Source organism: Tepidibacter thalassicus DSM 15285, from assembly GCF_900129915.1.
GTDB classification, from domain to species: Bacteria; Bacillota; Clostridia; order Peptostreptococcales; family Peptostreptococcaceae; genus Tepidibacter; species Tepidibacter thalassicus.
The window spans coordinates 1-57,148 of record NZ_FQXH01000015.1 but is presented as its reverse complement, the minus strand read 5'-3'; the positions used below and the strand labels follow the sequence as shown (position 1 = coordinate 57,148).

At 27.7% G+C, this 57,148-nt stretch carries 59 protein-coding genes, 6 tRNA genes, 1 rRNA gene, 1 other RNA gene and 1 other annotated feature; of the genes, 30 read left to right on the top strand and 37 right to left on the bottom strand.

Annotated features, from left to right (window positions below; genetic code table 11):
* Nucleotides 1–33 precede the first annotated feature (33 nt).
* The 34 genes from BUA19_RS07635 to rpmH all read right to left on the bottom strand — a co-directional run bounded on the left by BUA19_RS07635 (nt 34) and on the right by rpmH (nt 25,491).
* A tRNA-Asp gene (locus BUA19_RS07635) sits at nt 34–110 on the bottom strand.
* A gap of 6 nt (nt 111–116) precedes the next feature.
* Nucleotides 117–192: transfer RNA gene (locus tag BUA19_RS07630), tRNA-Val, on the bottom strand.
* A gap of 9 nt (nt 193–201) precedes the next feature.
* A tRNA-Arg gene (locus BUA19_RS07625) sits at nt 202–278 on the bottom strand.
* Between the two features lie 28 nt (nt 279–306).
* Nucleotides 307–380: transfer RNA gene (locus BUA19_RS07620), tRNA-Cys, on the bottom strand.
* Between the two features lie 11 nt (nt 381–391).
* Nucleotides 392–467, bottom strand: a tRNA-Lys gene (locus BUA19_RS07615).
* A 122-nt stretch (nt 468–589) separates the two neighbouring features.
* Nucleotides 590–1,873 carry an adenylosuccinate synthase gene (locus BUA19_RS07610; RefSeq protein WP_072725293.1) on the bottom strand — a complete coding sequence of 428 codons (1,284 nt, stop codon included), beginning with the start codon at nt 1,871–1,873 and terminating at the stop codon, nt 590–592.
* 87 nt (nt 1,874–1,960) lie between these two features.
* Nucleotides 1,961–3,172, bottom strand: a complete 1,212-nt coding sequence (locus tag BUA19_RS07605) for an HD-GYP domain-containing protein (RefSeq protein ID WP_084601990.1) — start codon at nt 3,170–3,172, stop codon at nt 1,961–1,963.
* A 129-nt stretch (nt 3,173–3,301) separates the two neighbouring features.
* The gene (gene dnaB, locus BUA19_RS07600) at nt 3,302–4,630 is read right to left on the bottom strand and encodes a replicative DNA helicase (RefSeq protein ID WP_072725292.1); all 1,329 of its coding nucleotides are present in this window, start codon (nt 4,628–4,630) and stop codon (nt 3,302–3,304) included.
* Between the two features lie 18 nt (nt 4,631–4,648).
* Nucleotides 4,649–5,098 carry a 50S ribosomal protein L9 gene (rplI, locus tag BUA19_RS07595; protein WP_072725290.1) on the bottom strand — a complete coding sequence of 150 codons (450 nt, stop codon included), beginning with the start codon at nt 5,096–5,098 and terminating at the stop codon, nt 4,649–4,651.
* Between the two features lie 2 nt (nt 5,099–5,100).
* Nucleotides 5,101–7,095 carry a DHH family phosphoesterase gene (locus BUA19_RS07590; RefSeq protein WP_072725288.1) on the bottom strand — a complete coding sequence of 665 codons (1,995 nt, stop codon included), beginning with the start codon at nt 7,093–7,095 and terminating at the stop codon, nt 5,101–5,103.
* A 14-nt stretch (nt 7,096–7,109) separates the two neighbouring features.
* Nucleotides 7,110–8,036, bottom strand: a complete 927-nt coding sequence (locus tag BUA19_RS07585; RefSeq protein ID WP_242939263.1) for a DUF2232 domain-containing protein — start codon at nt 8,034–8,036, stop codon at nt 7,110–7,112.
* Nucleotides 8,037–8,050: 14 nt separating this feature from the next.
* The gene (locus tag BUA19_RS07580; RefSeq protein WP_072725284.1) at nt 8,051–8,371 is read right to left on the bottom strand and encodes a MazG-like family protein; all 321 of its coding nucleotides are present in this window, start codon (nt 8,369–8,371) and stop codon (nt 8,051–8,053) included.
* 82 nt (nt 8,372–8,453) lie between these two features.
* Nucleotides 8,454–8,681 (bottom strand): 30S ribosomal protein S18, encoded by a 228-nt coding sequence (rpsR, locus tag BUA19_RS07575; RefSeq protein WP_072725282.1) that lies wholly within the window; start codon nt 8,679–8,681, stop codon nt 8,454–8,456.
* A 19-nt stretch (nt 8,682–8,700) separates the two neighbouring features.
* Entirely contained in the window at nt 8,701–9,132 is a 432-nt protein-coding gene (locus BUA19_RS07570) for a single-stranded DNA-binding protein (RefSeq protein ID WP_072725280.1), read from the bottom strand.
* Between the two features lie 24 nt (nt 9,133–9,156).
* Nucleotides 9,157–9,444, bottom strand: a complete 288-nt coding sequence (gene rpsF / locus BUA19_RS07565; protein ID WP_072725278.1) for a 30S ribosomal protein S6 — start codon at nt 9,442–9,444, stop codon at nt 9,157–9,159.
* 266 nt (nt 9,445–9,710) lie between these two features.
* Nucleotides 9,711–10,901 carry an aminotransferase-like domain-containing protein gene (locus BUA19_RS07560; RefSeq protein WP_072725276.1) on the bottom strand — a complete coding sequence of 397 codons (1,191 nt, stop codon included), beginning with the start codon at nt 10,899–10,901 and terminating at the stop codon, nt 9,711–9,713.
* A gap of 139 nt (nt 10,902–11,040) precedes the next feature.
* Entirely contained in the window at nt 11,041–11,250 is a 210-nt protein-coding gene (locus BUA19_RS07555; protein WP_178137468.1) for a DUF951 domain-containing protein, read from the bottom strand.
* Between the two features lie 12 nt (nt 11,251–11,262).
* Nucleotides 11,263–11,529, bottom strand: a complete 267-nt coding sequence (locus tag BUA19_RS07550; protein WP_072725274.1) for a DUF3343 domain-containing protein — start codon at nt 11,527–11,529, stop codon at nt 11,263–11,265.
* A gap of 58 nt (nt 11,530–11,587) precedes the next feature.
* Nucleotides 11,588–12,205 carry a sulfurtransferase-like selenium metabolism protein YedF gene (gene yedF / locus BUA19_RS07545; protein ID WP_072725272.1) on the bottom strand — a complete coding sequence of 206 codons (618 nt, stop codon included), beginning with the start codon at nt 12,203–12,205 and terminating at the stop codon, nt 11,588–11,590.
* Nucleotides 12,206–12,236: 31 nt separating this feature from the next.
* Nucleotides 12,237–12,839, bottom strand: a complete 603-nt coding sequence (locus tag BUA19_RS07540) for a CvpA family protein (protein ID WP_072725270.1) — start codon at nt 12,837–12,839, stop codon at nt 12,237–12,239.
* 9 nt (nt 12,840–12,848) lie between these two features.
* Entirely contained in the window at nt 12,849–13,904 is a 1,056-nt protein-coding gene (locus tag BUA19_RS07535) for a DUF5711 family protein (protein ID WP_143145396.1), read from the bottom strand.
* Nucleotides 13,905–13,980: 76 nt separating this feature from the next.
* Nucleotides 13,981–15,282 (bottom strand): helix-turn-helix domain-containing protein, encoded by a 1,302-nt coding sequence (locus BUA19_RS07530; protein WP_072725266.1) that lies wholly within the window; start codon nt 15,280–15,282, stop codon nt 13,981–13,983.
* 72 nt (nt 15,283–15,354) lie between these two features.
* On the bottom strand, nt 15,355–16,500 hold the full coding sequence (locus BUA19_RS07525; protein ID WP_072725264.1) for an aminotransferase class V-fold PLP-dependent enzyme: 1,146 nt from the start codon (nt 16,498–16,500) through the stop codon (nt 15,355–15,357).
* Between the two features lie 12 nt (nt 16,501–16,512).
* Nucleotides 16,513–17,364, bottom strand: a complete 852-nt coding sequence (locus tag BUA19_RS07520; protein ID WP_072725262.1) for a ParB/RepB/Spo0J family partition protein — start codon at nt 17,362–17,364, stop codon at nt 16,513–16,515.
* A 1-nt stretch (nt 17,365) separates the two neighbouring features.
* Nucleotides 17,366–18,139, bottom strand: a complete 774-nt coding sequence (locus BUA19_RS07515; protein WP_072725260.1) for a ParA family protein — start codon at nt 18,137–18,139, stop codon at nt 17,366–17,368.
* 63 nt (nt 18,140–18,202) lie between these two features.
* Nucleotides 18,203–18,991: a nucleoid occlusion protein gene (noc, locus tag BUA19_RS07510; protein WP_072725258.1), complete on the bottom strand. Its 789-nt coding sequence runs from the start codon at nt 18,989–18,991 to the stop codon at nt 18,203–18,205.
* Nucleotides 18,992–19,148: 157 nt separating this feature from the next.
* Entirely contained in the window at nt 19,149–19,868 is a 720-nt protein-coding gene (gene rsmG, locus BUA19_RS07505) for a 16S rRNA (guanine(527)-N(7))-methyltransferase RsmG (RefSeq protein ID WP_072725256.1), read from the bottom strand.
* Complete coding sequence (gene mnmG, locus BUA19_RS07500; protein WP_072725254.1) at nt 19,858–21,747, bottom strand: tRNA uridine-5-carboxymethylaminomethyl(34) synthesis enzyme MnmG; 1,890 nt, start codon at nt 21,745–21,747, stop codon at nt 19,858–19,860. Before mnmG ends, rsmG begins: the two co-directional genes overlap by 11 nt.
* A gap of 45 nt (nt 21,748–21,792) precedes the next feature.
* Nucleotides 21,793–23,172 (bottom strand): tRNA uridine-5-carboxymethylaminomethyl(34) synthesis GTPase MnmE, encoded by a 1,380-nt coding sequence (gene mnmE, locus BUA19_RS07495; protein ID WP_072725251.1) that lies wholly within the window; start codon nt 23,170–23,172, stop codon nt 21,793–21,795.
* 44 nt (nt 23,173–23,216) lie between these two features.
* Nucleotides 23,217–23,846, bottom strand: coding sequence for an RNA-binding cell elongation regulator Jag/EloR (jag, locus tag BUA19_RS07490; RefSeq protein WP_072725249.1), 630 nt, complete (start codon nt 23,844–23,846; stop codon nt 23,217–23,219).
* A gap of 4 nt (nt 23,847–23,850) precedes the next feature.
* Nucleotides 23,851–24,501: a YidC/Oxa1 family membrane protein insertase gene (locus BUA19_RS07485; RefSeq protein WP_242939262.1), complete on the bottom strand. Its 651-nt coding sequence runs from the start codon at nt 24,499–24,501 to the stop codon at nt 23,851–23,853.
* 222 nt (nt 24,502–24,723) lie between these two features.
* Nucleotides 24,724–24,933, bottom strand: coding sequence for a membrane protein insertion efficiency factor YidD (gene yidD, locus BUA19_RS07480; protein ID WP_072725244.1), 210 nt, complete (start codon nt 24,931–24,933; stop codon nt 24,724–24,726).
* A 12-nt stretch (nt 24,934–24,945) separates the two neighbouring features.
* Nucleotides 24,946–25,296: a ribonuclease P protein component gene (rnpA, locus tag BUA19_RS07475; protein ID WP_072725242.1), complete on the bottom strand. Its 351-nt coding sequence runs from the start codon at nt 25,294–25,296 to the stop codon at nt 24,946–24,948.
* A gap of 60 nt (nt 25,297–25,356) precedes the next feature.
* Nucleotides 25,357–25,491, bottom strand: coding sequence for a 50S ribosomal protein L34 (rpmH, locus tag BUA19_RS07470; protein ID WP_072725240.1), 135 nt, complete (start codon nt 25,489–25,491; stop codon nt 25,357–25,359).
* A gap of 639 nt (nt 25,492–26,130) precedes the next feature.
* On the opposite strand from rpmH, the gene dnaA reads away from it, so the two are divergent.
* From dnaA to BUA19_RS07330, 28 genes are all read left to right on the top strand, one after another.
* A complete protein-coding gene (dnaA, locus tag BUA19_RS07465) occupies nt 26,131–27,450 on the top strand; it encodes a chromosomal replication initiator protein DnaA (protein WP_072725239.1) in 1,320 nt (439 codons plus the stop codon).
* A 237-nt stretch (nt 27,451–27,687) separates the two neighbouring features.
* Entirely contained in the window at nt 27,688–28,794 is a 1,107-nt protein-coding gene (dnaN, locus tag BUA19_RS07460) for a DNA polymerase III subunit beta (RefSeq protein ID WP_072725237.1), read from the top strand.
* Between the two features lie 78 nt (nt 28,795–28,872).
* Nucleotides 28,873–29,085, top strand: coding sequence for a S4 domain-containing protein YaaA (gene yaaA / locus BUA19_RS07455; RefSeq protein ID WP_072725235.1), 213 nt, complete (start codon nt 28,873–28,875; stop codon nt 29,083–29,085).
* An 11-nt stretch (nt 29,086–29,096) separates the two neighbouring features.
* Complete coding sequence (recF, locus tag BUA19_RS07450; protein WP_072725233.1) at nt 29,097–30,197, top strand: DNA replication/repair protein RecF; 1,101 nt, start codon at nt 29,097–29,099, stop codon at nt 30,195–30,197.
* Between the two features lie 12 nt (nt 30,198–30,209).
* Nucleotides 30,210–30,491, top strand: a complete 282-nt coding sequence (remB, locus tag BUA19_RS07445; RefSeq protein WP_072725231.1) for an extracellular matrix regulator RemB — start codon at nt 30,210–30,212, stop codon at nt 30,489–30,491.
* Complete coding sequence (gyrB, locus tag BUA19_RS07440; RefSeq protein WP_072725229.1) at nt 30,491–32,392, top strand: DNA topoisomerase (ATP-hydrolyzing) subunit B; 1,902 nt, start codon at nt 30,491–30,493, stop codon at nt 32,390–32,392. Before remB ends, gyrB begins: the two co-directional genes overlap by 1 nt.
* 19 nt (nt 32,393–32,411) lie before the next feature.
* A complete protein-coding gene (gene gyrA, locus BUA19_RS07435) occupies nt 32,412–34,838 on the top strand; it encodes a DNA gyrase subunit A (protein WP_072725227.1) in 2,427 nt (808 codons plus the stop codon).
* An 83-nt stretch (nt 34,839–34,921) separates the two neighbouring features.
* Entirely contained in the window at nt 34,922–35,185 is a 264-nt protein-coding gene (locus tag BUA19_RS07430; RefSeq protein ID WP_072725225.1) for a YtxH domain-containing protein, read from the top strand.
* Between the two features lie 2 nt (nt 35,186–35,187).
* Entirely contained in the window at nt 35,188–35,511 is a 324-nt protein-coding gene (locus BUA19_RS07425) for a hypothetical protein (RefSeq protein ID WP_072725223.1), read from the top strand.
* A complete protein-coding gene (locus BUA19_RS07420) occupies nt 35,492–35,809 on the top strand; it encodes an STAS domain-containing protein (protein ID WP_072725222.1) in 318 nt (105 codons plus the stop codon). Before BUA19_RS07425 ends, BUA19_RS07420 begins: the two co-directional genes overlap by 20 nt.
* Before the next feature lie 5 nt (nt 35,810–35,814).
* A complete protein-coding gene (locus BUA19_RS07415) occupies nt 35,815–36,255 on the top strand; it encodes an ATP-binding protein (RefSeq protein ID WP_072725220.1) in 441 nt (146 codons plus the stop codon).
* The gene (locus BUA19_RS07410) at nt 36,255–37,031 is read left to right on the top strand and encodes a SigB/SigF/SigG family RNA polymerase sigma factor (RefSeq protein WP_072725218.1); all 777 of its coding nucleotides are present in this window, start codon (nt 36,255–36,257) and stop codon (nt 37,029–37,031) included. The genes BUA19_RS07415 and BUA19_RS07410 overlap by 1 nt, the downstream gene beginning before the upstream one ends.
* Before the next feature lie 98 nt (nt 37,032–37,129).
* Nucleotides 37,130–37,654 (top strand): transcription repressor NadR, encoded by a 525-nt coding sequence (locus tag BUA19_RS07405; protein WP_072725217.1) that lies wholly within the window; start codon nt 37,130–37,132, stop codon nt 37,652–37,654.
* A 71-nt stretch (nt 37,655–37,725) separates the two neighbouring features.
* A complete protein-coding gene (gene nadA / locus BUA19_RS07400) occupies nt 37,726–38,628 on the top strand; it encodes a quinolinate synthase NadA (RefSeq protein ID WP_072725215.1) in 903 nt (300 codons plus the stop codon).
* On the top strand, nt 38,618–40,081 hold the full coding sequence (locus BUA19_RS07395; protein ID WP_242939261.1) for an L-aspartate oxidase: 1,464 nt from the start codon (nt 38,618–38,620) through the stop codon (nt 40,079–40,081). Before nadA ends, BUA19_RS07395 begins: the two co-directional genes overlap by 11 nt.
* A complete protein-coding gene (nadC, locus tag BUA19_RS07390; protein ID WP_072725213.1) occupies nt 40,071–40,904 on the top strand; it encodes a carboxylating nicotinate-nucleotide diphosphorylase in 834 nt (277 codons plus the stop codon). Before BUA19_RS07395 ends, nadC begins: the two co-directional genes overlap by 11 nt.
* Before the next feature lie 12 nt (nt 40,905–40,916).
* A complete protein-coding gene (locus tag BUA19_RS07385; protein WP_278280456.1) occupies nt 40,917–41,915 on the top strand; it encodes a PTS transporter subunit IIC in 999 nt (332 codons plus the stop codon).
* A gap of 233 nt (nt 41,916–42,148) precedes the next feature.
* The gene (locus BUA19_RS07380) at nt 42,149–44,899 is read left to right on the top strand and encodes a UPF0182 family membrane protein (protein ID WP_084601988.1); all 2,751 of its coding nucleotides are present in this window, start codon (nt 42,149–42,151) and stop codon (nt 44,897–44,899) included.
* Nucleotides 44,900–44,971: 72 nt separating this feature from the next.
* Entirely contained in the window at nt 44,972–45,814 is an 843-nt protein-coding gene (locus tag BUA19_RS07375) for a mechanosensitive ion channel family protein (protein ID WP_072725211.1), read from the top strand.
* 58 nt (nt 45,815–45,872) lie between these two features.
* Nucleotides 45,873–46,466 (top strand): rubrerythrin, encoded by a 594-nt coding sequence (gene rbr / locus BUA19_RS07370; RefSeq protein WP_072725209.1) that lies wholly within the window; start codon nt 45,873–45,875, stop codon nt 46,464–46,466.
* A 73-nt stretch (nt 46,467–46,539) separates the two neighbouring features.
* Nucleotides 46,540–46,754: a binding site (T-box leader), on the top strand.
* A 53-nt stretch (nt 46,755–46,807) separates the two neighbouring features.
* Nucleotides 46,808–48,088, top strand: coding sequence for a serine--tRNA ligase (gene serS, locus BUA19_RS07365; RefSeq protein WP_072725207.1), 1,281 nt, complete (start codon nt 46,808–46,810; stop codon nt 48,086–48,088).
* Nucleotides 48,089–48,280: 192 nt separating this feature from the next.
* Nucleotides 48,281–48,730, top strand: coding sequence for a nucleoside deaminase (locus tag BUA19_RS07360; RefSeq protein WP_072725205.1), 450 nt, complete (start codon nt 48,281–48,283; stop codon nt 48,728–48,730).
* Nucleotides 48,731–48,821 (top strand) — tRNA-Ser (locus BUA19_RS07355).
* A 28-nt stretch (nt 48,822–48,849) separates the two neighbouring features.
* Nucleotides 48,850–49,114, top strand: an RNA gene (gene ffs / locus BUA19_RS07350) — signal recognition particle sRNA large type.
* 336 nt (nt 49,115–49,450) lie between these two features.
* Complete coding sequence (gene dnaX / locus BUA19_RS07345; RefSeq protein ID WP_072725204.1) at nt 49,451–51,058, top strand: DNA polymerase III subunit gamma/tau; 1,608 nt, start codon at nt 49,451–49,453, stop codon at nt 51,056–51,058.
* Between the two features lie 68 nt (nt 51,059–51,126).
* Nucleotides 51,127–51,468 carry a YbaB/EbfC family nucleoid-associated protein gene (locus tag BUA19_RS07340; protein WP_072725202.1) on the top strand — a complete coding sequence of 114 codons (342 nt, stop codon included), beginning with the start codon at nt 51,127–51,129 and terminating at the stop codon, nt 51,466–51,468.
* Between the two features lie 336 nt (nt 51,469–51,804).
* Nucleotides 51,805–52,404 carry a recombination mediator RecR gene (recR, locus tag BUA19_RS07335; RefSeq protein WP_072725200.1) on the top strand — a complete coding sequence of 200 codons (600 nt, stop codon included), beginning with the start codon at nt 51,805–51,807 and terminating at the stop codon, nt 52,402–52,404.
* A complete protein-coding gene (locus BUA19_RS07330; RefSeq protein ID WP_072725198.1) occupies nt 52,405–52,641 on the top strand; it encodes a hypothetical protein in 237 nt (78 codons plus the stop codon).
* 26 nt (nt 52,642–52,667) lie between these two features.
* Here BUA19_RS07330 and BUA19_RS07325 read toward each other — a convergent pair whose 3' ends face one another.
* A complete protein-coding gene (locus BUA19_RS07325; protein WP_072725196.1) occupies nt 52,668–53,798 on the bottom strand; it encodes an MGDG synthase family glycosyltransferase in 1,131 nt (376 codons plus the stop codon).
* A gap of 233 nt (nt 53,799–54,031) precedes the next feature.
* Between BUA19_RS07325 and BUA19_RS07320 the strand changes: the two genes are divergently transcribed.
* Nucleotides 54,032–54,265, top strand: a complete 234-nt coding sequence (locus BUA19_RS07320) for a glutaredoxin family protein (protein WP_072725194.1) — start codon at nt 54,032–54,034, stop codon at nt 54,263–54,265.
* 52 nt (nt 54,266–54,317) lie between these two features.
* On the opposite strand, the gene BUA19_RS07315 is transcribed toward BUA19_RS07320, so the two are convergent.
* Nucleotides 54,318–54,995: a metal-dependent hydrolase gene (locus BUA19_RS07315; RefSeq protein WP_072725192.1), complete on the bottom strand. Its 678-nt coding sequence runs from the start codon at nt 54,993–54,995 to the stop codon at nt 54,318–54,320.
* A gap of 90 nt (nt 54,996–55,085) precedes the next feature.
* On the bottom strand, nt 55,086–56,507 hold the full coding sequence (gene nhaC / locus BUA19_RS07310; RefSeq protein ID WP_072725190.1) for a Na+/H+ antiporter NhaC: 1,422 nt from the start codon (nt 56,505–56,507) through the stop codon (nt 55,086–55,088).
* Between the two features lie 350 nt (nt 56,508–56,857).
* Between nhaC and BUA19_RS07305 the strand changes: the two genes are divergently transcribed.
* Nucleotides 56,858–57,148, top strand: a 16S ribosomal RNA gene (locus BUA19_RS07305); the annotation flags it as partial.

Sequence of the window (57,148 nt, the reverse complement as noted above, 5' to 3'; positions counted from 1 at the left end):
CTCTACCAATTGAGCTACGCCAGCATATTTAATTGGCGACCTGGAAGGGACTCGAACCCTCGACCTCCAGCGTGACAGGCTGGCATTCTAACCAACTGAACTACCAGGCCAAATATTGGTGGGCTCAACAGGGCTCGAACCTGTGACCCCCTGCTTGTAAGGCAGGTGCTCTCCCAGCTGAGCTATGAGCCCATTTTAATGTGGTGCGCCCAGAGGGACTCGAACCCCCAACCTTCTGATTCGTAGTCAGACACTCTATCCAGTTGAGCTATAGGCGCATATATCAAATTTTAATAATAAAAAAAATGGAGGCGGCACCCAGATTCGAACTGGGGATAAAGGAGTTGCAGTCCTCTGCCTTACCACTTGGCTATGCCGCCATTATATAATTTGGTGACCCATCCGCGACTCGAACGCGGGACACCCTGATTAAAAGTCAGGTGCTCTACCGACTGAGCTAATGGGTCTTATTTTTGCCGCTCACAGGTATATATATTACTATGTTTTTCTACACATGTCAACATCTTTTTTCAAATTTTTTATGTTTTTTTGTAAAACAAAAGTCCCGATAATATCGAGACTTTTGTTGTTAAAATATTTCTTTTCTCACTATAGTTTGAGTTCTCTTAGGTCCTACTGATATTATTTGTACATCTACTCCTACTAACTCCTCTATTCTTTTAACATACTTTTGAGCATTTTCAGGAAGATCTTCAAATTTAGTAGCATCACTTATATCTTCAGTCCATCCATCTAATTCTTCATAAATAGGCTCACACTTTTCTAAAACTTCTAAAGACGCTGGGAACTCTTTTATTACTTTATCTCCTAATTTATATCCTGTACATATTTTCACTTTCTCAAATCCTGTTAAAACATCTAAAAGCATTAATGAAATGCATGTAAGTCCATTTACTCTTGCTGCATATCTTACTATTACCGAATCAAACCATCCACATCTTCTAGGTCTTCCTGTTGTTGTTCCAAATTCATTGCCGTTTTTTCTTATTCTATCTCCTATTTCATCAAATAACTCTGTAACAAATGGTCCTTTTCCAACTCTAGTCGTATACGCCTTTACTATTCCTAAAACATCTTTTATCATATTAGGACCAATTCCTGAACCTACACAAAATCCTCCTGATGTTGGATGTGAAGATGTTACATAAGGATATGTACCTAAATCTAAATCGAGTAACGTCCCTTGTGCTCCTTCAAACAACACTTTTTTTCCTTCTTTTATAGCATTGTAAAGTATCACAGATGTATCATCTACATATTCCTTAATTTGTTTTGAATACTCTACATATTCTTCATATATTTCATCAAATTTAAAACCTTTTTCTCCATATATCTTTTCTATTATTTCATTCTTTTTATCTATTTGTTCTTTTAATTTTATTTTAAAAATTTCCTCATCAATTAAATCACAAATTCTAATCCCTGTTCTCTCCGTCTTGTCCATATAACAAGGACCTATACCTTTTTTAGTAGTTCCTATCTTATTTTTTCCTCTTGAAAGTTCAGCTAACTCATCTAATTTTTTATGATAAGGAAATATAACATGAGCTCTATCACTTATTTTTATATTTTTAGTAGATATATTATCTCTTTTTAGCATATTTATTTCTTCTAAAAATCCCTTAGGATCAAATACTACTCCATTACCTATTATATTTATAGTTTCTGGATTTAATATCCCTGAAGGAATTAAATGAAGTGCATACTTTTTATCTCCAACTACAAGAGTATGTCCTGCATTATTTCCTCCTTGTCCTCTTACAACAACATCTGCTTTTCTCGCTAAATAATCTATTACTTTACCCTTTCCTTCGTCTCCCCATTGAGAACCTATAATAGCTACTGTTGACATTTAAATTCACCTCTTTATTCACAAAGTAACGAACACTGCGATTATAATTCTATCAAATATTCGTTTTTAAATCAATAATCAAAAATTTTATATAGCTTCTTTAAATAGCTTATATATTTTTTCATCAAATCCACCACTATATACTATATCTTTTATTATACTTAAAGCTGTTAATTTATCCATACCTTTTCTATATGGTCTATCTTCTGTTAAAGCTTGATATATATCACAAATTCCCACAATTTGATCTTCTTTTGTAATTTCATCTCCTTTTAACTTTTCAGGATAACCTTGTCCATTTAGTTTCTCGTGATGATTCCCTGCCCACTGTGCAATATCATCTCTAAAGCTTTTCACTTGCGACAATATCAACTTAGTCCAATATGCATGTGTCTTGATAATATTAAATTCTTCAACAGTTAATTTTCCTGGTTTATCTAATATATAATTTGGAACAGCAAGTTTTCCTATATCATGCAAATATCCTGCTATTTCCATTTTCCTGCTCTTTTGCTCATCAAATCCAATATATTTTGCAACTTTATATACATTATTAGCTAAACCAGTTGAATGTAAATGTGTAAATTTACTTTTTCCATCTATAATAACTGAGAAAGCCTTCGCTATTTGTCCAAGCTCATCTATTGTTATTAATTTTACCTTTTCTGGCGTTATCAAATTCATTACTTCATAGTTTAAATTAATAGATAAATCAAGCCAAAACTTATCAGTTTCCATTAGCTCCAAAAGAGCTTCCACTATTTCTGGATTAAATTTTTTATTTTTATTTGACTTTATTAATTCTCTCATTCTTTCTTTTTCTTTATTAGAAATATCCCCTCTTTTATGAGCAATATCAAAATAATCTCCTATTGAAATTATTTGTGCTCCTATTGGAATATCATCTCTAGCTATAAAATTTGGACCTGAACCATCGTAATTTTCATGATGATATAATATATACTTTGATATATCCTCATCAAATGGCAAATTCTTTACTATTTTATAACCCATATCAGAATGCGCTTTCTTTAAATTTAAACTACTATGTATTTCCTCTAAACTACCTTGATATGGCATATTCGATATTCCTATATCATGTAAAAACGATGCATAATATACATTTTCTTTTATATCTTGATTGACATTTAATTTTTCAGCTATTCTATAAGATATATAAGCAGTTCTTCTTGAATGGTCTAAACTTTTGTTCTCTGTCAAATCTAAAGCTATAGAGAGTGATGATAAAAGTTCGTCTAATCTAACTTCTATTTTACTATTTACACATTTAATATTCATCCTCTTATTTCTCCCTTTTTATTATAACCCTACATTTATCAACATATATCTTGTGGATAATGTGGATATTTATTATAACAAATACAATGAAAGTCCAATACTATTTAAATAATATTGGACTTTGCAAAATTACATATTTCTAGCCAAATTGTGAAATTTTTGAAACTCCCCAAGCCAAGCAAGCTCCACAGTACCAGTTTCGCCATGGCGATGTTTTGCTATAATTATTTCCCCTATATTTTTCTTTTCTGAATCTGGATGATAATATTCATCCCTATACAAAAACATAACTATATCTGCATCTTGTTCAATTGCCCCAGATTCTCTAAGATCTGAAAGTATAGGTCTATGATCAGATCTAAGCTCAGGAGCACGAGAAAGTTGAGATAAAGCTATAACTGGACAATTTAACTCTTTTGCAAGAATTTTTAATGACCTAGATATTTTAGATATCTCTTGCTGTCTACTTTCACTTTTAGAATCACTTTCCATAAGTTGAAGGTAATCTATTAATACAAGGTCAAGTCCCTTTTCTATTTTAAGCCTTCTACATTTAGATCTCACTTCCATTATAGTTATACCAGGAGTATCATCTATATAAATTTTTGCCCTAGACAAAGCTCCCATAGCCTCTATAAGCTTTGGCCAATCATCTTCATCTAAATTCCCTGTTTTCAATTTATTAAGTTCTACATGAGACTGCGCTGAAAGCATACGCTGTATAAGCTGTTCTTTTGACATCTCAAGACTAAAAACAGCAGCTGATATATTATCCTTTAAAGCTGCATTTTGAACTAAATTCAAAGAAAAAGCAGTTTTCCCCATAGCTGGACGAGCTGCTATGAGTACCAAATCTGTTCTTTGAAGACCATTAGTTTTTCTATCTAAATCTATAAATCCAGTAGTAATCCCTGTGATACTTCCTTTATTCTTATAAAGTTCTTCTAAAGTATCATATGCACTCATCAAAACATCACTTATTGGTTTTAAATTATCTCCTGTTTTTTCTTGAGATATATCAAATATCTTTTTTTCTGCTGATTCTAAAATTCTATCAATGTCTTCTGACCCTGTATATCCTAAATCCAAAATTTCAGAAGAAGCTTTTATTAATTTTCTTAAAACAGACTTTTCCTTTACTATATCGGCATAATTTTTAACATTTGAAGTGCTCGGAACAGCAGTGGAAAGATTTGTTAAATAAGTTATTCCACCTACTAAATCTAAAGTATTTCTCCTTTTCAATTCTTCCGTCAATGTAACTATATCAATAGGCTCGCTTTCTCTATAAAGAGTAATTATAGCCTCATAAATTTCTTTATGAACATCTTTATAAAAATCTTCAGGTTTTATTACCTCAGAAACAACTACAATAGCATCCTTATCAAGTAATATAGCACCTAAAACAGACTGCTCTGCATCTATACTATGAGGAGGAATTCTTCCCATATATTCCATTTTGCCCCCTCCTAAAAACTATTTCTTTTCCTTTACATCCACTCTTATTTTAGTAACTACTTTAGGGTGAATTTTAATTTCAACATATCTAGCACCTAAACATCTTATAGGTTCATCTAATAAAACTTTTCTTTTATCTACATCTATCTTGTGTTTCTTCTTTAATTCCAAAGCTATATCTTTTGAAGTTACAGATCCAAACAATCTTCCTCCTTCTCCAGCTTTAGAATATAAAGTCAAAGTTATTTTTTCCATTTCTTTTCCAAGTTCTTTAGCCTTTTCAAATTCTCTTTCTTCTCTTAATCTTTGAGCTGTTTTTTGATCATTTAAAACTTTTAAATTTCCTTTAGTTGCTTCCTTAGCTAAATTCCTTGGAAATAAATAATTTCTTGCATATCCATCACTTACATTAATTACATCACCTTTTTTTCCAGTCCCTTTTATATCCTTTAATAAAATAACTTTCATATCTAATCCTCCTTTAAGTATTCATTTACTAATTCTTCTATTATTCTAATTGTTTCCTCAATAGAAACATCTTTAAGCTGTGCTCCTGCTACATCAATATGTCCTCCACCTCCAAGTTTCTCCATAAGCACTTGTACATTTATCTCTCCAAGAGATCTTGCACTTATATATACTACATCATCAATACCCTTTGCCAATACAAAAGATGCTATTATTCCTTTTATATTTAAAAGTTCATCAGCTCCTTGAGCTGCAACTAATTTTGAATTTTCAGCATCAACAGGACAAACTGATATAGCAATTTTACTTTGTATTATTTTAGCATTTTTTATTATTTCAGCCTTTGCAATAAAATTATCTAAATCATCTTGAAATAACTTCTTTACAGATGTTGTATCAGCTCCTAATTTTCTTAAAATAGAAGCTGCTTCAAATGTTCTAACTCCTGTTTTAAATGTGAAATTTTTAGTATCTAGAGTAATCCCTGCAAGTAAAGCTTCTGCAGCTAACTTATCTATATTTGTTTTTTCATCTATATATTGAATTAATTCTGTTACCATTTCACAAGTAGAAGAAGCATATGTTTCATGATAAATCAAAACTGCATTATCTATAAATTCTACACCTCTTCTGTGATGATCAATTACTACTATCCTTTCAGATATTTTAAGCAATTCTTCACATTCAGTAAAATTTGGTCTATGAGTATCTACAACTATAACCAAACTATCCTTAGTACAATATCTTATAGCTTCGTCTTTACCAATAAATGCATCTTTATATTTTTCATCACTTTTTACTCTTTCCATAAATAAATCTATTGAAGAATTTAAAGATTGAATAACAATATTAGACTTTTTATTCAGCGATATACAAATATTGTAAATCCCAATAGCAGCTCCTATTGAATCTAAATCTGGATATTTATGTCCCATGATATATATATCTTTGGAGTCAAGTATTAAATCCTTTAATGCATGTCCTATAAGCCTTGACTTAACTTTTGTCTTTTTCTCTACAGCCTTAGATTTCCCTCCATAAAATATAGATTTATCTTTTCTCTTTATAACAGCTTGATCTCCACCTCTACCTAATGCAAGATCAAGCGCACTAATAGCATACTTTAAATTTTCTTGAAGAGTTTCCCCCATAAATCCTATTCCTATACTTAATGAAAAAGGCAACTTATTTCCATAATCAATTTCCCTTATTTCATCAAGTATAGTAAATTTATCTGCTTCCAAATTTTCTAATTCTTTAGCTGTAATTATCAAAGTATATTTATCCTTACTATTTTTTCTAAAAGCTCCTTTTAAACTTAATGCCCAAGAATTCAATTTTCTCTCAAGTTCTGCAATAATCAAAGGTCTCACATCTTGCTTTGCACTCTCTAAAACTTCATCGTAACTATCAATTTGAATAAGAGCTATTACTGTTTTTTCTTCTTCATATTTATTTAATAATTTAACATATTCTGTTTTATCTATCCAGTATACCATTATCAAATATTTTACATCATTTTCTCTTCTACTTTTTACTATATTATATATAACATTATATTTTTTATTATTATAATCGACTTCAGTATACAGTTCTTTACTTTCATTCAACACTTTTCTCAAACTCAAATTTGGAATAAAATCTTGTATCCCTTTCCCTAAAATGTTTCTTTCATTTATCATATTTGAAAATTTATTATTATACCAATTTATTCTTCCATCAAATTCCAAAACACAAAGTGGTATAGGTAAATTTAAAATAGCTTTTTTAGTAGTATCATCTATATCTATGGATAAATTTTCAATATATTTAGTCCATTCATCACGTCTTATATATCTGATTTTCAAATTATGATAAACTAAATATAAAAACACAATAAAAAAAGCAATTCCCAAATAAAAATTATAAAAAAACACCGTTAAACTCAATATAAATATTATAATAAAATACATATTAGTTTCAGGTAAACAAATCTTTAAATTTAGCTTATCTTTCATAAGCCCCTCCTAAATTACCTTCTTATCCTTCTAAAATCTACTACGGAATCTATCATCCCAATTATTGACATCATAAACAGCAAAGGTCCTATTAATATAGATACTACTAAAAGTATATTCTTAATTCCCTGTCTTACTTTTATTTTATCTAAAAAATAACTATATACACAAATTCCCTGAATTAAAAATATAATTAAAAACACTATTTCTGTATTTATAATTATTGTGTTATAATAAATTCCATTAATATCCTTTAGAATCATTGACAATAAATATATCAAAATTACTCCTATAAATATATTTCCTGGAAGTGCAAAATCTTTAATACTAGGCAATTTTTCATTATACCCTTTAGTTCTCCTCAATATAAATAACGACACAAAATAATTTGTAAAAGAAATTATTATAGACGGAATAATTATCACTATACTAGGTATAATTGTCAATATATATTCCATTATAAATGCTATTTTTGAGTTTTTTTCCATCGAATTTAATTGAGTTAAAAACTCTTGTTGCATATTTAAAGCTTGCTCAAACATTTTTATAGTTTGCTCTATTATATCAAAATTAAAAAATACTACAACTAACTTAATGTATATTACTATAGTTATAATAGATGCAAATGCTCCCCAAGATACAGCATTTACAGGCGACTTATTTTTATAAATATTGTATCCAATAAATACAGCTGGAACAAAAAATAATAAAAACACAGTTAAAGCATAAATTGGATTTGTTACAAACAGCAAAATAACCGAAGATACTACAATAGAAATAATTGAATGTTTTATTCCACACCTAGCTGTAATTATTATATAAGGAATTGAAATAAACAAAGCAAATAAACTTAAAAAAGGAATATTATTAACTAATATTGAAAATATAACACCTATGACTGATACAATACCTGCTTCTGTTAATCTTTGTCTATTGCTCATATTTATCAAAAAAATCACTCCCTAAATTTTATATGATCCTTTAATTTTGTCAAATCGTTATACCATTTTTCAACCTTATGTTCTTCATTTATGGCTATTATTATTTTTTCCCTCATTTTTTTATCTATATCAGAAAAATTAAATCCCAATCTTCTTCCCAATAAATAGGTTACCATTATTATATTTGCAAGAATATCCTGAATTACTTCATCAGTATAACTTGCCCCTTTTAACATTAAATCATATAGAGCAGCTATACTATTTAGCATTTCCGTTTTAAGCCATTCTATTATCTTTATATTTCTAGTAACCTCAAGTCCTCTATCTATTTTCAAAACATATCCCCCCTTAATATACAATTATACCATATAAAAACGTCCACTATATATAAAAAACGAGCCAAAAGGCTCGTTTTTATTAGTCTATTGTATATGGTAAAAGTGCTATATTTCTAGCTCTTTTTATAGCTGTAGTTAATTCTCTTTGATGTTTAGCACATGTTCCAGAAATTCTTCTAGGTAATATTTTACCTCTTTCTGTGATGTACTTAGATAACTTACTTACATTTTTATAATCTATTTTAGCGTTTTTGTCAGCACAAAAAGCACATACTCTTCTCTTACGACGTCTTCTTTTATTCACCACAAAACTTCCCTCCTTCTTCTTAGAATGGAATATCATCATCATCTAGTGCTTGAAAACCTTCTGGATCAAGCCCTACTGGCTCAAAATTTCTTTCAAGATTATCCGAAACTGAATTTTGAGATTCTAATCTATTTTTTGATTCTAAAAATTCTACTCTATCTGCAATAATCTCTGTTATATATCTTTTTTCTCCAGTTTGGGTTTCATAAGTTCTATTTTGAATTGAACCTTTAACAGACACTAATCTTCCTTTAGAAAGATAGTTAGCACAATTTTCTCCTGCTTTTCCCCAAACTACTATATTAAAAAAATCAGCTTCTCTTTTTCCTTCTTTGTTAGTAAAAGGTCTATTTACTGCTAACGAAAAGGTGGCTACTGGTTTTCCTGTTCCTGGAATGTACCTAAGTTCTGGGTCACGAGTTAACCTGCCCACCAAAACAACACTATTCATAAAAACACCACCTAATAAATACTATTACTCTTCAATATTAACAATCATATGTCTTATTACATTTTCATTGATTCTTAAATTTCTATCGATTTCTTTTGGTAACTCTGTATTAGCTGTAAAGTTCACTAATACATAGTATCCTTCAGTAAACTTTTGTATTGGATAAGCTAATTTTTTGTTACCCCATACATCAACATTTTCAACTTGTCCATTTACTGATTCAACCATTTCTTTAACTTTGTTTTGTACTTTTTCTTTTACTTCTTCTTCTACATTTGGTTTTAATACATAAATTAATTCATATTTTTTCATTATAAATTCACCTCCCTTTGGACTTAAACGGCCCTAACTTAATAGGGCAGAGAAATGAGACTAAGCTCATACCTTAAGATTTTATCACTTTTTTTAAAAAAAGTCAAACAAAATAAAATTCATAATTTAATCAAAATTAATGTATATAATATTTAAAATATGGCAATCATATAAGTAGATAGCCCCCACAACTTAATATTTTTCATCCCAATCTCCCCCTTACAATAAAAGGAGTGGTTCTATCCACTCCTAATTTTTTATATAAATTATTTATTAAGTACTTCTTTTAAAACTTTAGCAAGTCTTTTTACTCCTTCAACTATTCTTTCTTCTGTCATATTAGAATAATTTAATCTAAATGTATTCTCTTTACCTCCATTAGGGAAGAAAGATCCACCCGGAACAAAAGCAACATTATTTTCTAAGCACTTAGCCATAACATCTTTAGCATTTATATTTTCTGGAAGTTCTACCCAAGTAAATAATCCTCCTTCCGGATAAGTGTATTTTAATCCTTCTGGAAACTCATCTTTCATTGTTTGAAGCATTAAATCTCTACGTTTTTTATAAACAGCTTTAATTTTTTCTACATGTTTATCCAAATCATAAATTTCCATAAATTTAGCAACTTCTCTTTGTCCTATTGTAGATGTCTGTAAATCCGCACTTTGTTTTATCATTATGTATTTTTCTAGTATTTTTTTACTAGCTGCTACCCAACCGATTCTAAATCCTGGACAAAATATTTTGGAAAAACTTCCTAAAAATATAACTAATCCTTTCTCATCCATGGCTTTTAAAGAAGGTAGTATTTCTCCTTCAAATCTCAATTCTCCATAAGGATTATCCTCTATTACAGGCACTTCATATTTATTTATTATTTCCATGAATTTCTTGCGTCTTTCCATAGGCCAAGTTCTTCCTGTCGGATTTTGAAAATCTGGAATTACATAGATCATTTTAACATTTTCTGTAGTATCAAGTATTTTTTCAAGTTCTTCCATAATCATTCCATTTTCATCAGTCGGTACCTCTATAAACTTAGGTCCGTATGCTTTAAAAGCATTTAATGCACCTAAATAAGACGGACTTTCACATAATACTACATCGCCTTCATTTAAAAATATTTTTCCCGAAAAATCTAGTCCTTGTTGAGAACCACTTGTTATCAATATATCTTCATACGATACATCTGTTTTAAATTTAGTATTCATTCTATTTGCAATTGCTTTTCTTAAAGGAATAAAGCCTTCTGTTGCAGCATATTGTAAAGCTTGTTTTCCACCTTCTTCGAGAACTTTAATTGCAACTTCTTTCATTTCTTCTACAGGAAATAATTCTGGAGCTGGAAGTCCTCCTGCAAATGAAATTACTTCTGGCTTTTCTGTTAACTTTAACAGCTCACGAATTTCAGAAGCTTTAAGATTTTCCATGCGATCAGCAAATTTTACAGCCATAAAAACACCTCCAAAAATTATAAACATCAGGAAAACATTTTCCGAAGTCTATTTGAATATATTATATCACTTTTGATATAACTTGCCTACTTTTTAAAGAATATACAGAATATTCATTTTTCTATTTTTTGTAAATTTTTTAACTATCTTTTTCTTGTAAATCTTCCTTTTTTATTACTTTTTTTATTCTTTTTTCTAAATTTACTCTGTCAATCCATACTTGCTTGTTACATTTTTGGCATTTTATTCTAAAATCCATGCCACATCTCATTATTTCAAATACATTTCCTCCACAAGGATGACTTTTTCTCAATTCTACTATATCTCCTACATTTAACTTCATCGGCATTTTTATTTCCTCCTAACTCAACTTCAATATTTCTTTTTTTCCATTATTCAACTTAGTTACTTTAAATATTCCATAATATTCTATATCGAATTTTTTAATATTAAATTTTATATCTTCAAATGCCTTTTCTTCAAATTTTATTGAAAGTCCACAACTTGAACTTATTTCTCTAGGAGTTGGTATTGTTGTAATTACAAAATTCAGTTCTTTTAATATTTTTTCAAATCTTATAGCATGATGAGTTGAATTAAAAGTTATAACATATATACTACTACTCATATTATTTCTCCTTTAAAATTAAATATTTTAGAAAAATAGACTACAATCTAATTGTAGTCTATATTGATAATGTATTTGAAGCTCCTTTTAATTTTTCCACTATATCGTACATATTTGAAATTTTCCCAACCCTTAACTTATCTTTTAAGTTAAAGTAATCAAGGCATGTCCCACAAGATAATATTTCTACTCCTTCTTTTTCTAGCTTTTTCAAGTTTTCTATCGTTTCTTCATTTTCAGTAGTTAATTTTACTGCACTATTCACAAAAATAACAGCTTTTGGATAAGGCGTTATTTCTGTAAGAGTATATATAAATCCTTTTATAAGTATTTTTCCCAATTCATCAGACCCTCTACCCATACAATCAGAAGATATGTATATAACTTTATCTTCTTTATTTTCTGTTTTTATCATGCACTCTTTACATTCTATACTTTCCTCTTGTATATCTATGGATTCTTTTCCTTTATCAATTTCTATATAAAAAATATCATCTTTTTTATAAAATTTTGCACTACAATTCATTGAGTTAGCTAGCTTTAATACATTTTCTTTTGCTATTTCATTGTCAACCAAAGTAATAACTGTACCTTCTTTTATTTTATCCAATTCCTTTTTTGTTTTTATTACTGGTTGTGGACAAGCAAGCCCTCTTGCATCTACTTCTATTTTCATCTATTATCCCCCTTCACTTATTTAATAATTATTATAACATAATACTTACACTATATTTATTAAATATTTCTATAAAATTATTAAAATATTTAAATATAAAGTTGTACATATATAAATATTTTATCAATAAAGAATTATTTAAATCTATTATCAATTTTTCTTTTTCAAATAACACTAAAAACGGATGAAGCAATGTTAATATTAACAATAAAAATATTACTCCTTTAATACTTCCAAATACAAACCCCATTGATTTATTTAGTATTTTTAAAGGTGTAAATTTAAATACAGAATCTACAATATTTATTAACATCCCAAGTATAACATTTGATATAATAAATATTCCTAATATAACTGTAATTTCTATAAATACTTTAGTAATAACCTCTATTAATATATTTGTATTTACTATTTTTACAAAAATATTTTCTACAAAACTTTTAAAAAAATTATACATTTTTTGATCCTGTAATATATAATCCATTACAGGTTTATAATATATTTTACAAACTAACAGAGATATTATATATTTAAAAAAATTAAATAAAGACCTAATAAACCCTATATGAAATCCTTTTAATCCAAATAAAAAAATCATTATCACTATACCTATATCTATATAATTAAAATTCATAAAAACCTCCTAATTAATATTTAAAAATTCTATTGATCCCCTAAATACAACAATTAAATTTTTATCATCTAAACTCAAAACATCAACTATATCTTTTGAAAAGTCATATATCTTCTTATACTTTGTAAAATATATACTCCTATCTGAATAAATTATCTTTTCTTTTCCAATTTGTTTAATTCCCTGTACATTTTTTACAGGACACTTAATTATCTTTTTATTTCCTGTTTGATCAATATATATTAAATTTCCTGAATCATCTATAATTGTTATATAATCATTTATTAAATTAACGTATTTTACATTTTCATCTAAATTAATTTTATTTAATACATTAAATTCTCTATCTCGTATTTCCACTTCTGTAGGATCTATTAAATCTATATTGTCATCCACAAATATAGTTTTTACAAATACTTTATTTTCTATTTTATCAGAATACATTAATTCCCCTTTTTTATTATAATAAAATATATTATTGTATAAACTATCGTTCTCTACAGTATTTCCACTTATTAAAAAAGCTCCTGTATTTAAATCTGTTTCTACAAGATTTATAGTTATTTTTGGAATAGATATATCTTTTATTTCATTTCCATTTATATCATATATTTTTACCCCTTCTACTTCTACATTTGTAGAGTAATGTATTAAAAAACTATTATTTTTTAATGCTTTTATTATAATAGGTTTTTCTTTAATTCTTATTTTTTTAATTAAAGTTCCTTTTTTATCTACTATATACGCCTCTTTATTCATTCTATCTAATAAATATATATTAGAATTATCTGTATCAATGCTATAATTATCCATTCTTACGTTTAAACTAAATATTCTTTCAGCATTACTATTTATGTAATTTAAAGATTTTCCATCATATACCAAAAAACCTTGCCTGTATTTTAAAAAACTAATATTACTTTTATATCCCAAAGATATTTCTTTTATTTTATTTATTTTAACTTCAGAATTATTTACTTTATTTTTTATTAAACTTATAGTCTTAGAATTTAATAAAACTATTATCAAAATAGTTGCTAATATTACAATTTTACTTTTTTTCATATTTACTCCTTCTTTCATTTTTACTTCTAATTTTTATCATACAAAAAATAGACTCTATTATAAAGAGTCTATTAACCTATTCTTCTATTATATCCAATTCTTTATATATTTCTATTCCCTTTGTATAATATTCTAATTCTTTTTCTTTTGATAACTTAGAGTAAGTTTGAGCAAGTTGTATATATAAATCTGCTAATTCTTTTTTATCTCCTATTTCCTCTATTATATATAAACATTTTTTTAAATGTTCAATTGCTGTATTTAAATCTCCTTCTTTTTGATACACTTTTGCATAATACTTTAACGATTTATACTCCAATCTCTTATCTCTTATTCTTATAGAAATAGCCAACGCCTTTTTACCGTATTTCTTAGCATTTTCAAAATCGCATGTATCTATTAAAATATTTATATATTCAAACAATACATTAATTAATTCTCTATCTTCATATTCTCTTTTTGTTATATAAGCTTTTTTAACACACTCTAAAGCATCTTCATATTTTTTTAACTTACTATATATTTTAGACATAATAATTTGAGTTTTTGCAAATTCATTTTTTTTATTTTCTTCTTCATATATTTTCAAAGCTTTATTTAGATATTCTTTAGCTTCATCCCATTTTCCCATATCTAAAAGATTGCTTCCTATCAAAAACAAACTATCAGCTTTTTTCTTTATATTCTTCTCACTATCTTCTATTTCATGTATTTTTTTTGCATATCTCAAAGACTTTATATTATCTTCTAATTTAATATAACAATAAGACATATACGTATACAGCTCTTTTTTTATTTCATTATTTTTTATTTCATGTTCTAAAAAAAGGTTTTCTCCTTGAATAAATTTATCCAAAGCTACTTTATAAAAACCTTCTTCTAAATAAATTTTACCTATTTCTAAATAACATTGAATTATTTTTTCAAAATTTGACACCTTAATATTAAAAATCAAACTTCTTTCAAAATTATCTACAGCTAATTCATAATTTTTTTCATTTAAACAAATCAATCCTGACAAAAATTTAGCTTCTCCATAATTTTCATAAAGTTGATATTCTTTACAAATTTCTATAACTTTATTTATTTCCTCTTTAGCTTTTTCAAATTCTCCTGACTTTATATAAATTTTACATTTTGTCAACAAATTATTAGTTATTTTTTTTGCCTGAACATCTTTACTTTCCAATAAATAATCAATACTTACATCTAATTTTTTCGCAAAATACTCCAAAAGATCTTGACTAGGATATGACTTATCTCTTTCTATATGACTTATTTGAGCTGCTGTTATTCTATTACCTGCTAATTCTTTAAGTGTTAAATTTTTTTCTTTTCTAAGTTTTTTTATCTTTTCCCCTAGGCTAAGTATTTCCATATCTAGTCCTCCAAAACAAATTTATCTACTTTAAATTATAACTTATTAATAGGTCATAATACAACATTATAATTACTTAATTTCAGCAACTATACTTTTTAAAGCCTGTAACGCTTTATTTATCTCTTCTTTATTGTTAAAATATCCTATACTAAATCTAACTGTTCCTTGCTCAAATGTCCCTAATGTTTTATGTGCAAGCGGAGCACAATGAAGTCCAGACCTTGTCGCTATATTAAACACAGAATCTAAAACATAACTAATTTCTGACGAATCTTCTTCTCCTACATTTATAGATACTACTGATGATTGCTTTTTACTATTTTTAGGTCCATATATTTTTACCATAGGTATTTCTTTTAATCCATCTATAAAATACTGAGTTAATTCCTCTTCATACCTTCTTATTTTATCAATACCTTCTTTTAATATAAATTTAACTCCTTCATTTAACCCTGCTATTCCAGGAGTATTAGGAGTTCCTGATTCATATCTATCAGGTATTATATGAGGCTGAGTAAGTTCTTCAGATTTACTTCCCGTTCCACCTTCTCTTAACTGATTTAATTTAACTCCTTCTTTTAAATAAAGTACTCCTGTTCCTTGAGGCCCTAATAATCCTTTATGTCCAGGAAGTGCTAACATATCTATATTCATTTTTTTCACATCAATATCATAAACACCTGCTGTTTGAGCTGCATCAACTAAATATGTTATATTCATTTCCCTGGCAATTTTTCCTATAGCTTCTATATCAACAATTGTTCCACATACATTTGAAGAATGTGTCGTTACTATAAGCTTTGTATTTTTCTTTATAGCTTTTTTTATATCATCAGGGTTCAATTCTCCTAGTTCATTACACTGTACAATTGTATTTTCCACACCTATTTTTTCTAACTCTTTAATAGGTCTTATAACAGAATTATGTTCCATACTTGTTGTAATAATGTGATCTCCTTTTTGAACAATTCCTTTTATAGCTAAATTTAAGGAATCTGTAGCATTATATGTAAATATAATATTCATAGGATTATCTATATTAAACAATTTAGACAAATTTTCTCTTGCTTCATATATTATTCTTCCTGCTGATAAAGCTAATTTATGACCTGCTCTACCAGGATTTGCGCCATAATTTTTCATACAACTCAACACTGCTTCATAAACTTCTTCAGGTTTTGGAAAAGTAGTTGCAGCATTATCTAAATAAATCATAAAAATTTCCCCCTAAGCTTCTCTTTCTAATATGTACCCTAATATATTTTCAAGTTCTTCTTCATTGTAGTATTCTATTTCAATTTTTCCTTTCTTCTTTCCTCTTGATATATTCACTTTTGTTCCAAATAAATTTCTCAATCTATCTTCTATTTCTATAATAAATGGATCTTTATATTTTTTGTTAGTCTTAACATCTTTTTTTTCAACTATGTTTTTAGCTAAAGCTTCTGTTTCTCTTACAGAAAGTCCTTCTTTTTCTATTTTCTTAGCTATTTCATACTGAACATCTTTATCTTCTATTCTAAGAAGTGCCTTTCCATGGCCTGGAGTAATTTTATTTTCTTCAATGAGTTTTATAACATTTTCTCCCAAATTCAAAAGTCTCAAAGTATTAGTTATATGAGGTCTACTTTTACCAACAGCCTCTGATATCTCTTCTTGTGTAACTTTATAATTCTCTATAAGGCTTTTATATGCTAAAGCCTCCTCTATAGCATTTAAATCTTCTCTCTGTAAATTTTCAATAAGCGCTATTTCCATTATATCTTTAAGAGGAAGATTTTTTATCACTGCAGGAATTTCTTTTAAACCAGCCATCTTAGCAGCTCTAAATCTTCTTTCTCCTGCTATAATCATATATCCATCATCTTCTTTTTTTACCACTATGGGTTGTAAAACTCCATAATTTTTTATAGATTCAGAAAGAATTTCCAATTTCTCTCTGTCAAATATCTTTCTCGGCTGGTCTGTATTTGCATATAATTTGTTTATATCTAAATTAACTATTTCTTTATCACTTAAATTATCTTTTACATTCGGTATTAAAGCGCTCAAGCCTTTTCCTAACCTATTTTTAGCCATCTTATATCACATCCTCTTCTAAATCAATAAATTCTTCGGCAAGTTCAGTATATGCTAAAGAGCCCTTACACTTAGGATCATAATATATAACAGGTTTACCATGGCTAGGTGCTTCAGCAAGCCTTACATTTCTCGGAACAATTGTTGTATACACGCTTCCCTTAAAATATTTTTTTACTTCTTCAACTACTTGAATAGAAAGATTTGCCCTGCCATCAAACATACTCAAAACAACTCCTTGAATCTCAAGCTTTGGATTGAGATTTTCCTTAACTAAAGAAATAGTACCCATTAGTTGACTAACACCCTCTAAAGCATAATACTCACATTGTATAGGAATTAAAACACTATCTACCGCTACAAGAGAATTTATAGTTAACATTCCTAAAGATGGAGGGCAATCTATAAATATGTAATCATATTCCTCTTTTACTTCATCTAATATATTTTTTAAGACAAACTCTCTATTATCCATCCCTGTAAGTTCAATTTCAGCTCCAGCTAGTTCTGTTGAGGAAGGAAGTACGTATATATTTTCAAATTCAGTTTTTACAATTATATCCTTTACATTCTTTTCTCCCAACAAAACATTATATACTGTATAATCGACATCTTCTTTTTCTATTCCAAAGCCACTAGTTGTATTTCCTTGGGGATCTAAATCCACAACTAAAATTTTCTTACCTAATTTTCCTATACATGCACTTAAATTTACATTTGTCGTGGTTTTGCCAACTCCCCCCTTTTGATTAAAAACAGCAATTATCTTGCCCATTTAAATTCCCCCTTTACCTCTCTTTAAAACTTTGAAAAAAAGATTACCGATACAACAGTAATCTTAAACCTTAGGAATTTTAACTACAACTTCTATATGATCTCCCTTATCTAACTCTTTATACTTTGCATTTATCCCTGTATCAATTATTGCATTATAAGCACTTTTTAAAGTATTTAAATAAATTCTAAAATTAAGAGCAGCTTTTACTTTTTGTTTTTTTTCAGGTTCTTTAGGACTTGTTAAATCATCTAGTATATCTTTTATTATTTTTTCTGTTTTCTTAACAGTTAAATCATTTTTTATTATCGTATCCAAAACCTGCATTCTAAGTTCATCATCTGGCAACTTAAGAAGTGCTCGAGCATGCCTTTCAGTTAAATTATTTTCAAGCAATTTTTCCTTTATTTCATCTGAAAGTCTAAGTATTCTGAGTTTATTTGCTATTGTAGATTGATTTTTCCCAAGTTTTTGAGCAAGTTGATGTTGAGTAAAATTATAATCTTTTATTAAGTTTTCATACCCTAAAGCTTCCTCTATAAAATTTAAATCTTCTCTTTGTAAGTTTTCTATAAGAGCTAAAATTGCCGAAGATTCATCTGAAAGATTATTAATTATAGCAGGAATATTTCTAAGTCCTGCAATTTTAGCAGCTCTCAATCTTCTTTCTCCTGCAACTAACTCATATCTACTATCACTTATTTTTCTTACCGTAATAGGCTGAAGTATACCAAATGCTCTAATAGACTCACTTAATTCATGTAGTGCTGCCTGCGAAAAACTCTTTCTAGGTTGATACGGATTTGGAATTATACTATCTATAGGTATTTCCATAACTTTTCTACCTTCCATAATACCCCTCTCTTCAGAAGAAATATGATAAAATTTGTTTTATCTTAAATAATACTTTCTCCAAAAACATTCATATCCCTTCTATGTTTTCTATATTTTCATGCTACATCTTAGCTTATTTCTCGGGAAATACGTTTCTTTTTTGACAGTGTTCTTATTACTTTATAGGATTTTTTGATGGTTTACCTGCCTTTCGAGGATATTTTGTTGGAGTATTTTTTATTTTTTTCAAAATCAATATATTGTGATTTATGTCTGTAAAAGGAAGTTTCACATCTACTTTTTCTACAAATTCCATCCCCAAAATCTCTATTGCTTTTTCAGATTCTTTTAATTCTTCATAAATTGATGGTCCCTTTAAACAAACAAAATATCCCCCTACTTTTATAAAAGGTGTACAATATTCAAGTAATATCGGCAGTGAAGCAACAGCTCTAGCTGTAGCCACATCATATTTTTCTCTATAATCCTCATCTTTTCCAAAATCTTCTGCTCTGCCATGGATAAATTCAACATTATCTAAATCAAGAGAATTACAAACTTCCCTCAAGAAATTAATTCTCTTATTTAACGAATCAAGTAAAGTCAAATTTATATTTTCCAAACATACCCTTAACGGTATGCCTGGAAAACCCGCACCAGTTCCTACATCTATAATTTTGTCATAATCCTTTATATACCCTGTTAAAAGACATGACACTGAATCTATAAAATGTTTTATATAAATTTCCTTTTCATCTTCTATTGCTGTCAGATTTATATTTTTATTCCACTCGATAAGCAAATTTTTATATTTTTCAAATTTATCTATTTTTAAATCATCTACAGATATGTTGAGTTCTTCTAATCCTCTTTTCAAAATTTCTTTATTTTTCAATGTTTTCACCTCTTTTAATCTGCTCAAGATATATTAAAAGAACAGATATATCAGCTGGAGATACTCCTGATATACGAGAAGCCTGTCCTATTGAAATCGGTCTTATATCATTTAACTTTTGTCTTGCTTCAAGTCTTAATCCATCTATTTTAGAATAATCAATATTTTGTGGAAGCTTTTTATTTTCTAATTTTTTAAATTGATCTATTTGCTTTAACTGTTTATCTATATACCCTTCATATTTTGCAATTATTTGACATTGTTCTTTCACTGTTTCTAATATTTCTGTCTGTGGTCCTTTCCCTATACGTTCTAAAACTTCATAATCAAACTCAGGTCTTTTCAAAAACTCATAAAGTGACATTCCTGTATTTATTTTAGGTAAATTCATTTCTTCTAGTATATTATTTATCTGTTTTGGTGTAACTCTTTCTGTTTTTAATCTATCAATTTCTTTATCTAATTGTTCTTTTTTAATTTTATATTTTTTATATCTTTCCTCTGTAACAAGTCCAATTTTATATCCCTTTTCTGTTAGTCTTAAATCTGCATTATCTTGTCTAAGAAGTAATCTATATTCACATCTTGATGTCATCATTCTATAAGGTTCATTAGTTCCCTTGGTAACTAAATCATCTATCAATACCCCTATATATCCCTCTGATCTATCCAAAATAAAAGGTTCTTTTCCTTGAATTTTAAGAGAAGCATTAATACCTGCTATAAGTCCTTGAGCTGCAGCTTCTTCATAACCAGATGTTCCATTAAATTGTCCTGCACTAAATAAATTCTCAATACCTTTTATTTCAAGTGATGGCTTTAATTGAGTTGGATCTATACAATCGTATTCTATAGCATATGCAGGTCTCATTATTTTACAATTTTCAAGTCCTGTTATAGATTTATACATATCAATTTGAACTTCATAAGGAAGACTTGTAGATATTCCTTGTATATACATTTCTTTCGTATCAAGTCCTTCAGGCTCTATAAAAGTTTGATGTGTTAGTTTATCACTAAATCTAACAATTTTATCTTCTATAGAAGGACAATATCTAGGCCCAACACTTTCTATCTCTCCACTATACATAGCAGATCTTTTTATATTATCCATTATTATTTTATGAGTTTTTTCAGTTGTTCTAGTTAAATAACATGGTTCTTGTCTTACTTCTAATTCATCGTTCATAAATGAAAAAGGTATTATTTTCTCATCACCTTTTTGTATTTCCATTTTCGAAAAATCAATACTGTCTCTATGAATTCTCGCTGGAGTTCCTGTTTTAAATCTTCTCATTCTAAGCCCTAATTTTACCAAACTGTCAGTTAAGTATTTAGAATACCCAAGAGCATTAGGCCCTTCATAAAAACTCACTTCTCCTATATATATTTTAGAATTTAAATATACTCCAGTCGACAATATTAAAGCCTTACAATAATAATTTGCACCTAATTTTGTAGATACTCCCTTAACCACATTACCTTCTGATATAACTTCTACTACTTCATCCATAATTAAATCTAAATTTTCTTGATTTTCTAATGTATTTTTCATCTCTTTATGATATTTATATTTATCAGCTTGAGCTCTTAAAGAATGTACAGCTGGTCCTTTAGCTGTATTTATCATTCTACTTTGTATAAATGTTTTATCTATATTAATTCCCATCTCTCCACCAAGTGCATCTATTTCTCTAACTAAATGTCCTTTTCCAGTTCCTCCTATAGATGGATTACATGGCATTAGTGCTATTGAATCTAAAGACATAGTTATAACTAATGTTTTACAACCCATTCTAGCTGAGGCCAATGCCGCTTCACACCCTGCATGACCTGCACCAACTACTATAACATCGTATTCTCCTCCATTAAATTTCATATTAAACCTCCTTATGTTTCACGATAAACAATACTCTACATTTTTTTATTTTCCTATACAAAAATCTCTAAATATCGTATCAAGTAAATCTTCTGAAACAGTATCTCCACTTACCTCGCCCAAATAAGTCCATACATCTTTAAAATCAACCTCTATAAAATCCAAAGGCATATTTTCTTTTATCGCTTTTATTCCATCATTTATAGAGTCTATTGCTTTTTTAAGAGCATTTTTATGTCTTATATTTGTAATCATAACAGTATTTTTTTGTGAAACATCTCCTTTATAAACCATGTTTGCAATTTCATCTTCTAGTTTTTCTATTCCAATTCTCTGAATAGCAGATATCTTTATTATTCTATGTTCATCTATATATTCTTTTATTATTTCTTCATCTAACTTTGATGGTAAATCACTTTTATTTATTAAAACTATTGCTTGTCTATCTTTTATTTTTTGAAGTATATCTATATCTTCTTCAGATAACTCTCTTGAAGCATCTAAAACAAGTATAACCAAATCAGCTTTTTCAAAAAACTCTTTTGATTTTTCTACACCTATTTTTTCGACAATATCATCAGTTTCTCTTATACCTGCTGTATCTATTATTTTTAATGGAATTCCTTTTATATTTACAAATTCCTCTATTACATCTCTTGTAGTTCCTGGTATATCCGTAACTATAGCACGAGATTCTTTAAGAATAGCATTCAAAAGAGAAGATTTCCCTACATTAGGCTTTCCTACAATAACTGTCTTAAGTCCATCTCTCATTATTTTTCCTGTTTCAGCAGTTTCATAAAGTTTTACTATATCATTTTTTAATTCTTGAGATTTATTATATAAAGTTTCATAAGTTATATGTTCCACATCTTCATCTGGAAAATCTATAGAAACTTCTATATGAGCAAGTATTTCTGTAGCCTTATCTCTAAGTTTTTTTATCTGTGAAGAAAGACTACCTTCCAGTTGATTTTGAGCTATATCATAACTCAAATCAGTTTTTGCTCTTATAACATCGATTACTGCTTCTGCTTGAGATAAATCTATTCTACCGTTTAAAAATGCTCTCTTTGTAAATTCTCCAGGTTCAGCAAGTCGTGCTCCTTTTTTAAGTACAAGCTCTAATATTTTTTTTACAGACAAAAATCCGCCATGGCAATTTATTTCAATTACATCTTCTTTAGTATAAGTGTAAGGTGCTTTCATATAAGCAACTAATACCTCATCTACTATTTTATCATCTTCTAATATATTTCCATAAATCAAAGTTCTAGGATTATATTCTTTTATCTTTTTGCCACTAACTGATTTAAATATATCTTCTGCTATATCTAAAGATTGTTTACCACTTATTCTAACTATACCAATACCGCCTTCACCTGGAGCAGTAGCAATAGCTGCAATAGTATCATCTATATACAAAAAAATCACCTCTTTAAAATTAATTTAAAATAAACCCCCTAAATTTAGGAGGTTTTAGATTTTAAACTTATAACAACTTTTCTATTTGGATCTACCCCTTCACTATGAGTAGTTACATAAGGATTATTTTGAAGCGCTGAATGAATTATTCTTCTTTCATAAGGGTTCATAGCTTCAAGCTTTATAGTTTTTTTGTTTTTTACTACAATTTTAGCTAATTTCCCTGCATATCTTATCAGTGATTGTTCTCTTTTTTCTCTATAATTTTCTATATCTATTAAAACTCTTATTTTTCCCTTTGCGCTTTTATTCACTACTAAGCTTGTCAAAAATTGAAGAGAATCAAGAGTATCTCCTCGTCTTCCAATCAAAGCTGTAGTTTCTTCTCCTTTCAAATTTATAATCAAATCATCATCTTTCTTTAATATTTCAATTTCTCCATTGATATTCATAGAATTTAATATATCTTGAATAAAACTTCTTGCAATTTCTTCACTTTTATCTTTTAAAGTTACTCTTATTTTACCCAATTTGTTACCTATAATTCCCAAAAATCCTCTAGTCGGTTCTTCTAAAATTTCTACATCTACATCTTCTCTAGTAACATTTAATTCATCTAAAGCTTTACTCAAAGCTTCTTCTATAGTTTTCCCTGTTACCTCCAAAACATTCATTATTCTACTCCTCCTTAAGCTTAGCAGGCTTTATTATAAATTGCTGTTGTACAATTTGGAACACATTAGTTACAACCCAATATAAAGTTAAACCTGCCGGAAAACTTCTCCCCCACCAAAATATCATTATAGGTAAAAGATAAAGCATAACAAGTTGAGATGAGTCTTTTCTAGATTCTTTTGAAATCATCATTGCCGATGATATGTAAGTAGTGACTCCAGCTAATAAAGGCAAAACTATTTTTTCTGGATCTGATAAATTGCTAAGCCATAAAAAACTAGTATCTATAGCTTTATATGCAGCTTCTGATCCAAATACATACTCAGCAGGATTTCTTAAAGCTCTATAAAGTCCAAATATTATAGGCATTTGTATCAAAAGAGGTAAACATCCTGCCATTGGATTAACCTTATTTTCCTTATAAAGTTGCATTATCTTTTCATTCATCTTTTGCTGATCATTTTTATATTTTTCTTGTATTTCTTTTATTTTAGGCTGTATTTCCTGCATTGCTTTCATAGATTTAGTTTGACTTAAAGTCAAAGGAAGAAGTGCCAACTTCACAAGTACAGTAAATACAACTATTGACCATCCATAATTACCAATTATATTATATACTATCTTTAACAATGCACCTAAAGAATTAGCGAACAAAATAAAAACCTCCCATATACAATTATGTTATTATTTTGCACTCTCCCTCCATTTGCTCACGCTAAAATGAGGGCTTCTTGATGTATCCAAGAACTTTTCCTGCTTCATAGACCTCTCAATCTACTATCTCCACAGGCTATCCCCGTAAGGCCTACGGTTCTTATTTATAACGATGAATACCATCTATCTATTTTATGAAGTTTTCTTCCATACCACTTTGCTTTATTTTAAAGGATCATATCCTCCTTCGTGAAATGGATGACACTTTAAAATTCTCTTTATAGACAAATAAGACCCTTTAAAAAATCCGTACTTTTTCAAAGCCTCTATAGCATATTGAGAACAAGTAGGATAAAATCTACAGGTCTTACCTTTAATCGGAGATATATATTTTTGATAAAACTTTATAATAGTTATACACAATTTTGACATAATATAATCTCCTTATCTTTTTATAATATTAGCTTTTTTAAACAAATTTATCATTGATTTTTTTATAGAATCAAAATTTGAATCCTTTGCGGCAACTCTAGATATAAAAACTATGTCATAACCTATCTTAATTTTTTCATCTTTACTAATTAACCTAAAATTTTCTCTTATAAGTCGTCTAACATTATTTCTTACTACACTTTTTCCAACCTTTTTAGACACAGAAAAACCTACCCTATTTATTCCTAAGTTGTTTTCAAGTACATACATTACCAACAATCTGTTCGCAAAAGATTTCCCTTTTTTATACACTTGTCTAAAATCAGAATCCTTTTTTATACCTTGAGCATTTACAAAATTCATCTACAATTTCCTCCAGCCTAAAAATTACACAAAAGGGCCACATTAAGCGGCCCTTATAAACTAAGCTGTTAATCTTTTTCTACCTCTTGCTCTTCTTCTTTTTAAAATATTTCTACCACTTTTAGTCTTCATTCTCTTTCTAAATCCATGTTCTTTTTTTCTTTGTCTTTTCTTTGGCTGATAAGTTCTTTTCACCTAAAACACCGCCTTTCCATGAATATTATTCTATTTAAAATTTTATTATTACTTCACCATTAAAAGTGAGCATACTACTTAATAAATTATATAGATATTATTTTTTATTGTCAATGAAATTTTTTAATGAATAAAAAATTATATATTTTCATATAAATTCAAAATAAATATTATTTTTACAAATACAGATAAATTTTTATATTAATTTTAATCAAACCTGTGTATAATTTTATCTACACCCGTTTTTTGTTGTGGATAAATTACTTTTATTATATTGAACTTTATTTTAATATTTGATATTATATTTTTACCTGTTGATAATGTTGATAAAAACATAAAAAGTTATCCAGATTATACACACCCTGTGGATAACATTGTGTATAATATTTTATTTTGTCCAAAATTTTTTTATTTAAGCTTGAAATTTAATATATTTTTTTTCACATAATTTTATCAACATATTCTTGATAATTTTTTTGTTTTTAAAAGTTATTCAGATTTATCCACAACAATTCACTATTTTTCCACAATCTTATACACAATATCACACTGTATTACAAAAAATTTTTCATTTTCAAAAGCCTGTTGATAACTCTGTGGAAATTGTTGACTAAACAACTACAATAGGAGGTCACTAATATGGATTTAATTTCCTTGTGGGAACATGCTCTCAAATTAATAAAAACTGAACTTACTACTGCAAGTTTTAATGCTTTTTTCAAACCTATTGAGCCTCTTAAAATAAAAAATAATACTATATTACTATCTGTTCCCAACGACTTTACAAAAGGAATATTAGAGGCTAGATATATGAATCTACTTGAAGGATCTATAAATCAGATTTCTTCAATTAAATATAAAATAAAATTTATTTTAGATGAAGAAGAACTAAAAGATTTCGAAAATGAAAATAAATCAAAAATAGAAATACCTAGTTATTCAAATTTAAATCCAAAATATACATTCGATACTTTCGTAATAGGAAATAGTAATAGATTTGCTCATGCAGCTTGTGTAGCCGTTGCAGAAGCTCCAGCTAGAGCATATAACCCTTTATTTTTATATGGTGGAGTTGGACTCGGAAAAACTCATTTAATGCATGCTATTGGTCATCACATATTAAGTCATACAAAAAAATTAAAAGTAGTTTACGTTTCATCAGAAAAATTTACAAATGAACTTATAAATTCAATAAAAGATGATAGAAACGAAGAATTTAGAAATAAATACAGAAATGTAGATGTTCTGCTTATAGATGATATTCAATTTATAGCTGGTAAAGAAAGAACTCAAGAAGAATTTTTCCATACATTTAATGCACTACATGAAGCAAATAAACAAATAATAATATCTAGTGATAGACCCCCTAAAGAAATCCCTACATTGGAAGATAGATTAAGATCTAGATTTGAAATGGGACTTATAACTGATATTCAACCACCTGACTTTGAAACTAGAATGGCTATACTCAGAAAAAAAGCTCAAATGGAAAACATATTAGTTCCTAATGAAGTAATGACTTATATAGCTAAAAATATAAAATCTAATATTAGAGAATTAGAAGGAGCTTTAACCAGAGTAGTTGCATATTCATCTCTTACAAATAAAGAAATAACTTTTGATTTAGCAATTGAAGCTTTAAAAGATATAATGTCATCTTCAAAACCTCAAGAAATAACAGTAAATTTAATAAAAGAAAAAGTCTCAAAATATTTTAACATAAAAATGGAAGACTTTAATTCAAAAAAAAGAACAAGAGCCATAGCATATCCAAGACAAATAGCAATGTACTTATGTAGAGAACTAACAGATCTTTCTCTTCCTAAAATAGGTGAAGAATTTGGAGGAAGAGATCATACAACAGTAATACATGCTCATGATAAAATACACAATGAAATAAAAACAAACTCTGATACAAAAGAAAAAATAAATAAAATAATAGAAGATTTGAAAGGTTAATTATCCACAAGCAACAGTGGATAATATCTTAATAAATTGTTAATAATTTTGATTTTTCTATTTTCATGTTAATATGTTGATAAATTGTGGATAATTATTAACATATTATCAACACACAAACACTAATAATATCAATACATTCAATGCATTATCCACATTTCCACAGGCCCTATTACTACTACTATTATATTTTTTGTTATATATATATTTTTATTCATTCAAAGGAGGTCATCCAAATTGAAAATAATTTGCAATCAAAAATTACTAGCTAATAAAGTAGGTACTGTTCAAAAAGGAGTATCAAATAAAACAACAATACCTATATTAAAAGGAATACTTATTGAAACTATTGATAACAAAATAAAATTAATTGGAAATGATTTAGAATTAGGTATAGAAACTTTTTTAGATGGAGAAATAATAGAAGAAGGGTCTATTGTTATAGATTCAAAATTATTTGGAGATATAATTAGAAAATTACCAGATTCTTTTGTAGAAATAACAACTGATACAGAAAATAATGTATATATAAAATGTGAAAATTCTGAGTTTAAAATTAAAGGACATTCTTCTGAAGAATATCCTAAACTTCTTGATGTAGATGAAAATAGATTTTATGAAATTTCTCAAAATTTATTTAAAAACATGATAAAACAAACTGTTTTTGCTATATCTCAAGATGAAACAAAACCTATATTAATGGGAGAACTTTTAGAAATTGAAAATAATAATATAAGTTTGGTTGCTATAGATGGATATAGATTAGCTATAAGAAGTGATAAAATCGAAAATTTTATAGGAAATAGTAAAGTAATAATACCGGGAAAGGCTTTAAATGAAGTGAATAAAATACTATCTGAAGAAGGAAATTTTAAAATAGCTTTTACTGATAAACATTGTTTATTTTTAATTAAAGATACAAAAATAATAACAAGACTTTTAGAAGGTGAATTTATTAATTATAGACAACTTATTCCTCGTGAATATAATTTGAGAGTACAAGTAAATACAAAAAAACTTTTAAATAGTATAGAAAGAGCTTCGCTTTTAGCAAAAGAAGGAAAAAATAATTTAGTTAAATTTTCCATAAGAGACGATAATATGATAATAACATCTAACTCTGAAATTGGTAATGTTTATGAAGAAGTTCCAATACTACTAGAAGGTGAAGATTTAGATATAGCATTTAATTCAAGGTATTTTATAGAAGCTTTAAAAATAATAGATAGTGAAGAAATATATTTAGAATTCACTACAAATGTAAGTCCATGCATATTAAAACCAGTAGATGAAATTGAATATATATATTTGCTTTTACCAGTTAGAATATCAGCTAATGCATAGACCCAACAATATTGTTGGGTTTTTATAATATTTTTATGATATAATTATATAATGCATTAAAAATAGGAGGAATTGCTAATGAAAGAAATTAAAATAAATTCAGATTTTATAAAATTAGATCAGCTTCTTAAGTTATTAAATATAACTTCCACTGGAGGATATGCTAAAATAATTATTCAACAAGGAAATGTTAAGGTAAATGGAGAAATTGAATATCGAAGAGGAAAGAAAATAAAACCTGGAGATATTGTAGAAGTTGAAGGAATGAGTATAAAAGTACTATCAGAATAGGAGTGCTTTTTGTGTATTTAAAAAGTTTAAAACTCATTAATTATAGAAATTACGATGAAGAATATTTAAATTTTAATAAAAATATAAATCTATTATTGGGTAAAAATGGTCAAGGAAAAACAAATATACTAGAAGCCATATATTTATTATCTATAGGAAAATCATTTAGAACAAATAAAGATAAAGATTTAATAAAATTTGATAAAAAAAATAGTTATGTAGGTGGATTATTTGAAAAAGGAAAAGAAGAAAATATTATCGAAATAGTTATCGGAAGGGATAGTAAAAAAGGTGTTAAAATAAATAAAATTTCAATAAAAAAAATATCTCAATTATTAGGGAATTTAAATGTTGTTATTTTTTCTCCTGAAGATTTAAAATTAGTAAAAGAAGGTCCTAAAGAAAGGCGAAAATTTATAGACAGAGAAATAAGTCAAATAATTCCACTTTATTATAATTATATTTTAAATTACAATAAAATACTGTTTCAAAGAAATAAGTTATTGAAATCTAATTATATAGATAAAAATTTATTAGATATATACGATGAAAAACTTTCTGATTATGGAAGTTATATATATCTTTATAGGAGAGATTTTGTAAAAAAAATAGATACATTAGCGAGATTAATTCATAAAAAACTGACAGATGAAATTGAAGAACTCAACATAAAATATATAAATCAAATAAATATAAATGTTGATGATACTTACGGTGATATAAAGTATAAATTTTTAAAAAAGTTAAAAAGCAATAAAATTATAGATATACAAAATAAAACTACTAAAATTGGACCACATAGAGATGATATAAGTATTTTTATAAATTCATTAGATGTTAGGTTATATGGCTCACAAGGTCAACAAAGAACAGCATCAATATCATTGAAATTATCTGAAATAGAACTTATAAAAGAAGAAATAGGAGAATATCCAATTCTTTTACTTGATGATATATTCAGTGAATTAGATCAAAAAAGACAACAACTACTAGTAGATAGTTTTGAAAATGTTCAAATATTTATTACTAGTGCCGAAGATTCTCATAAAAGGATTTTTAAAAATAAAGAAGTAAATATATTCTATGTTGAGGAAGGAAGAGCTATCTATTAGGAGGATTTTAATATGTTTTTGCATTTGGGTGGAGATTGTAATATTTTAATTAGCGATATAATTTTTATACTTGATTCACAGTCAATTTTAAAATCTAAAAATTGTGTGAATTTTTTTGAGCAAATAGAAAAAAACAATAAAATAATAAGGTTGACAAAACAAAATCCTAAATCCATTGTAGTTACAAAATATAAAGAAAATTTTATAATATATTATTCACCTATTTCATCATTAACTCTTTTAAAAAGAGCAGGATTTAGCAATTCTGATTCCTTGGAAACGGAGGTAACATAATGAATCAAGAATATGGAGCAAGTCAAATTCAGGTATTAGAAGGTCTTGAACCTGTAAGAAAAAGACCAGGAATGTATATAGGATCAACTGGACCTAGAGGACTTCATCATTTAGTTTATGAAGTTGTAGATAATAGTATAGATGAGGCTTTGGCTGGTTATTGTAGTGAAATATATGTTGCATTAGAAAATGATGGTAGTGTTGTTGTTGTAGATAATGGACGTGGTATTCCTGTTGAAATACATCCTCAAACAGGTAAATCTACTGTTGAAACTGTTTTAACTGTACTTCATGCAGGTGGAAAATTTGGTTCTGGTGGATATAAAGTTTCAGGTGGACTTCATGGAGTTGGAATATCAGTAGTAAACGCATTATCGGAATGGGTTGAAGTTACTGTAAAAAGAGATGGAAAAATTCACAATCAAAGATATCAAAGGGGAAATCCTATAACAGGTCTTAATGTTATAGGAGATACAAATGAAACTGGAACATCTGTAAGATTTAAGCCAGATCCTACTATATTTGAAGAAGTAGAATTTAAGTATGAAACATTAGAGCATAGACTTAGAGAATTAGCTTTTTTAAATAAAGGCATTAAGATAATTTTAGAGGATAAAAGAATTGATAAACAAAAGAAAAAGGAATTTCACTATGATGGTGGACTTATTGAATTTATAAAACATTTAAATAAAACTAGAAATGCAATTCATGATGATATAATTTATTTTGAAAAAAAAGTAGGAGAATATATTGTTGAAATTTCAATGCAATATACTGATGTGTACACAGAAAACATATATTCTTTTGCTAATAATATAAATACACATGAAGGTGGTAGTCATTTAAGTGGATTTAAAACTGCACTTACTAGAACTTTAAATGATTATGCTAGAAAAAATAATTTTATAAAAGAAAAAGATTCTAATTTATCAGGAGAAGATATAAGAGAAGGTCTTACTGCTATAGTTTCTGTAAAAATACCAGAACCTCAATTTGAAGGACAAACTAAAACTAAACTTGGAAATACAGAAATAAGAGGTATTGTTGAAGGTGTTACAGTTGAAGAATTTGGAGCATTTTTAGAAGAAAATCCATCTAGCGCAAGAATTATAGTAGATAAAGCATTGAGAGCTCAAAGAGCAAGAGAAGCTGCTAAAAAAGCTAGAGAACTTACAAGAAGAAAAAATGTATTAGAGAGCACTTCTCTTCCGGGAAAACTTGCAGATTGTTCGGAAAAAGATGCTTCTAGAAGTGAAATATTTTTAGTAGAAGGGGATTCTGCTGGAGGATCTGCAAAACAAGGGAGAGATAGAGCAACTCAAGCAATTCTTCCTTTAAGAGGTAAAATATTAAATGTCGAGAAATCTAGACTTGATAAAATATTAAATTCAGAAGAAATAAGAAATATGATAACTGCTTTTGGGTGTGGAGTTGGAAATGAATTTGATTCTTCAAAACTTAGATACCATAAAATAATTATAATGACAGATGCTGATGTAGATGGAGCTCATATTAGAACGCTTTTATTGACATTTTTCTTTAGATATATGAGACCTTTAATTGATAATGGATATGTTTATATAGCACAACCTCCTCTTTATAAAATAAAAAAAGGTAAACAAGAATATTATGCTTATTCAGATAAAGAATTGAATGAAACTTTAGAGAAAATTGGAAGAGGTTCAGTAGATATCCAAAGATATAAGGGACTTGGAGAAATGAATGCCGAACAGCTTTGGGAAACTACTATGAATCCAGAAACTAGAACTCTCCTTCAAGTTTCTATACAAGATGCAGCTCTAGCTGATGAAATATTTTCGATGCTTATGGGAGATAAAGTAGAACCTAGAAGAAATTTCATAGAAGAAAATGCAAAATATGTAGATAATTTAGATATATAGTAAGAAAGGGGATGTTTGAATGAATGATAATAAGGATAGGATAATCCCTGTTGAAATAGAAGAAGAAATGAAAAAATCTTATATAGATTATGCTATGAGTGTAATTGTTGGTCGTGCACTTCCAGATGTAAGAGATGGATTAAAGCCTGTTCATAGAAGAATACTTTATGCTATGAATGAACTTAATTTGATGCCTGATAAGTCATATAGAAAATCTGCCCGTATTGTTGGGGATGTTTTAGGTAAATATCATCCTCATGGAGATAGTGCAGTATATCTTGCTATGGTTAGAATGGCACAAGATTTTTCAACTAGATATCCATTAGTAGATGGCCATGGTAATTTTGGTTCTATAGATGGAGATTCGCCTGCTGCAATGCGTTATACAGAAGCGAGAATGTCAAAATTGACTTTAGAGCTTTTAAGAGATATAGATAAAAAAACAGTAGATTTTACACCTAACTTTGATGATACCTTAAAAGAACCGTCTGTTCTTCCGGCTAGATTTCCAAATCTTTTGGTAAATGGCTCAAATGGAATTGCAGTTGGGATGGCGACTTCTATCCCTCCACACAATTTAAGAGAAGTTATAGATGGAGTAATTCACCTTATAGATAATCCAGAATGTTCAGTAGAAGATCTTATGCAGTTTATAAAAGGGCCAGATTTTCCTACTGGTTCAACTATAATGGGTAAAGAAAATATAATATCTGCTTATAAAAAAGGAAAAGGAAGAGTAAAAGTAAGAGCTAAAGCTTATATTGAAGATATAGGAAAAGGAAAACAGCAAATAGTAGTTACTGAGATTCCGTATCTTGTAAACAAAGCAAAGCTCGTTGAAAAAATAGCGGATCTTGTAAAAGAAAAGAAAATAGAGGGAATTTCGGATCTTAGAGACGAGAGTAACAGAAATGGTATGAGAATTGTTATAGAGCTTAAAAGAGATGCTAATGCAAATATAGTACTTAATAAATTGTACAAGCATTCTCAGTTAGAAGAAAGCTTTAGTATAATAATGTTAGCTCTTGTAAATGGAGAGCCTAAGATTTTAAATTTAAAGCAAATGCTTTATTATTATTTAGAACATCAAAAAGATGTTGTAACGAGAAGAACAAAATTTGAGCTTAAAAAAGCTGAAGATAGAGCTCATATTTTAGAAGGTTTAAAAATAGCTCTTGACAATCTCGATGAAATTATAAAATTAATTAGAGCTTCTAAAAATGGACAAGAAGCTAAAGCTGGACTTGTAGAAAAGTTTTCATTAACTGAAGTTCAAGCTCAAGCAATTTTAGATATGAAACTTCAAAGACTTACAGGTCTTGAAAGAGAAAAGATAGATTTAGAATATGAGGAAATAATTAAAAAAATAAATAAATTAAAAGAAATTTTAGCAGATGAAAAAATATTGTTAAACTTGATAAAAGAAGAAATATTATTTATAAAAGAAAAATACGGTGATGATAGAAAAACAGATATACAAGCTGTTGAAGGAGAAATCAATATTGAAGATTTAATAGAAGATGAAGAAGTAGCGATAACATTAACTCATTTTGGGTATATAAAGAGAATTCCTTCGGATACTTATAAAAGTCAAAAAAGAGGAGGAAAAGGAATTTCAGCATTAACTACCAGAGAGGAAGATTTTGTAGAGCATTTAATAACAACATCTACTCATAGCAGAATATCGTTTTTTACAAACAAAGGAAGAGTATATAGAATAAATGTTTATCAGATACCTGAAGGTAAGAGACAGTCTAAAGGAACTGCTATTATTAACTTGCTTCCACTTGATAAAGATGAAAAAATAACAGCTTTAATACCGATAAGAAATTCAGAAGATGAAAAATATCTTGTTTTATGTACTAAAAATGGAATAATTAAAAAGACTGCTATAAGTGAATTTAGAAAAAGTAAAAGAAATGGTCTTATCGCTATAAATTTAAGAGAAGATGATGAACTTATAGGAGTAAAAATTACTAATGGAGAAGATGAAATAATTTTAGTTACTGAGAAAGGAATGGCTATTAGATTTACTGAAAAAGATATTAGAGAAAGTGGAAGGTCGGCGATGGGTGTTAAAGGTATAAGTTTGGATAAAGATGATAAAGTTGTTTCTATAGACCTTATAAATGAAGGATCAGAACTCTTAGTAGTTAGTGAAAATGGATATGGGAAAAGAACTCCTATATCTGAATATAGAGTGCAAAATAGAGGAGGAAAAGGCTTAAAAACGTATAATATTAATCAAAAAACTGGAAATTTAGTTGGAGCAAGAGTTGTTAATGAAGAAGATGAATTAATGATAATAAATTCAGATGGAGTTTTAATTAGATTTAATGTAAATGAAATATCGGTTTTAAGTAGAATAACAAGTGGTGTTAAATTGATGAGAACAGATGAAGAAACTTATGTAAAATCAATGGCTAAAATAATAGGAGAAGAATAGGATTTTATCCTATTCTTTTTTTAATATAAAAACATATTTAATTGTGATAAAATAATAGTATCTTAAAAAAGGAGTTGAGGGATATGGCTAAGAAAAGATATTTTTTATTTGGAAGTATAGTAGGCGCTGTAATAGCTTTATTATTTGCTCCAAAAAGTGGAAAAGAATCTAGAGTGTTGATTTTAAATAAAACAAGAGATATAGTAAATAATCCAGAGGAATTTAAATTAAATATGAAAAATAAAGTGAAAAGTATAATAAAACGTTTAAGTGAAGATTATGAAACAATAGAACAGCAGGAAGAAATAATAATAAGTAAAGTATTTGAAGAAGAGGAGAGTGAATAGAATTGGAAGTAAGTATGTGGCAATTAGGAGTTCTTTTAATTGGAATAGGTTTTTGTATAGGGTTTGTAATTGTTTGTATAAATTTAGGTATTATATTTAAAAGGTCTAGTGAAATATTAGTTAAAATAAATAAGATATTAGATGAAAATGAAAAAAAGGTTGGAAATATTGTGAATAATGTGGATAATATAGTTAGTAGTGTGGATAAAATAGTTTCTATAGGAACAAGTATATCTAATTTTTTAACTGGAATTAAATTTGTAAGTAATATACTTAATAGAAACGACAAAGGGAGGAATGTAAAAAATGTCACTTGTGATAAATAAAAATTTTAATAATGATAAAAATGTTTGGAATATAGAGTTAAAAGGAGAAATCGATATATATACTGCAAATGAATTGAAAAAAGTTTTAATAGAAGTAGTTTCAATTAATCCTCAAGATATAATATTAAATGCATCAGAACTTGAATATATAGATTCTACAGGACTTGGAGTGTTAATTGGAGTATTAAAGAGATTGAGACAACAAGGAAAGGATATACATATAATTGAGGCAAAGAAAAATGTAAAAAAATTATTTAATATAACTGGTTTAGATAAAATTTTTAAAGTGGAGGGATAAAACTGATGCCAGTAATTAATAATGAAGAAATTGGAGATAAGATAATAGAATCAATAGATATGACTGTTCCAAGTAAACCTGAATATGTAGGGGTTATAAGACTAACTGTTTCAGCTATAGCTAACAGGATGGGATTTAATATAGATGAAATAGAGGATATAAAAGTAGCAGTAGCAGAAGGTTGTACTAATGCAATAAAACATGGATTAGATGATAAATTTTATATTAATTTTGAAATAGGTAGTGATAGTTTATCTATAGTAATAAAAGATAATGGAAAAGGATGTAATGTAGAAGAAATAGATGAACCTGATTTACTTAATCTTAAAGAGGGAGGACTTGGTCTTTTTATAATTAAAACTCTTATGGATGAAGTAGAGTTTGTATCAAAAAAAGGAAAAGGATGTCAAATCAAAATGATTAAATTTTTAGGGGATGATATTTGATGAAAAATGTAGCAAAAGCTACAAATGCAGATGAACTATTGACTGATAAAGAATTGTTTTATTTGTATAAAAAAACAAAAGATGTAAAGATAAGAAATATTTTAGTAGAAAGATATATGTATATAGTTGATATACTTTCTAAAAAATTTATAAATAAAGGGATTGAATATGAGGATATTTATCAAGTTGCATCTGTAGGTTTGATATATGCAATTGATAGATTTGATATAGATAAAGGATATGAATTTTCAAGTTTTGCTACTCCAACTATTGTAGGTGAAATAAAAAAGTATTTTAGAGATAAAGGATGGGCAGTTAGAGTTCCTAGAAGAATTCAAGAGTTGTCTAAAAAAATAAATAAAGCAAAAGTTGAACTTCAGCAAAAAAATCAAAAACCTCCTAAGGTAAAAGATATAGCAAAGTATTTAGGGTGTTCTCAGGAAGAAGTTTTAGAGGCTATGGAAGCATCGTATGGATATAAAACAATATCTTTAGATTTAAACTATGATAATAATGGAGATGATAAAGACATAAGGTTAATGGATTTAATGGGAAATGAAGATAAAAATTTTAAAGAAATAGAAGATAAAGATTTTATAAATGTTTTTATAAATAAATTAAATGAAATTGAAGTGAAAATAATTAAAGATAGATTTTTTAATGATAAAACACAGAGTGATATAGCAAAAGAACTTGGAGTATCTCAAATGACAGTATCGAGATTAGAAAGGAAAATAATATTTAAACTTAAAAAAGAATATGAAAAAGTAATATAGATAACTAAATAAATAAAAGAGTTACAAATACAATCTATTGTAACTCTTTTATTGTGTTATACATTTATAAAAATATATATTTTTAAAAGGAGGGTTTTATGGATACTTTAAATAGAAGAAAAGAAATAGAAAAAATACTAAATAATAGTATAGAACCTATAAAAGGAGCTGATCTTGCAGATAAATTTAATGTTAGTAGACAAGTTATAGTTCAAGATATAGCAATACTTAGAGCTAAGGGGGTTAATATTATAGCAACTCCTCAAGGATATTTATTTCCTAAGTTTGAAAATAAAAATGTAATTAAAGTTATAACATCTAAACATCATTCTAATATAAAAGAAATAAAAGAAGAATTATCTATAATTATAGATATGGGAGGAAAAATATTAGATGTAATTATAGAACATCCTATTTATGGAGAAATAAGAGGTATTATAAATGTATCTTCAAGAAAAGAGCTGGATGAATTTATTCATAAACTTGAGATTACAAATTCTCAGGGAATATCTAGTTTAACAAATGGAATTCATTTTCACACTATAGAGGTAAAGAACGAAGATGTTTATTGTGAAATAATAAAAAAATTAGAGGATAAAGGATACTTGCTAAAAGTTAAATAAGGTGATATATTTTTTATAGCAGGTGACAAGACAGGAGAATATACACGTAATTATTATAAGGAGGAATAGAAATGCTAGAAGAAATAGCAAGATTAAAAAAGGAGAAAAACATTAAAATATTTGCTCATAACTATCAAAATCATGAAGTTCAACAAGTTGCAGATTATATAGGAGATTCTTTTTATTTGAGTAAGCTTTCAAAAGAAGTTGATTGTGAAACTATTATTTTTTGTGGAGTTAAATTTATGGCAGAAACTACAAAAATACTATCTCCAGATAAAAAAGTAATATTGCCAGTAGAAGAAGCTTTATGTCCCATGGCTCATATGATAAGTCCAGAAGATATAATAGAATTTAAAAAGACTCATCCTGATTTTAAAATAGTAGCTTATATAAACACTACTACTGATATTAAGGCTTGTGTAGATGTATGTGTAACATCTTCAACTGCTGTTAAAATAATAGATTCGTTGGAGGAAAAAAACATATTATTTGTTCCGGATATGAATTTAGGAAATTATATATCTAAAAAAATAAAAGATAAAAATATAATATCTTGGAATGGATATTGTAATGTTCACGATAGAGTTACTAAAGAAGAAGTTATAAACATGAAAAATAAATATCCAGATGCTCCTATACTTGTTCATCCAGAATGTAGAAAAGAAGTAGTAGATTTAGCTGATTTTGTTGGATCAACATCTGAAATAATAGAATATGCAAAAAGTATTGATAAAAAGAGAATAATAATTGGAACAGAAACAGGAGTTTTACATGTTTTAAGAGATTTAAATCCAGATAAAAAATTTGATTTATTATCTCCAAATTTAATATGTATAAATATGAAAAAGACTACGTTAGAAGATGTATATAATGCTGTGACCGGAAAAGGTGGGTTGAATATAGAAATAGAAGAAAATTTAAGAGTTAAAGCTTTGAATAGTATAAAAGAGATGATAAGACTTGCAAAGTAATAGAATGCTTTATGATGTTATTGTTGTAGGCTCTGGGATAGCAGGATTATATACATGTCTTAATTTGGATGAAAAATTTAAAGTATTATTATTATCAAAAAGAGAATTAGATTTAAATAATACTTCATTAGCACAAGGTGGAGTAGCTGTTGTTCTTGATAAAAATGATAAATTTGAATATCATATTGAAGATACTTTAGTTGCAGGAAATTATAAAAATAATTTAGATAACTTAGAAATAATGGTAGAAGAAGGACCGAAAGATATAGAAAAATTATTAAATTTAGGAGTTGAATTTGATAAAGATATAGAAGGTAATCTTTTAAAAACACTTGAAGGAGCTCATAGTAAAAGAAGAATAGTACACTATAAAGATAAAACTGGAAGTGAAATAATAAATAAGTTGATTAAAAATGTAAAAAATAAAATAAACATAGAAATATTAGAAAATGCATTTTTGGCTAATATAAAAAAAGATAAATTATTTAAATTGAATGTATTAAAAGATAATAAAAATTATGTATATTATACTAACTATCTAGTACTTGCTACTGGTGGAATAGGAAAAATATATAAATATACAACAAATTCGGCAATAGCAACTGGAGATGGAATTGCCATGGCTCATATTTTAGGAGCTAATATAAAAGGACTTGATTTAATTCAATTTCACCCAACAGCTTTAAATGTAGAAAATAATGAAAGATTTTTAATATCGGAAGCAGTAAGAGGAGAAGGAGCTTTTTTATTAAATAATAAATTTGAAAGGTTTATGAATAAATACGATAAGAGAGGAGAACTTGCACCTAGAGATGTAGTATCAAAAGCTATTATTGAAGAAATTAATAAAACTAAATCTGAAAAAATATACTTAGATATATCTTATAAAGACGATGAATTTATAAAAAACAGATTTCCAAATATATACAGAAATTGCTTAAAATATAAAATTGATATTACAAAAGATAAAATACCTGTATATCCTTCGCAGCACTATTTAATGGGAGGTATAGATGTAGATAAAAATGCTCAAAGCAGCGTAGATAATTTATATGCTGTAGGAGAATGTTCTCATACTGGAGTTCATGGAAATAATAGGCTTGCAAGTAATTCATTATTAGAAGGATTAGTATTTTCAAGAAGAGCAGCACAAAATATAAATAAAAAAGGAAAAGTAAATTTAAAAATAGATAGTAAATTAAAATGTGAACATATAATTGGAAATATAAAATTAGATTGTAAATACAAAAATGAAATACAAAATATAATGCAGAAATCGTATTTTGTCAATTTAAACAAAAATGAAGCTGAAGAAGGAATAAAAAAAATAAAGCAGATATTAAAACAATTAGAAAATAATAATTATATAAAAGATGTGCACTATTATGAAACTAGAAATATGGCAATAATATCAAAATTGGTGTTAGAGGAGAGTTTGAAAAATGGTAAATAATTTAATAATAGATAATATTATAAAAAGTGCATTGATAGAAGATATAAACTATATAGACATTACAACAGATAATTTAATAGAAGATAATCATATTTCAAAGGGAAAATTTTTAGCGAAAGAAGATGGAATAATTTGTGGAATTGAAGTAGCAAAAAGAGTATTTTTTATATTAGATGAAAAAATAAAGTTTCACGTGTTACGAAATGATGGTGAATTTGTAAAAAAAGGAGATATAATAGCAACGGTTGAAGGAAGTACTAAAAATATATTAAAGGGAGAACGAGTATCTCTTAATATAATACAGAGGCTTTCTGGAATAGCTACTAAAACTAATAAAATAGTTAATTTAGTGAAAGGATATAATGTAAAGATAGTGGATACAAGAAAAACCACTCCAAATATGAGGGTATTAGAGAAATATGCAGTAAAAATAGGCGGAGGATATAATCATAGATATAATTTATCAGAATCTATAATGATAAAAGACAATCATATAAAAGCTTTAGGAAGTATAAGAGAAGCTGTAAATAAAATAAAATATAAAATAGGTCATACTGTAAAGATAGAAGTAGAAGTTAAAAATTTAGATGAATTGAAAGAAGCTTTAGATTTAAACGTGGATATAATATTGCTTGATAATATGAGTATAGATGAAATGAAAAAAGCAGTAAAAATAAACAACAATAAAAGCATATTAGAAGCGTCAGGGAATATAAATGAAGAAAATATAGTTGATGTAGCTAAAACAGGAGTAGATATTATATCTATGGGAGCATTAACACATTCATTTAAATCTTTAGATATATCTATGAAAATAATATAATGGAGGGTTATTGTGAGAGAATATTTTACAAAAACTTTAAATGGAATGGCTCTTGGACTTTTTTCATCGCTTATAATAGGACTTATATTAAAGCAAATTGGCGATCTATATAATTTAAATAGCATATCGACATTTGGAAAAACTGCTCAATTTTTGATGGGACCGGCAATAGGAGCTGGAGTAGCATATTCTTTGGGAGCATCTCCTCTTGTAATATTTGCATCTTTAATTACAGGGGGAATAGGCGCTCAAACTGTTAATTTAACAGAAGCTGGAGCAATGTTGAAAATAGGAGATCCTGTAGGCGCCTTTGTTGCATCATTAATTGGAGCTGAAATAGGAAGATTAATTTCAGGTAAAACTAAAGTAGATATAGTGTTAGTTCCAGCAACTGTAATAATTATTGGAGGATTTGTTGGAGTATTTATATCTCCAGTAATATCGTCAATGATGATTGCTTTAGGAGATTTTATAAATAAAGCTACAGAATTAAAACCTATACCTATGGGGATAATACTAGCTATTACAATGGGAATGATTTTAACACTCCCTATAAGTTCAGCAGCACTTTCTATAGCTTTAGGTCTTAATGGACTTGCAGCTGGAGCTGCACTTGTTGGATGTTGTGCTCAAATGATAGGATTTGCAGTTTCTTCGTATAAAGAAAATGGATTTGGAGGATTTATAGCACAGGGATTTGGAACTTCAATGCTTCAAGTTCCAAATATAATAAAAAATCCTTTTATTTGGATACCACCTATACTTACAAGTGCTATTTTAGGACCATTATCTACTACTGTATTTAAGATGAAAACAAATAGTATAGGAGCTGGCATGGGTACTAGTGGTCTTGTTGGTCAGATTTCAACCATGGCTGTAATGGGAAAAAGCTCTATAACTAATATATTAATTCTTCACTTTATTCTTCCTTCAATTATCACATTTTTAATATCTGAGTTTATGAGAAAAAAAGGATATATAAAATACGGAGATATGAAAATTAACAGTTAAGTCGATAGTGTTGTACTATCGACTTTTTTATAATGAATAGGAAATTATATTCCTATTTAAATTGTGGATAAATATAAATTCCGTTATGAGTTGCAAAAAAGTCTACATTGTAAAATCTTTAGAATAAAGACTTTTTTATAAATTAATGTATATAAAAAATATATTTTTTGATATACTATTATCAACAAAATTTATTATATGAATATTTTTCCAAAAGGGAAGGAGGAAAAATTTTGAGTAAATCTAAAAAAATACTTACATCGTTTTTTGTATTAATTATAGTTACTGTATTTGGATTTTTTTCTCAAATAGTAACTTTTTTAGCAGATTACAATTGGTTTAAAGAAGTCGGTTATACATCTACGTTTATAAGACAAATGTTTTCAAAGTTATATATAGGAGTTCCTTTGTTTTTTATACTGAGTTTTATAATATATCTCTATTTAATTAGCATAAAAAAGAGCTATTACTCTCATATGAATATTATAGTTAACAAAAGCGAAGAAAAACTTATAAATATAATAACAATTATAGGGGCAATGTTTATATCTTTATTTTTTAGTATGAGAATATCATCTAGTCTTTGGATGGAGATACTTCAGTTTAAAAATTCCACATCTTTTAATATAAAAGACCCTATATTTAATAAAGATATATCGTATTATGTATTTAAATTGCCATTAATAAATCAAATATTAAATATATTAATAGGATTTTTGATATTTTTATTTATAGTAACGATTATTTACTATTTAATGTTAGCATCATTTAAGAAATTTCATAAATTTGGAGAATTTGATAATGTAAGAAATATAAGTGATTTTTCTAGTTTTGGAGATACAATCAGAAATGTAGTGAATTTAGCTTTAAATCAAATAGCTATTATAGGGGTTGTATTTTTTGTGATAATAGCTATTAAAAGTTATTTGGCTACTTTTAATCTTTTGTATTCTCCAAGAGGAGTTGCTTATGGAGCAAGTTATACGGATATAAAAGTAAATTTGTTAGTATACAGACTTCAAGCTGTAATCGGTATAGTTTCAGCTGTATTTATAATTATTGCTTATATTAGAAAAAAATTAAAAATAGCTTTAATTGGACCTGTTCTTTTGATAATTATAAGTATAGGTGCATCTGTTGTTGAAAATGCAGTTCAAAATTTTATAGTATCTCCTAATGAAATTGCTAAGGAGAAGAAATTTTTGGAATATAATATAAACTATACTAAAAAAGCTTATAATTTAGATAAGGTAAAAGAGGAAAATTTTTTGGCAGAGCAAAATATAACGATAGAAGATATATTAAAAAATGAACAGACTTTAAAAAATATAAGTATAAATGATTATAGACCTACTAAAGAAACGTATAATCAACTTCAAAGTATAAGAACATATTATACGTTTGATGATATTGATATAGATAGATATATAATAAATGGAAAATTAACTCAAGTATTTTTATCTCCAAGGGAAATAAATAAGGAAAAACTTGAAAGTCAAGCAAAAACATGGCTTAATCAACATATAAAGTATACACATGGATATGGTATAACAATGTCTCCTGTTAATGAAGTAACTCCTGGTGGAGAACCTAACATGATAATAAAAAATATACCACCAGTATCAAATGTAGATAGTTTAAAAATTACAAGACCTGAAATATATTTTGGAGAACTTACAAATGATTATATAATTACTAATACTTCAGAAAAAGAATTTGATTATCCAAAAGGAGAAACAAATGCTTTTACAGAATATAAAGGAAAAGCTGGAATAAAATTAAATCCTTTTAATAGACTTTTATATGCAATAGATCAAAAAAGTTTTAAGCTTTTAGTAGCTGGAAGTTTAAATTCAAATAGTAAAATAATATTAAATAGAAATATAAATGATAGAGTTAAAAAAATAGCTCCTTTTTTATCTTTTGATCAAGACCCGTATATTGTTTTAGTAAATGGAAAACTTTATTGGATTATAGATGGATATACATATACTTCTAAATATCCATATTCTCAACCTTATTCAGATAATGGGATAAATTATATAAGAAATTCATTTAAAGTGGTTATAGATGCTTATAATGGGGATACTGATTTTTATTTAATAGATAAAAATGATCCTATAATAAAAACATATTCAAAAATTTTTCCGGATTTGTTTAAGTCAATAGATAAGATGCCAAAAGATATAAAAGAACATATAAGATATCCTCAAACATTATTTGATATACAAGCTAAAGTATATGAAACTTATCATATGAAAGATACTGGAGTATTTTATAACAAGGAAGATAAGTGGGAAGTTGCAAAAGAGGCTAGAAAAGAAGGAAAAGAATCGGAAGATATGGAATCAAACTACATTACATTTAAACTTCCAAAAGAAAAAGAAGCAGAGTTTTTATTGACAATACCGTATACTCCAAGAGGAAAACAAAATATGACAGCTTTATTTGTCGCAAGAAATGATAAAAATAAATATGGAGAACTTATAGTATATAAGTTTCCTAAAGAAAAGAATATATTAGGACCTGAGCAAGTAGAAGCAAAGATTGATAAAGACCCAGAAATATCTAAAGATTTAACACAGTGGAATACAGGAGGTTCTAAAGTTATAAGGGGAAATCTTTTAACTATACCTATTGAAAATTCAATTTTATATGTTGAACCTCTTTATATAAAATCAGATTCTAAAAATAGTATACCTGCTGTAGAAAAAATATTTGTAGCATATAAAGATAGGGTTGTTATGAGAGATACTTTAGAAGATGCATTAAATGCTATGTTTAAAGGAAATCAAGAAATTACTTTACCAGATGCAACTGATAAGGATATAATTAATTTAAATAAAGATGAATTAATTAAAAAGGCAAATGATATTTACGAAAAAGCTCAACAATCTATTAAAAATGGTGATTTTTCAAAATATGGTCAATATATAAATGAATTAGGTGAAATTCTAAAAAAACTTAAAGAACCTGTTAAGTAGTTAAATTAAAAGTCCCATATTAGTTTAAAATAATATTGGGACTTTTTAAATATATAAAAAGGAGTATGGTTTATGAAGACATTAAAGATATTTCAAGACATTCAAGTTGATTTTATAAAATATGTTGCAGATTATGGATTTAATATTTTGGGTTCTATTTTTATAATCGTTATTGGTTTTTATATTTCTAAAAAAGTAAAGAATTTAACAAAAAAGTTTCTTCAAAAATCAAATATAGATGTTTCTTTAGTGGCGTTTATATCTCAACTTGTTTATGTTCTTTGTCTTGTGTTTGTTGGAGTATCTGCTTTAAATAAGCTTGGTATGTCTACAACATCTTTTGTAGCAGTTCTTGGAGCTTCTGGATTTGCTATAGGTCTTGCTTTTCAAGATTCTCTTTCTAATTTTGCATCGGGTATTTTGATATTGATATTTAAACCTTTTAGGACAAATGATTATATACAAGGAGCAGGTACAGAAGGTACAGTAGTTGAAATGCAGATATTTAATACAATACTTAAAACGCCTGATAATAAAACAATAATAGTGCCTAATTCTAAACTTACATCAGATAATATAATTAATTTTACTTTTCAAGATAAAAGAAGAATAGATTTTGTATTTGGAATATCTTATGATAGCGATATAAGAACCGCAAAAAATATTATAGAAAAGGTGTTTAATGAAGAAGAAAGAGTTTTAAAAGATCCAAAGCCTGTAATAGGAGTTTATGAATTTGCTGATAGTTGTGTAAATATAGCTGCAAGACCATGGGTGAAAACTGAAGATTATTGGGATGTATATTACAGTTTAATGGAAAAAATAAAGTATGATTTTGATAAAAATGGCATAGAAATTCCATACCCTCAGAGAGTTGTATATCATAAACAAATAAAAGAAGAAAAAAATGATTAAATTACATTAAATGTGGAAAAATAATAAGTAATAAATATTAATTGAAGGGGTGTATTAAATGAAGTTAAAGGGAACAAAAACATTGGAAAATTTAATGAAAGCTTTTGCTGGGGAATCACAAGCTAGAAATAGATATACTTTTTATGCTGAAAGAGCAATAGAAGAAGGATATGATCAGATAGCAGAATTGTTTTTAGAAACAGCGGATAACGAAAAGGCTCATGCCGAAATATTTTTTAATCATTTAAGAGATGGCTTGGAAGGAGATGATTTTCCATCTACAGTAGATATTAGCACTGCATATCCAGTTGCCATGGGGACTACTTTAGAAAATTTAAAGGCGGCAGCTATGGGAGAAAATGAAGAATGGGACAAGATATATCCAGAATTCGCTAAGATAGCTGAAGAAGAGGGATTTAAAGATATTGCAGTATCTTTTAAGATGATAGCAAAAATTGAAGCCAAGCATGAAGCTAGATATTTAAAGCTTGCTAAAAATGTTGAAGAGAATAAAGTGTTTAAAAAAGACAATAAAGTTGAATGGAAGTGTAGAAATTGTGGATATGTGCACGAAGGGGAGTCTGCTCCAAAAATGTGTCCAGCTTGTAAAGTAGAGCAGTACTATTTTGAAATGCACTGTGAGAATTATTAATAATTTTTACATTTTATACTTGAAATAATTTCTAAAAGTGAGTATAATATAGGACAAATAGATAGTAATAACCCTAAAAGCTATGAAGGAAAATAGTAAAAAATTAATTGTCTTCAGAGAGTGAGTGGTTGGTGAGAACTCATGGCAATTGTTTTTGAATCCGTTCCAGAGCTGTTAAACTGAAATTAAGTAGGTTTAATCGGTTTAGTCGCCGTTAAAGACTTTGAGAGGGTTTGATATTAACCAATCAGGGTGGCAACGCGGAAGATTATAGCTTTCGTCCCTTTATAGGGATGAAGGCTTTTTTGTTTTGGTATAAAAATTTAAAGGAGGTATAGCGGATGTTAGATATAAAAAGAATAAGAAAAGATTTAGATGAAATAAAGAAAGCCATGGCAAGGCGTGGTGAAAAAGATTTTGATTTAGATTTAGTAGTAGAACTTGATGATAAGAGGAGAGAGCTTCTTCAAAAAGTTGAGCAAATGAAAAATGAACAAAATGTAGCATCTAAAGAAATACCTAAACTAAAAAAAGAAGGAAAAGATATTTCTGAAACAATGGTTAAATTGAAAAAATTGTCAAATGAAATAAAGGAACTTGATGAGAAAGTTAAAGAAGTAGAAGAGCAAATTAAATACAATTTAATGAGAATACCAAATGTACCTAATCCTAATGTTCCACAAGGAACTACAGATGATGACAATGTAGAAATAAGAAAATGGGGAGAACCTACAAAATTTGACTTTGAACCAAAAGCACACTGGGATATTGGAACTAATTTGAATATATTAGATTTTGAAACTGCAGGAAAAATAACAGGATCAAGATTTACTTTATATAGAGATTTAGGAGCTAGACTTGAGAGATCATTAATAAACTTTTTTATAGATACTCATACAAGTGAACATGGATATACAGAGGTTTTACCTCCGTTTATAGCAAATAGAGATAGTTTTACTGGAACTGGGCAACTTCCAAAATTTGAAGAAGATATGTTTAAACTTGAAGGAAAAGAGTATTTTTTAATTCCAACAGCAGAAGTTCCAGTTACAAATATTCATAGAAATGAAATAATAGATGGAGATAAACTTCCTATACAATACTGTGCGTATACACCGTGTTTTAGATCAGAAGCGGGATCAGCTGGTAGAGATACAAGAGGGATTATAAGACAACATCAATTTAATAAAGTAGAATTAGTTCATTTTACAAAACCAGAAGATTCTTATGAAACGCTTGAAAAACTTACAAATAATGCAGAAAAAATTCTTCAAAAATTAGGACTTCCTTATAGAGTTGTTAAAATATGTACTGGTGATTTAGGATTTACAGCTGCATTTAAATATGATATAGAAGTTTGGATGCCAAGTTATAATAGATATGTAGAAATATCTTCTTGTTCAAATTTTGAAGATTTCCAAGCGAGAAGAGCAGGTATAAGATTTAAGAGAGATAAAAAATCTAAAGCTGAATATGTTCATACATTAAATGGGTCTGGACTTGCTGTGGGTAGAACTGTTGCAGCAATACTTGAAAATTATCAGCAGGCCGATGGATCAGTTTTAATTCCAGAGGTTTTAAGACCTTACATGGGTGGAATAGAAAAAATAACTGTAAAATAAGAAGTATAATAAAAATTACAAAGGAACAAAATGTTTTTTCATTTTGTTCCTTTGTAATTGTATTTTATTAACAAATAATACTGTTATTACAATAATAAATGAGTTGAATTATTATATCAAATATGATATTATAAAAGTTGTCATGTATATTGAATATATATGAATTTTCCTAAACAATGTCTAGGAGGAAAAATGGATCATTCTTTTTACATGAAAGAAGCTCTTAGAGAAGCATATAAAGCATATTTAAAAGAAGAAATACCAGTAGGAGCTGTTGTAGTAAGAAACAATGAAATAATAGCTAGAGCACATAACCTTAGAGAAACTCTTAAAGATCCTACGGCGCATGCAGAAATACTTGCTATAAGGGATGCATCACGAGTTTTAGGAGGTTGGAGGCTTATAGGGTGTAGTTTATACGTAACTATGGAGCCTTGTATTATGTGTTTAGGAGCTATAGTGCAATCAAGAATAGAAAATTTGATAATAGGAGCTAGAGATACAAAATCTATAGATTGTGAATATAAATCAAATTTTAAAAAAGAGTATTTAAATGATAATATAAGTGTAACTTTTGGAATATTAGAAGATAAATCTTCGAAAATATTGAAAAGATTTTTTAAAAAATTGAGAAAGCGATAAGGAGAGATGTCCGAGTTGGTTTAAGGAGCACGCCTGGAAAGCGTGTATACAGGAAACTGTATCGCGGGTTCGAATCCCGCTCTCTCCGCCAACAGAATTTAATATAGTTTATAAGTTTGCTGTGCTAGACGGGGAGGTAGCGGTGCCTTGTAACCTGCAATCCGCTATAGCAGGGTTTAAATCCATCTGGAGGTCTAATTCTTGTAGAGCTGACCTAAATAAGTGGTGATGATGTTTGGGTCCTGTGCAATGGAAGCTCACGAACCCCGCCAGGTCCGGAAGGAAGCAACGGTAAGTGATTACTTTCATGTGTCGCAGGGGCGCCTAAATTGAGCTAACTGTTTAGGTAACGTCTATGAGATTAGAACGAAGGATGGTGCACAGCATTTAATATAAAAATTAATCCCTTGATTAGGGATTTTTTTATAACGAATAGGAAATTATATTCCTATTTAAATTGTGGATAAATATAAATTCCGTTATGAGTTGCAAAAAAGTCTACATTGTAAAATCTTTAGAATAAAGACTTTTTTATAGATTGAAATTTATTTAAATATTATGTGTAAAAATAAAGATAAAAGGGAATAATTATATATGAAAATAAATATATATTTTAATTTCTCCCCTAATTTGAAGACTTCTTTCCCCCACAGAAGTCTTTTTTTTAATTAATTTTAATAAGCAATATCAATATTTATTTTTGATTTTAGAGGTGATTTTATGAACAAGGCATTATACAGAATATATAGGCCGCTTAATTTTAAAGATGTTATAGGGCAAGAACATGTAATAAAAACATTAAAAAATCAGATAGAAAATAATAATATAGCTCATGCATACTTATTTTCAGGAACTAGAGGAACGGGGAAAACATCTACTGCTAAAATATTTGCAAGAGCTGTTAATTGCTTAAATTTGAAAAATGAAGAGCCTTGTAATGAATGTGAAGTTTGTAAGGGTATTCTTTCAGATAGTATTATGGATGTAATAGAAATAGATGCAGCATCTAATAATGGGGTAGATGATATAAGAGAATTAAGAGAAAATGTTAAATATCCTCCTACAAAGGGAAGATATAAGGTATACATAATAGATGAAGTACATATGTTATCTCAGGGAGCTTTTAATGCTCTTTTGAAAACTCTTGAAGAACCTCCCTCTTATATAATATTTATATTAGCAACAACAGAACCACATAAAATACCTGCAACTATATTATCGAGATGTCAAAAATTTGATTTTAAAAGGGTACGGGTAGATGATATAATTGCGAGAATGAAAAATATATGTAGAGATATTAATGTAGAGATAGATGAAAAAGCTCTTAATTTAATTGCTAGAAATTCAGGTGGAGCTTTAAGAGATGCTTTAAGTATACTTGATCAATGTGTTTCATATAGTGAAAATAAAGTTGAGTATGAAGATGTTGTAAATTTGCTTGGGACTGTGAATATAGATTTTTTGTTTAAGATGAGTGAATATATTATAAATGAAGATGCTAAAAGGGCTCTTGAACTTTTAAATGAACTGATTATTTGGGGGAAAGATATAAAGCATTTTTTAGATGATTTAGTGGATCATTTTAGAAATTTAATGATATGTAAAGTGTCTGATGAATTGTATGAGATAATAAATCTTCCTGTTGAAACAATAGGTATTTTAAAAAGTCAGTCTGAAAGATTGGATTTAAATGATATAATAAGAGTGATAAATATATTATCAGATGCTCAAAATAATATAAAATATTCATCTAATCCTAGAATTTTAGTTGAAATAACTATAATGAAATTGTCTCAACCAATTTTAGACAAAAGTAATGAATCTATTTTAAAGAGAATACAAAAGATAGAAAGTGTAATTAGGAATGGAATTAAAATTGAAAGACAAGTTAGCATTTCGGGTAAGGAAAATAAGGAAATTAAAAATAAAAGAAGAGATATAGTAAAAGATGTTAAGGATCCAAATGTTGAAGAAATAGAAAAATTATGGCCTGAAGTTTTAGATTGTATAAAAAGAGATAAAAATGTATCAGTTCAAGCAATGCTTCGAGAGGTGAAAAGTTTTAAAATAGAAAATGATACTCTTATTATAGTATTTGATGATGAATTTAGATTTATTAAGGATAGATTGAATAGAGATGAAAATAAAAATTACATACAAAATGTTATAAATGAGGTAACTAATCAAGGTTTAAAAGTAAAAATGTCGTTAAAATCTGAATTAATGGATTTTAGAGATGAAGGTAAAGAAGATGAAGGAATAAAAATTTTAGAAAATGTATTTCCAAAAGATATAATTGAAGTTAAAAATTCTATTACAGATGTTTAAAATATAATATATACAATTATATGTTATAATATGTCTTAGATTAAATTTAAAGGGAGGTTTAATTGATTATGGCTAGAAAGGGATTTCCAGGAGGAATGCCTGGTAATATGAATAACATGTTAAAACAGGTTCAAAAGATGCAAAAACAAATGGAGAAAATGCAATCAGAACTTGAAGAAAAAGAAGTTGAAGCTTCTGTTGGTGGAGGAGCAGTTATTGTTAAAGCTAATGGAAAGAAAGAAATATTAGATATAATTATAAAACCAGAAGTTGTGGATCCGGATGATATAGAAATGCTTCAAGATTTAGTATTATCAGCTGTAAATGAAGCGTTGAGAAGTGCAGATGAAATGGTAAATTCACAAATGGCTAAGTTAACAGGTGGACTTAATATACCTGGATTGTTTTAGATAGAATTAAATTAGGTTTTTATTAAATAAAACTAGATGTTAATGAAATACCAACAAAAACAAAATATTTAGTCTTATTTTTAATAAACACAAAGAAAACTTTATGCTTAATTATAAAAATATAAATCAAGTAACTACTCTACATTTTCATTATGGAAAATTAGTTGCTTGATTAAAAAAAGAGAGGTGAACAAAAGTACCGTTGGCTTGCGGTATAGCATTGTAGAGATATGCTATTATGTACACTAATATTTGTAAAAATATTGAGTGTATGAGTAAAATCTATAATCTTTATATATTTATTTAGATTTTTATAGATTTTACAAAGCTGAGTATATGCAAATTTACTCTGGACCGATAGAAAGGCTTATAGAGGAATTCACGAAGCTTCCTGGCATTGGAAAAAAAACTGCTCAAAGGCTTGCTTTTCATGTAATAAATATGAATATTTCAGATGTTGAAAAGCTTTCTAATGCGATACTTGAGGCAAAAAAAGAAATAAAATATTGTTCCATATGTTGCAATATAACAGATAAAAATCCTTGCAGTATTTGTTCAAATAAAAATAGGGATGAAGAAGTTATATGCGTAGTTGAAGATCCAAGAGATGTAGCTGCCATGGAGAGAACTAAAGAGTTTAAAGGCAAGTATCACGTTCTTCATGGAGTTATATCTCCTATGGATGGAGTAGGACCTGATATGATAAAAATAAAGGAACTTATTGAAAGATTAGGTAATCAATCTGTAAAAGAAATAATATTAGCAACAAATCCAACGATTGAAGGGGAAGCTACGGCTATGTATTTAGCTAGACTTATAAAGCCTTTAGGTATAAAAGTTACAAGAATAGCTCATGGACTTCCTGTTGGAGGAGATTTAGAATATGCAGATGAGGTAACTATCCTAAAAGCATTAGAGGGAAGAAGAGAGTTGTAAATGGTTATTGAAAGAAAGGAAGTGAATAAAAGTACCATTAGATTGTGGTATAGTATTGAATTTATGAATGAAAAAAATGTTTATGAAAAAGATATAGAGTTTATCGTGAAAAAGAAATCAAAATTAAAAAAATTAAAAGTTCAAAAAACGAGAAATAGTGTATTTAAAAATAATTATAAAAATTTTGAGTATGATTATGAAGAAGATTTCTATGATCCAGATAATTATTTTGATTAGTTTAAAAGCCGGCAATTTGCCGGCTTTTAAGTTAGTGATTTTGTTTCGTTTAATTTTAATTCTATTAAATTAGCTATATTTTCTGCTGAATTTAATTTTTTTATTTTTTGTATATTACTTTTTAAGTTATTTAGTCTATCTGGATTATCTATTAAAAGTTTAATCAACATTTTTAAGTTGTATTTTTCTGTTGTTTTTAGTGCAACTCCATTGTTTAAAAGGAAATCTAGGTTTTCTTCTTCTTGTCCGGGAATATAATATGGTATTATCATTGGAACTTCTTTTATTAAAGCTTCAGTAGTTGTAAGACCTCCCGGTTTTGTAATAAGTATGTCGCAAATAGATAGAATATCATTCATTTTATTTGTAAAAGGGAGGACAACAATTTTTTTATTTGTCTTATAAGAAGATAATGTTTTTTCTATTTTCTCTTTTAAAGAAATATTTTTTCCTGTTATTACTATAATTTGAAAATCTCTATTTATTTCTAAAAGATCTAAAAAAGCTTCTTTTATATTGCCGGCTCCAAAACTTCCTCCCATTAAAACAATTGTAAATTTATCATCTAAATTGAGTTCTTTTTTTATTTCTTTTTTATTGTCAATTAAAAATGATTTTTCAATAGGAATTCCATAAGGATATATAGTATTTTTATTTATTCCTTCTTCTATTAAAAGATATTTTACAAATTCATCTCCAACTATGTAACAATCTATTTCGTTTTGAATCCAAGTAGAATGAATTGTATAATCAGTTAATATGGATATTATAGGAATATTTATTATATTATTTTTTTTGAGATTACATATAGCCATTAATGGAAATGGATGAGTTCCTATTATAGCATCTGGTTTTTTTTCGTGTATTAATTTTCTTAATTTTTTAATCATGTAGTTTAATATTAGATTGCTTTTTATTTCATTTTTTGTTATTTTTAAATCTGAGATTTTATAGATAGTGCCATATGCTTTAGGCGTGTACATAGCTGATTTTTCATATCCTTTAGAAATGATTTTATCTATTGTAGGACTTACGAATTTTAAACTATCTATTATTTCACATTGAATATTTTTAGTTGAAATTTCTTCTTTAATTGCTTTAGCTGCTCTGTTATGACCACCACCTGTAGATGCTGAAAGTATTAAAACTTTTTTCATATTAAAGTCCCCCTATTCTATAACCTTTTTAAAATAAATATATATCTATTTTAAAAAATGGGCATATTATACTTATAGAGTATAAGTAATACTAATTATATTATAATAAATAAAAAAAAACTATCTATTATACTAACCAAAAATTAAAATCTTATTATAATTGAAAAATATGTTTGAAATTGTTTTTTTAGGAAATGTATTAAATATATTTTAAAACTTGAAGGAGGATTTTTATGGATAAAACAGTAGAAATATATACAAGTAATACATGTGGATATTGTCATATGGCAAAGGACTATCTTAATGAAAAAAATGTGAAATATATAGAACATAATATATCCGAAGATGTTAATGCTAGAAAAAAATTAATGAAAATGGGATATATGTCAGTACCTGTTATTGTGATACAAGGGGAAGAAATATTAGGATTTGATAAAAATAGAATTGATGAGCTATTACAGAAATAAAGAAATTTTTAGACTGTTAACAAATTTGTTGTTAACAGTCTTTTTGATATGATTAAAATATTAATTCCTCTCCTGGAGTTAGTATTTTTGTAATACAAAAAGTGTTTTTTTCTTTTAATTCATTTGGATTTGCTTTTATAACTTCAAATGTATCGTAGTGCATAGGAACTACTATTTTTGGTTTAATAAAATCTATAGCTTTTAAACAATCTTCAATATCCATTGTAAATGTTCCTCCTATTGGAAGTAGAGCTATATCTATATTTTCATCTTTTAAAAGATTCATATCCATTGTAAGCCCTGTATCTCCTGCGTGGTATATTTTTTTATTTTGTATTTCGAGTAAAAATCCACATGGATTGCCACCGTATATTATATGAGTACCTTCGCAAATACCAGATCCATGAAGTGCAGGAGTCATTTTTACTTTTCCGAATTCTAGTGATATTTTTCCCCCTATATGCATAGGTTTACATTTTATATTGTATTTAGATAGGTATAAGTATATTTCAAAATTACATATTACGGTGCTATTATATTTTTTGGATAGTAGTGCTGTATCTCCTAGATGATCTGAATGTCCGTGGGTTACTAGTATGTAGTCTATTTTAGGGATATCATTTAGGGGGATTGGGCATTTAGGATTATCTTTTATATATGGGTCTATTAAAATATTAAAGTTGTCAGTATGGATAAAAAAAGTAGAGTGACCTAAAAATTTTATTTTCATAAGATACACCTCCCTATTAATATTATAACTAAAATTTAAAGAAATTACTTAATATTTGGTATTTTAAATAAAAAAAGAGCCGAGAAGGCTCTAATTTTTTGTAGTAACATCGTCTTTTAATATTTCTTCTGGTGGAAGTTTTTCCATTGTAATTCCTGTAAATCCATAGAATATAGATATTAGAGGATTTATTAAATTTAAGAAAGCAAATTTTAAATATAAAAATGGATGAACTCCAAGGGTTGCAAACATATATGCACCACATGTATTCCAAGGAATAAGTGGAGAAGTTAAGGTGCCAGAATCTTCGAGTGCTCTTGATAAGTTTTTAGGATGAAGCCCTTTTTTTCTATAAGCATTTTTATACATTCTACCTGGTATAACTATAGATAGGTATTGTTCTCCTGTAACTAAGTTTACAAATATACATGAAAATATTGTTGCAACTATTAAAGATCCTGTTCCTTTGGCTAGTTTTAATATATTTTCTGCTATTACTTCGAGCATACCTGTTTTTTCAAGTATTCCTCCCAAAGCTAATGCACATAGTATAAGTGATACGGTGCCCATCATTCCGTCAAGTCCACCTTGACTTAGTAAAGCATCAACTGATTCAATTCCTGTTTTTGATGTAAATCCGTAATGAGCTGCATTTATTATATCTCCAAGTGAAGATTTTTGAAATATAAATGCAAATAATCCTCCGAGAATTGAACCTGTAATAAGACCAGGGATAGCAGGAACTTTCAATATAACTATTGTAATTACAAGAAGTGGAGGTATAAAAAGTAGTGGGTTTATGTTAAAGTTAGATGATAGAGTTTCTAGAATTTGATTTATAGAAGCGGGATCAAGATTTTTTCCTGAATATTTAGCACCTATAAATCCATATAAAATCAATGATATTATTAAAGATGGTGCGGTTGTGAATAACATATGTTTTACATGGTCAAATAGATTACTACCTGCCATGGCTGGAGCAAGATTTGTAGTATCAGATAGAGGTGACATTTTATCTCCAAAATAAGCACCAGATATAATAGCACCGGCAACTATATAATTGGGAATACCAAGACCTTGGCCTACACCTAAAAGAGCAATACCTACAGTGCCAGCTGTAGTCCAAGAAGATCCAGTAGCAAGAGCAACAATAGCACATATTAAACAAGTAGCAATTAAAAATATTCCAGGTGATAATATTTTTAGTCCATAAAAAATCATAGTAGGAACTACACCGCTTAATATCCAAGTTCCGATTATTGTACCTACTATCATAAGTATTAATATTGCTTGCATTGCCATGTTAATTGTTTTTAAAATACCTTCTTCAAGTTCATTCCATGAATAACCAAGTCTTAAATTAGCCATAAGAGCAGCAATTATTGCTCCACATATTAAAGGAATGTGAGGTGATGCTTTGTATACAAATACTGAAATGCCTAAAAATAAAATTAAACAAAAAATAGGAATAAGAGCTTCGAGCAAATTGGCTTTTCTTTTTACTTTTGACATTAAATAATACCCCCCAAAAAATAAATTTAGTCATTATAAATAAACATTTTTTATATTATAATATAAATCTTCTGAAAATTCAATATATTGCTTTGCTGCAAATATCAATATAATATTAAAAAATAACAGAAGTTTAGCACTTAAAAGTTTTTTAGGTAGAAGAGCTTTGGTTTATAAAATAAAAAGGAATTGCAATATAAAAGCATTCTTTTTATATGAAATCTCTAAAAAAATAAAAAAAGTGTTGACAATGAAAAATAAAAATGATATATTATTACTTGTCCTCGATGAGAGGGCAAAAAAATTGAACTTTGAAAACTAAACAGTAGGTAAAGCCAGTAACGAAATTTTGTTTTGAGAGTTTGATCCTGGCTCAGGATGAACGCTGGCGGCGTGCCTAACACATGCAAGTCGAGCGAGGAGAAAAGAGCTTGCTCTTGGAACCTAGCGGCGGACGGGTGAGTAACGCGTGGGTAACCTGCCCTATACACACGGATAACATACCGAAAGGTATGCTAATACGGGATAAAGCTAAGATAAGGCATCTTATCATAGTCAAAGCGAAAGCGGTATAGGATGGGCCCGCGTCCCATTAGCTAGTTGGTGAGGTAAAAGCTCACCAAGGCGACGATGGGTAGCCG

Coding starts and splice junctions, on each gene's coding strand:
- BUA19_RS07610 (WP_072725293.1), bottom strand. CDS start 1,873: ATGTCAACAGTAGCTATTATAGGTTCTCAATGGGGAGACGAAGGAAAG.
- BUA19_RS07605 (WP_084601990.1), bottom strand. CDS start 3,172: ATGAATATTAAATGTGTAAATAGTAAAATAGAAGTTAGATTAGACGAA.
- dnaB (WP_072725292.1), bottom strand. CDS start 4,630: ATGGAATATATGGGAAGAATTCCTCCTCATAGTATAGATGCAGAGCAG.
- rplI (WP_072725290.1), bottom strand. CDS start 5,098: ATGAAAGTTATTTTATTAAAGGATATAAAAGGGACTGGAAAAAAAGGT.
- BUA19_RS07590 (WP_072725288.1), bottom strand. CDS start 7,095: ATGAAAGATAAGCTAAATTTAAAGATTTGTTTACCTGAAACTAATATG.
- BUA19_RS07585 (WP_242939263.1), bottom strand. CDS start 8,036: ATGAGCAATAGACAAAGATTAACAGAAGCAGGTATTGTATCAGTCATA.
- BUA19_RS07570 (WP_072725280.1), bottom strand. CDS start 9,132: ATGAATAGTGTTGTTTTGGTGGGCAGGTTAACTCGTGACCCAGAACTT.
- rpsF (WP_072725278.1), bottom strand. CDS start 9,444: ATGAAAAAATATGAATTAATTTATGTATTAAAACCAAATGTAGAAGAA.
- BUA19_RS07560 (WP_072725276.1), bottom strand. CDS start 10,901: ATGGCTGTAAAATTTGCTGATCGCATGGAAAATCTTAAAGCTTCTGAA.
- BUA19_RS07555 (WP_178137468.1), bottom strand. CDS start 11,250: ATGCCGATGAAGTTAAATGTAGGAGATATAGTAGAATTGAGAAAAAGT.
- BUA19_RS07550 (WP_072725274.1), bottom strand. CDS start 11,529: ATGAGTAGTAGTATATATGTTATAACTTTTAATTCAACTCATCATGCT.
- yedF (WP_072725272.1), bottom strand. CDS start 12,205: ATGAAAATAGAAGTAGATGCAAGAGGGCTTGCTTGTCCACAACCAGTA.
- BUA19_RS07540 (WP_072725270.1), bottom strand. CDS start 12,839: ATGAATTTTAATTATATAGATATAGGTATAGTGATAATGATTTTTTTA.
- BUA19_RS07535 (WP_143145396.1), bottom strand. CDS start 13,904: ATGAAAAAAAGTAAAATTGTAATATTAGCAACTATTTTGATAATAGTT.
- BUA19_RS07530 (WP_072725266.1), bottom strand. CDS start 15,282: ATGGAAATACTTAGCCTAGGGGAAAAGATAAAAAAACTTAGAAAAGAA.
- BUA19_RS07525 (WP_072725264.1), bottom strand. CDS start 16,500: ATGATTTATTTAGATAATGCTGCAACTACTTTTCCAAAACCTGAAGAA.
- BUA19_RS07520 (WP_072725262.1), bottom strand. CDS start 17,364: ATGGCTAAAAATAGGTTAGGAAAAGGCTTGAGCGCTTTAATACCGAAT.
- BUA19_RS07515 (WP_072725260.1), bottom strand. CDS start 18,139: ATGGGCAAGATAATTGCTGTTTTTAATCAAAAGGGGGGAGTTGGCAAA.
- noc (WP_072725258.1), bottom strand. CDS start 18,991: ATGGAAGGTAGAAAAGTTATGGAAATACCTATAGATAGTATAATTCCA.
- mnmG (WP_072725254.1), bottom strand. CDS start 21,747: ATGAAATTTAATGGAGGAGAATACGATGTTATAGTAGTTGGTGCAGGT.
- jag (WP_072725249.1), bottom strand. CDS start 23,846: ATGAATGTTTTGGAGGTAACAGGGAAAACTATAGAAGAAGCTTTGAGT.
- yidD (WP_072725244.1), bottom strand. CDS start 24,933: ATGTCAAAATTGTGTATAACTATTATAAAGTTTTATCAAAAATATATA.
- rnpA (WP_072725242.1), bottom strand. CDS start 25,296: ATGAATTTTGTAAATGCTCAAGGTATAAAAAAGGATTCTGATTTTAGA.
- dnaA (WP_072725239.1), top strand. CDS start 26,131: ATGGATTTAATTTCCTTGTGGGAACATGCTCTCAAATTAATAAAAACT.
- yaaA (WP_072725235.1), top strand. CDS start 28,873: ATGAAAGAAATTAAAATAAATTCAGATTTTATAAAATTAGATCAGCTT.
- remB (WP_072725231.1), top strand. CDS start 30,210: ATGTTTTTGCATTTGGGTGGAGATTGTAATATTTTAATTAGCGATATA.
- gyrB (WP_072725229.1), top strand. CDS start 30,491: ATGAATCAAGAATATGGAGCAAGTCAAATTCAGGTATTAGAAGGTCTT.
- gyrA (WP_072725227.1), top strand. CDS start 32,412: ATGAATGATAATAAGGATAGGATAATCCCTGTTGAAATAGAAGAAGAA.
- BUA19_RS07430 (WP_072725225.1), top strand. CDS start 34,922: ATGGCTAAGAAAAGATATTTTTTATTTGGAAGTATAGTAGGCGCTGTA.
- BUA19_RS07420 (WP_072725222.1), top strand. CDS start 35,492: ATGTCACTTGTGATAAATAAAAATTTTAATAATGATAAAAATGTTTGG.
- BUA19_RS07415 (WP_072725220.1), top strand. CDS start 35,815: ATGCCAGTAATTAATAATGAAGAAATTGGAGATAAGATAATAGAATCA.
- BUA19_RS07410 (WP_072725218.1), top strand. CDS start 36,255: ATGAAAAATGTAGCAAAAGCTACAAATGCAGATGAACTATTGACTGAT.
- BUA19_RS07405 (WP_072725217.1), top strand. CDS start 37,130: ATGGATACTTTAAATAGAAGAAAAGAAATAGAAAAAATACTAAATAAT.
- nadA (WP_072725215.1), top strand. CDS start 37,726: ATGCTAGAAGAAATAGCAAGATTAAAAAAGGAGAAAAACATTAAAATA.
- nadC (WP_072725213.1), top strand. CDS start 40,071: ATGGTAAATAATTTAATAATAGATAATATTATAAAAAGTGCATTGATA.
- BUA19_RS07375 (WP_072725211.1), top strand. CDS start 44,972: ATGAAGACATTAAAGATATTTCAAGACATTCAAGTTGATTTTATAAAA.
- rbr (WP_072725209.1), top strand. CDS start 45,873: ATGAAGTTAAAGGGAACAAAAACATTGGAAAATTTAATGAAAGCTTTT.
- serS (WP_072725207.1), top strand. CDS start 46,808: ATGTTAGATATAAAAAGAATAAGAAAAGATTTAGATGAAATAAAGAAA.
- BUA19_RS07360 (WP_072725205.1), top strand. CDS start 48,281: ATGGATCATTCTTTTTACATGAAAGAAGCTCTTAGAGAAGCATATAAA.
- dnaX (WP_072725204.1), top strand. CDS start 49,451: ATGAACAAGGCATTATACAGAATATATAGGCCGCTTAATTTTAAAGAT.
- BUA19_RS07340 (WP_072725202.1), top strand. CDS start 51,127: ATGGCTAGAAAGGGATTTCCAGGAGGAATGCCTGGTAATATGAATAAC.
- recR (WP_072725200.1), top strand. CDS start 51,805: ATGCAAATTTACTCTGGACCGATAGAAAGGCTTATAGAGGAATTCACG.
- BUA19_RS07330 (WP_072725198.1), top strand. CDS start 52,405: ATGGTTATTGAAAGAAAGGAAGTGAATAAAAGTACCATTAGATTGTGG.
- BUA19_RS07325 (WP_072725196.1), bottom strand. CDS start 53,798: ATGAAAAAAGTTTTAATACTTTCAGCATCTACAGGTGGTGGTCATAAC.
- BUA19_RS07320 (WP_072725194.1), top strand. CDS start 54,032: ATGGATAAAACAGTAGAAATATATACAAGTAATACATGTGGATATTGT.
- BUA19_RS07315 (WP_072725192.1), bottom strand. CDS start 54,995: ATGAAAATAAAATTTTTAGGTCACTCTACTTTTTTTATCCATACTGAC.
- nhaC (WP_072725190.1), bottom strand. CDS start 56,507: ATGTCAAAAGTAAAAAGAAAAGCCAATTTGCTCGAAGCTCTTATTCCT.